Here is a 57,671-nt window from a genome sequence, read left to right as displayed (position 1 = left end):
GGCCATCGCCGACAAGATCCGCGCGGGCAAGGTGGCCGCGGCGGGCGCGCTGGTCGGCGCGGTCATGAAGGCCACGCGCGGCCAGGCGGACGCGGCGCGCGTGCGTGAGCTGATCCTTGAGCGGCTCGCTCCGGCGGAATGACCGGGCGCGGCGCGGGGCAGCCGGGTGCCGGGGGCTGACGCCGGTTCGTACGGACGCCCGTCGCCGTCGTCGGACACCATGGGACGCCAGTGAGGGCGGCGCATCCGTCGGGTGCGCCGCCCCCGCTTGTTCGTCGCGGGACGGTCCACGCAGCACTCCGCAGCTCTCCGAAGCACTGAGAAGCATTCCGACGTACCCGAAGCAGAGGCCGGCTCTTTCCCTGTGGACGCCTGTGGACGCCTGTGACCGCCCGTGAACACGCGAACGTGCGAACGTGACCGCCCGTGAACTCCGTCGTCGCTGAGATCGTCTCCGTCGCGCTGCTGCTCGCCGTGCTGGCGTTCGCCGTCGTACGGCCGCGCGGACTGCCCGAGGCGGTCGCGGCCGTGCCCGCGGCGCTGCTGGTCATCGCTCTCGGCGCGGTCTCGCCCGAGGACGCCCGCGCGCAGACGGACACGCTGCTGCCCGTCGTCGTCTTCCTCGCGGCGGTACTGGTGCTGGCGCAGCTCTGCGACGAGGAGGGGCTGTTCACGGCGGCGGGCGATCTGGTGGCGCGGTTCTGCGGCGGCAGGCCGCGGCGGCTGCTCGGCGGGGTGTTCGCCGTCGCCGCCGTCATCACCGCCGTACTGAGCCTGGACGCCACGGTGGTGCTGCTGACCCCGGTCGTCTTCGCGACCGCCGCCCGGGTGGGCGCCCGGCCCCGGCCGCATGTCTACGCCTGCACGCATCTCGCGAACTCCGCGTCCCTGCTGCTGCCGGTCTCCAACCTCACCAATCTGCTGGCGTTCACGGCGAGCGGGCTGTCCTTCACCCGGTTCGCCGCGCTGATGGCGCTGCCGTGGCTGGCCGCGATCGCCGTCGAGTACGCCGTCTTCCGCCGCTTCTTCGCCGCCGATCTGGCCGCGGGGGCGCACCCCCCGAGCACGGACGAGCGGCGCGAGGTACCGGTGTTCACGCTGGTGGTGCTGGGGCTGACCCTGGCCGGGTTCGTGGTCACCTCGTTCGCCGGGATCGAACCGCTGTGGGCGGCCGTCGCCGGTGCGGCCGTACTGGCGGCCCGCGCCCTGCGGCAGAGGCGGACGACCGTCACGGGGCTGGTCCGTGCCGCCAACCCGCTGTTCTGCCTCTTCGTCCTCGCGCTCGGCGTGGTCGTCAAGGCGGTCGTCGACAACGGCCTGGACACCGGGATCAGCCGGCTGCTGCCGGACGGCTCGTCCCTCTCCTCCCTGCTGGCGATCGCGGCGATCGCCGCCGTACTGGCCAATCTGATCAACAACCTGCCGGCGATCCTGGCGCTGCTGCCGGTCGTCGCGCCCGCGGGGCCCGGACCGGTGCTCGCCGCGCTGATCGGTGTCAACCTCGGGCCGAATCTCACCTATGTCGGTTCGCTCGCGACGCTGCTGTGGCGGCGCATCCTGCACGAGCACGACACGGCACCCGCGCTGGGCCACTTCACCCGGCTCGGTCTGCTGACCGTACCCGCCACGCTCGTGGTCTCGACCGTGGCTCTGTGGGGGACGCTGCTACTCATCGGAGGCTGACCGCTGTGACCGTACCGCCGCCCGGTCCACCGACGACCGGCCCCGCGGGGACCGTACCCGCGCGGACCGTTGTCGTCTGGATCACCGAATCCACCTGGCCCGCCTGTGTCGACGCGGCGCGCGAGCGCGCTCCGCACGACGACGTGACGCTCCTCCATGTCGGCGACGACGAGATCGCGGCCGCCGCGCACCAGGCGTACACGGGGCTGCTCGGCCGCGGCCACCGGACCGACCGTGACCCCGGCGCCCGGCTCGAAGCGCTCTCGGGTACGGCCGCGGCCGACCTGCTGGAGGCCGCGGCCCACCGGCTTGGCAGGCCCTGCCAACTGCTCGACCACCACGGGCGCGTGGAGCACGAGGTGGTACGGGCGGCGGCCGGCGCGGCGCTGCTGATCTGCGCGCGCGACGGGGAGCGGGACCGCCCGGGGCCACACAGCCTGGGCCGGGCGACCCGGTTCGTGGTCGACCACGCGGAGTGCCCGGTGCTGCTGGTGTGGCCGTACGGGGAGTAGGACGGGGCCCGGGGTGGGGCGGGCCCGGTCACTTCCGCAGGGTGGGGGTGCCCAGCGCGACCGTGCCCGCGTCGCAGGTCTCCGTGTCCGTGGCGCTGAACGAGACGACCAGCCGTAGCCCGTTCTTGACGGTGAGGGACGGCTTGTGCGGCTTGCCCAGCTCGATCTTCTCGTCGAACAGAGGTGTTCCGTCGAGCGTGATACGGAGCCGGGCGGTGTACTCGACGCTGTTGTCCTCGATGCCCGCGACCAGATCGAGGGTCGACCAGGCGCGGCCGATATTGAACTCCATGTACCCACCGCAGTCGGCGTCCGAGACGAAGGCGTCGCTGTGGGTCGCGCTGTTGATCACCGCCTCCTTGACCGAGAACGCGTCGTCTCCGTCGACCTGTCCGAGACCGGTGAGCGAGACGGCGTCGGCGCCGGGCACGCTCCCGGGATCGCCGGACTCGCCGGGGCTGCCGCTCGCGGACGGATCCGGGGGCGCCGGGGCGGCCGTCTCCGTCTCCGTCGCCGTGACGGTCTCGGTGACCGAAGGCGACGCGTCGTTCCCGTCGTCGCTCCCCGCCGACATCCACTGAGCGGCGATCACGGTCAGCGCGCCCGCCAGCGCCACCGCGAGCACGGCGGCGGCCGGGCGGCGCTTACGGGCCGGGGCGGGGGTGATGACCAGCGGCCCCGGCCGGAGCCCGGGGGCGTCCCGGCGGGGCGGTACGGCGTCCCGCACGGAGTGGACCCGGGGAGGCGAGGGCGACGGGCCGGGCGCGGGGTCCGGTACGGCTCCGCCCGGCGGAGCCATGGCGGGCGGCGGGGGCGGCGGCACCGGTGGGGGCGGGACCGGGGGACGAGCGGAGGTCACGGTCGGAGCGGCGGGCGTGGGGGTGCCCGGGGCGCCGGGAGCGGCGGAGGCCGGGGCGGAGGACGTGGACACCACCGCGTCCCGTACGTCCTTCAGCCACCCCGCGAGGCTCTCCGGCCGCTCCCGCGGAGCCGTCGCGCACACGGCGAGCACCCGCTCCTTGCGCTCCGGGGGGAGCGACGAGAGCTGCGGCAGCGCCCGTATCGCGTGGCGCAGCTGCTCCGGGGTGTTCGGCGGCGCCTGGCCGCTCAGCAGGAAGTACGCGATCGCCCCGAACGCGTACCGGTCCGTCGCGGGGGTGCGCCTGCCGTCGAAGACCTCGGGGGCGGCGTACCCGGGTGTGAACCAGACCTCGGCCGTCTCGTGGTCCGCGGTCAGCTTGCTCAGGCCGAAGTCGACGAGGGTGGCCTGACCGTGGGCGTCCACCATGACATTGCCGGGAGACAGATCGCCGTGGACGACCACGCGCCCCGAGGTCGTGGCCCGGCCGGAGTGCAGCCAGTCCAGTACGTCGGCGAGCTGGGCGAGCGTGCCCATCACCTCGCGCCGCTCGGCGGGCGTCGTGAGGGTCCGTTCGAACCGCCAGTCGCGCAGATCGACGCCCTCGACATGGTTCATCACCAGCGCGAGCGCCCGGCCCGACACGGTGGAGGCGCCGCCCGGCGCATGGATCGGCGCCCCCTCGAAGTGCTCGCGCACCCCGACGACGCCGGGCCGGTTCGCGAAGCGCAGCAGCTCCGCCTGCTCGTTCCACTTCGTGCTCAGCCGGGCGAACTGCCCGGGACCGAGGGCCGACGTGGAGTCGAGCACCTTGACGACCACCGTCTCCGGCGCCCCGTCCAGCTCGATCTCCGCCCGGTAGAGCACGGCTTCGCCGCCGCGCCCGATGGAGCTGAGGAGCCGGTAGCGGTCCGGCGCCGTGTCAGGTCCGATGTGGTGTGCCGCACTGTTCACCTGTCCCCCCGTCAGAGCGAGTTGCCCGGTAACCGGACGTATCCGCGTCAGGGCGTGTTCCGGAAGTCCCGCCTGGCCCGCGACGCCCGGCACGCACGCTCGCCGCGTTGTCGGAGTCGCCCGAGTACGTCCAGGCCGAGCGCCAGTCTGTGCGGCCCCGGACAACCCGGTCAACGAAGAGCCCGCGCCCGCTCGGCTTCCGCCCGGCAATCGCCCAGATCCCGCCCTGGCGGGGCATTCCGCCCACCCGTCAGGGCGACCGCGCGTCGCTGGACCGCTGGACCGCTGGCGGGCCCGCTCGGCGTTCTCGTGCGCCGTACGTCAGGCGGACTCACCATCCTTGAAGACGCCGTCCAAGTGGTGTTCCAGGACGGCGGCCGCCGATTCGGGGTCGCGCTGGCCGACGAGGATGCCCGTGCCGAGTCCCGCGGACATGGCGAGCAGACCGGCCGCCTCCCGCCGCGGATCCACGCCGGGCCGGAGCAGACCGTCCTCCCGCGCCTGCCGGAGGAGGCCGGCCACGGTGTCCTCGGCGGCGTCGGGGTCCTTGATGAAGGGCTGGGCGGCGAGCGCCGTGTCCTTGACGGCCAGCAGGGCGTACGAGGTCAGCACGTAGTGGAACGTGCGGCTCTCCTCGTCCGTCGGGAGGGCCACCATCAGCAGCGCCTCGATCGTGGCGCGCGGTCCCGGGCGGCCCCCGGCGGCCGTGAGCCGGGTGGTGACCCGCTCCCCGAACCTGCCCGTCAGGTGCTGGAGTCCGAAGAGCAGGAGCTTCTCCTTGGTCTCGAAGTAGTACTGCACCAGCCGCAGGGACACGCCCGCCTCGGCCGCCACATCGCGCATCCCCACGGCGTGCAGCCCCTGCCTCCCGGCGACCCGGACGAGCGCCTCGGCGATCTCCGTACGGCGCTCCGCATGATCCACACGCTTGGGCATCGGCCTGTTCTCCGCTCGTCGTTCCGCTGGTGCGTCCCTGCCGGGATCCGTTGATGGTACAGCGGTACCATCATGGTGATACGCTCGTACCGTAAAGGATCCGGACCCGGAGGTGCCTGTGCACGAAACCGCTGCCCGTCCTCGGCCCGATGTTGGCCGCTATGTGAGCGAAGCCCGGCGTGACCGCCACTTCGCGGCCTGCGACGCCGTCTACGCCCTGGGGGCGCCGGCGCTCGCGGAATACGACGTGGAGACTTCCTTCGGCACCACACACGTCTACCGCTACGGCCCCGCGGACCCCGCCGCCCGGTCCCGCACCCCCGTCGTCCTGGTGCACGGGGCGAGCTCCTGCTCCGCCATGTGGTACCCGAACACCCCCGCGCTCAGCGCCGACCGCCCCGTGTACGCCATCGACACCCCGGGCGACCCCGGACGCAGCGTGCAGCGCGAACCCATCCACCAGCCCGAACGGGCCGCCCAGTGGCTGGACGAGACGCTCGCCGGGCTCGGTCTCGACCGCGTCCATCTCGTCGGCTCCTCGTACGGAGGCTGGCTCGCCGTGAACCAGGCGCACCGCGCACCCGGCCGCCTCGCCTCCGCCGTACTGCTCGACCCCGGCGGTCTGGAGAAGGTGGGCCTGCGCTTCTTCGTCTGGATCTTCGTCAGCCTGTTCGCGACCTCAGCCCCCAAAGCCCTCCGTCCCCGACTGGCGGCCTGGCTGGACCAGCCGGTCCTCGTCGTGCCGGAGCTGCGCGCCATGATCAGAACAGCCGTCCGCGCCTACCGCGTACGCCGCCCGGCCCCCCTCCCCCTGACCGACGGCGAACTGTCCACCATCCGCACCCCGCTCTACCTCGTGCTCGGCAAGCGCAGTCTGCTCGTGCACCCGCGACGGCAGGTGGAGCGCGTGCCCCGCCTGATACCGGGAACGCGGGCGGAGATCGTCTCCGGCACGGGCCACGGACCACAGATCGACCACGCCGACGAGGTGAACCGCCGGATGCTGGAGTTCATGGACTCGGCCGACTGACCGACGCCGCGGGCCTCGCCCCCGGCGCGGGCCTCGCCCCCTTCGACGTTCACTCCTCGGCCGTTGCGGGGTCTTCTCTCGGACACCGGGCTTCATTACCGTCCCCAAGCATGTCTCCGGAGATATCGCGCAGAAGAATGCTCGCCCTCGGCACCGGCGCCCTGGGCGCGGCCGCGGTGGGGTCGGTGCTGCCGCCGTCCCTTCAGGCCGCACTGGCCGCCGAGCCGGCCGCCGACGGTATGCGGGCGATCAAGCATGTGGTGATCCTGATGCAGGAGAACCGCTCCTTCGACCACTACTTCGGCACGCTGCGCGGCGTGCGGGGCTTCGGGGACCGCAACGCCGTCGAACTGCCGTCGGGGAAGCCCGTCTTCGAGCAGCCGGGCCCGCTGGAGACCGTCCTGCCCTTCCCCATCCGGGACGCGGCCGAGGCGCAGAAGAAGGATCTCCAGTACATCGGGGACCTGGACCACTCCTGGAACGGCGGGGCCGCGGCCTGGAACAACGGGTGGATGGACGGCTGGGTCTCCGCCAAGACCGCGGCCACCATGGCGTACTACGACCGCCACGACCTGCCGCTGCACTACGAGCTGGCGGACACGTTCACCATCTGCGACGCGTACCACTCCTCCGTCCATACGTCGACGAGCCCCAACCGCAACCATCTGTGGAGCGGCTGGACCGGGTACGAGGCCGACGGACGGCGGGCCGTGGGGAACGACGCGTACGACGAGGCCAACCACCCCGGCTACTCGTGGCCGACCTATGCCGAGCGGCTGGAGAAGGCCGGGCGGAGCTGGCAGACGTACACGGAGTGGGAGAACTTCACCGACAACAACATCGAGTTCTTCACCACCTTCAAGGACATCGCGCGCAAGGCGCTCACCGTGGCGCGCGCGCTGCCCGGCCGGCCCGGGGCGGCCGGCTTCACCTACATGGAGGCCTTCTACGCCGCCGTGCGCGACACCGAGGACGCCGCGGAGCGCGAGCGGCTGCTCGCCGCGCTGGACGCGGGCGTCGCCGCGCTGAAACCGCGCGAGCGCTCCCTCTTCGAGCGCGGGCTGCGGCGGGTCGAGAGCGGCACCCTGGCCGAGCGGTTCCGGGCCGACGTGGCCGCCGGGACGCTGCCCGAGGTGTCCTATCTGGTGCCGTCGGCCATCGACTCCGAGCACCCCGGTTCGTCGTCGCCGATCGCCAGCGCCACGCTCGTCTACAAGGTGCTCGACGCGCTGGGCGCGCACCCCGATGTCTGGCGGCACACCGTCGTACTGATCAACTACGACGAGAACGACGGCTTCTTCGACCACGTACCGCCGCCCGTCCCGCCCGCCGAGGGCCCCTCCGGCTCCGCCGAACGCTGGCAGGGACGGCCGACCGGGCTCGGCGTGCGCGTCCCGCTGCTCGTCGTCTCGCCCTGGACCGTCGGCGGTTACGTCTGCTCGCAGGTCTTCGACCACACCTCCGTGGTCCGCTTCCTGGAGAAGTGGACCGGTGTGGACGAGCCCAACATCACCGCGTGGCGGCGCAATGTCACCGGCGATCTGACCTCCGCCTTCGACTTCCAGCGCGGCCGCAGGCTGCCCGAGGTCGAACAGCCGGGGGAGATCCCGCCGTTCACCGGCCGCTGGCGGCCCGTACCCCCCGACGAGCAGCGGATGCCCGTACAGGAGAAGGGCGTACGCCCGGCCAGGCCGCTGCCGTACCAGACCGACGCGTACGGCAGGGTCGAGGGGAAGGGCGAGGGGCGGGTGTTCACGGTCGCGCTCAGCAACACCGGGCGCGCGAGCGCGCACTTCGCGCTCTATCCGTACGCCGGCGAGTTCGCGATCCCCCAGCACCGCGATGTAAGGGGCACGGCGCAATGGACGGTGCCCCTTACCGGGCTCACCGGTGACGCGTACCGCTTCACGATCACCGGGCCCAACGGCTTCCGCCGCGAGTTCGCGGGACCGGTGGCAGGACACGGCGCGGAGGTCTCCTCGACCGTCGACCACCACGACCGCGATCTCCATCTCGACCTGCGCAACAGCGGCGACCGGCCGATCACGTTCACGCTGCGGCCCCTGGGATACGTCGACGAGGCCGACCTCGACGGCTGGACCCGGCAGATCACGGTGAAGCCCGGCCGCAGCCGGACCGTCGTGCACTCCGCGGCGGACGCGCACGGCTGGTACGACATCGAGATCACCACCGACAGCGACAGCGACAGCGACACCGGCAGTGGCGGCGACACCGGGACGGGATTCCGCCGCCGGCTGATGGGCCACATCGAGAACGGGCGGGTGAGCGTCTCCGGCTGAGACGCCGGAGCCGCGCCGGGTTCCCGCGCGCCGCACACTGTGAGTAAACCCACCAAACGGACAATCGATCACTATTCGCTGCGACAGTGAATCTCCCATGAGTGACCCGGAGTGACCCAGGGAGCGATCCGTTGGCAGCCATCGCACGGTGGTGCATCAGGCACCGTCTCCTCGCCGTCCTCCTCTGGCTGCTCGCCCTCGGCGGTGTCTCGACCGCCGCGGGCGTGCTGGGATCCTCGTACACCAACGACTACGAGGCCCCGGGGACCGAGTCGGGCCGTGCCGCCCAGCTCCTCGACGACGGCTTCCGCGGGCTCGGCGGCGACGACAACACCATCGTCTGGCACGCGGACCGCGCCTCCGGCACCGGTCCCGGCTTCGGCTCCGTCCGCACGCCCGAGGTCCGGCAGCGCATGGGGGAGATGCTCGACAAGGTCGGGAAGCTGCCCGGCGTCTCCTCCGTCGCGGGCCCCTACGCCCCCGACGGCGCCGCGCAGATCAGCGCGGACGGACGGACCGCCTACGCGCGCGTCACCTTCGAGCGGCCCACCGACGAGATACCCGTGTCGCAGGCGGCAGCGGTGGTCGACACCGCGAAGGCCGCCGCCGACGACGGGCTGGACGTCCAGCTCGGCGGCAGCGCCGTCGCGCTCACCGAGTCCACCACGGTGCACACCGCCGAGATCGTGGGCGTGGCGGTCGCCGCAGTCGTCCTCTTCCTCGCCTTCGGCTCGCTCGCCGCGAGCCTGCTGCCCCTGGCCACCGCGCTCGTCTCGGTCGGCACGGCGTACGCGGGCATCGCGCTGCTCGGCCATGTGATGACGGTCGCCGACTTCGCCCCGATGCTCGGTCTGCTGATCGGCCTCGGAGTCGGCATCGACTACGCGCTGTTCATCGTGACCCGGCACCGTACGGGCCTCAAACGCGGCCTGAGCGTCCACGAGGCGGCGGTCGACGCGGTCGCGACCACCGGCAGAGCCGTCGTCTTCGCCGGGGCCACCGTCTGTATCGCCCTGCTGGGCATGCTGATCCTCGGGCTGAGCTTCCTCAACGGTGTCGCGATCGCCGCCTCGCTCACGGTCGTCCTGACCGTCGCCGCGTCCGTGACCCTGCTGCCCGCCCTGCTCTCGTACATCGATACGCGGGCGCTGAGCCGGCGCGAACGCGCGCGGCTCGCCGCACACGGCCCCGAGCCCGAACGGCCCACGACCTTCGCCGCCCGCTGGTCCCTCTTCGTCGAACGCCACCCCAAGCTGCTCGGCGCCGTGGCCGCCGCGGTCATGCTGGTCCTCGCCCTGCCCACCTTCTCGCTCCATCTGGGCACCTCCGACCAGGGCAACAACCCCGCCTCCAGCACCACCCGGCAGGCGTACGACCGGCTCGCCGAAGGGTTCGGCCCCGGCGTCAACGGTCCATTGACGCTGGTCGCGCACCTTGAGGGCGCGGACGACCGGCTCGCCATGGACCAGCTGCCCAGCACGCTGCGCACGACGGAGGGCGTCGCGTCCGTCGGCCCGATCACCTTCAACGGCAGCGGCGACACGGCGGCGCTCACCGTCGTACCGGACTCCTCGCCCCAGTCGAAGGACACCAGCGACCTGGTCGACCGGCTGCGTACGGACGTCCTGCCCGAGGCCGAGGCCGACACCTCCCTGGACGTGCACGTCGGCGGGCTCACCGCGAGCTACGACGACTTCGCGGAGATCATCATCGGCAAACTGCCGCTCTTCATCGGGGTCGTCATCACCCTCGGCTGTCTGCTTCTGCTGCTCGCCTTCCGGTCCGTGGGCATCCCGGTCAAGGCCGCGCTGATGAATGTGGCCGCCGTCGCCTCGTCGTTCGGGGTCGTCGTCGCGATCTTCCAGTGGGGGTGGGGGAGCGAGCTGCTGGGGCTCGGCAGCGCGGGCCCGATCGAGCCCTTCCTGCCCGTGATCATGGTCTCGGTGCTCTTCGGGCTCTCCATGGACTACCAGGTCTTCCTGGTCAGCCGGATGTACGAGGAGTGGCTGGAGACGGGGGACAACCGCCGGGCGGTACGCGTCGGCCTCGCCGAGACCGGGCGGGTGATCAACTCCGCGGCGGTCATCATGATCTCGGTCTTCCTCGCGTTCGTCCTGAGCGGTGAGCGGGTCATCGCCATGTTCGGCATCGCGCTGGCGACGGCGGTCGCGCTGGACGCCTTCGTCCTCCGTACCCTGCTGGTCCCGGCCCTGATGCATATGCTCGGCGGCGCCAACTGGTGGCTGCCACGCCGGCTCGACCGCTGGCTGCCGCGGATCAGTATCGAGGCACCCGGAGAGCGCGGGGACGCGAAGCTCCCCGAGCCGCGCGAGACGGCGGACAGCGCGACCGAGGACAGCGTGCTCGTGCGGTGAACGGTCCGCCGTCGTCGGGAAACGCTCTTTCGACGGCGGGTTTCGGCGTTCTCAGGAAGTTCTCAGACAGGGCCCCTAGCGTGCGCCGTATGAATCCGACCCCCGAGACCGAGACCGCCGACCAGACCACCGGCCCGAAGACGGCCGCGAGCGCCGCCTCCGGCGCCGAGGCGACGGCGGAGACCACGACCGGCCCCAAGGCCGACCTCACGAAGGGGTCCGTCACCGAGAGCGCCGACAAGGACGCCACCACGGCCGAAGCCCGGGACGAAGACGCCGCCGACGCGGAGGACACGGAGGACGACGACCTGGACGGTGACGACGCCGTCGCGGCGAGCCGCCCGTCCGGTCTCGGCTCCGCGGCCGCCTCCATCGTCGCCGTCTGCCTCGGGATCGTCGCCCTCACCGGCACCTGGACGAGCCGCGTCCTCGCCGAGCGCCAGGGCCTGGTGGGACAGCTCAAGACCGGCCAGTCCAGCACCGCCGAGCAGCAGATCTCCGCGATCTACGCCGACGGCTGGCACGTCACCGCCGCGATCAACGGCGCCGTGGCCCTGGTGGCGCTGCTCGTCGGAGTGATCGTGCTGACCCTGCCGCAGCGCACCGGCTGGGTGCGCCCCTTCGCGCTGGCCGGGGCGATCCTGGGCTTCCTGGGGCTGCTGGTCTCCCTCGGTATGTACTTCGACCTCTTCGCGGCCCTGCCCACGCCCCCGGCCGCCCCCACCCCCACCCCCTGAGCCCGCTCCCTCCCCGCGTTCCGTCCCCCTCCAGGTCTAAGGCCCGCACGGTGTCACAGCCGGGGCCTTAGGCCGTTCGTCCGTCCGGGCCCCTGTTTCTAAGGCACCGGGGCCCGTCAGGATGCGGCACTCTCCCGATGCGGTCACACCCCCTGGGAGACGAAGGTAGAGGCATCACCAGACGCCAGACATCTTCATCAGGGGGACCCGATGTTCGAGTACGAACTCCAGAAGATCAACGAGGCCGAGCTGATCCGCAGGGCTGAGCGGCAGCGGCTCGTACGCGAGGTCCGCACCGCCCGCCGGCAGGCCAGGCGAGCGGCCAAGGACGCACGGGAGGGGCGGGTGAACACCTCGCACGACCGGTTCACGCGCGCGGCGTGACCCGGCGCGTGACGTGACGCGATGGCACCCCACCCGATCACCGGCGCGGTGACAACCGGTGTCACGGCAACCGCTGCCGCGACAGCCGGCGCGACAGCCGGCGCCGCGATAACCAGTGCCGCGCTGTCAGACCCCTGTGCGATGCTCGGGCCCGTGGAGACCAGGTCAGTCAGCCCCGTGTTCGTCGGCAGATCCGGCGAACTCACCGCCCTCACCGAAGCGCTCGCCCGCGCCACCGCGGGCGAGCCGCAGGCGCTGCTCATCGGCGGCGAGGCCGGGGTCGGCAAGACGCGGCTCGTCGAGGAGCTGCACGAAGTGGCCTGCGCCCGGAAGGCCGTCGTCGCGGTCGGCGGCTGCGTCGAAATCGGCGCGGACGGACTGCCGTTCGCGCCCTTCTCCACCGCGCTGCGCTCGCTGCGGCGCCAGCTCCCCGACGAACTGAAGGCGGCGGCCGAGGGCCAGGAGGACGAACTGGCCCGGATCCTGCCCGAGCTGGGGCAGTCGGACCGCGGCGCGCTCGGGGAGGACGGCACCGCCCGGCTCTTCGAGCTCACCGCCCGGCTGCTCGAACGGCTCGCGGCCGACCGTACGGTCGTGCTCGTCCTGGAGGATCTGCACTGGGCGGACGCCTCCACCCGCCATCTCCTCGCCTACCTCTTCCGCGCGCTGCGCCGCGGCCGGCTCGTCGTGCTCGCCACGTACCGCGCCGACGACATCCACCGCCGCCACCCGCTGCGCCCGCTCCTGGCCGAGCTGGACCGGCTGCGCTCCGTCCGCCGTATCGAGCTCTCCCGCTTCAACCGCGCCGAGGTACGGAGCCAGCTCGCGGGCATCCTCGCGGCCGAACCGGACCCGGCCCTGCTGGACCAGATCTTCGAACGCTCCGACGGCAACGCGTTCTTCGTGGAAGAGCTGGCCTGCTCCATCGGGACCGGGCGCAGCACCGGCCTGAGCGACTCCCTGCGCGATCTGCTGCTCGTCAGGGTCGAGGCGCTGCCCGAGGACGCCCAGCGGGTCGCCAGGATCGTCGCGGAGGGCGGCACGACCGTCGAATACCGGCTGCTGGCGGCCGTCGGCCGGCTCGCGGAGGACGAGCTGATCGAGGCGCTGCGGGCCGCCGTCGGCGCCAACATCCTGCTGCCCACGGCGGACGGGGACGGCTACCGCTTCCGGCACTCCCTGGTGCGCGAGGCGGTCAGCGACGATCTGCTCCCGGGCGAGCGCTCCCGGATCAACCGCCGCTACGCCGAGGTGCTGGAGGCCGATCCCTCGCTCGTACGGGCCGATGAGCGCACCACCCGCCTCGCCAGCCACTGGTACCACGCGCATGACGCCGCCAAGGCCCTCCCCGCCGTGCTGAGCGCCGCCGTGGAGGCGCGCCAGCGCTACGCCTACTCCGAGCAACTGAGGCTGCTCGAACGGGCCATGGAGCTGTGGGACGACGCCCCCGAGGAGGTACGCGGCACGCTGCGGCCGCCGGACGACGTCGAGGTCTATCCGCCCTGCGGCGGCGATCCGGCCTCCGCGCCGCTGCGCTATCTGGACCTGATGGCGGAGGCGACGGTCGCCGCCCGCTTCGGCGGTGAGCGCGAACGCGCCCTGGCGATCTCCAAGAAGGCCCTGCGGGTCCTGGAGGGCGAGGACGGCGGGAAGGATCCGCTGCGCGCCGCCTGGTTCTGGATCCAGCGCTCCCGGCTGGTGCAGGACCTCACGCGCGGCGACGGCTGGCAGGAGCTGGCCACCGCCCAGGAGCTGGTGCGCGGCATGCGGCCGTCCGCCGTGCACGCGGAGGTCCTCGCCACGGTCGCGAGCTGGGGCGCCCTGCACCAGCCGGGCCCCGACAGCCTGGCCGCCGCCGACCGGGCCGTGGAGTACGCGCGGCTGGTCGGCGCCGAACTGACCGAGCTGCACGCCCGTCTCACCCGCGGCTGGCTCACCGCCGACGCGGGAGGCGTCGAGGAGGGCATCGCCGAGATCTACGAGGCCCGCGACCGGGCCGTCGAGCTGGGCGCCGCCGGGATCCTGGGGCGGGCCAGCGTCAATCTGCCGTCCACGCTGGAGAGCATGGGCCGCTCAGGGGAGGCGGTGACCGCCGCGGAGCAGGGCGTCGCCTTCACCCACCAACGGGGGCTGGTCGATACGGAGGCCTGGGTGCGGCACAATCTGGCCCACTCCCTCTTCTCCCTCGGGCGCTGGTCCGAGGCGGACGCCGTCCTCGATGACACGGTGGCGCTCGCCCAGTCCCACAAGGCGCGTGGTCTGGTCGCCGGACGCCGCGCCGAACTGGCCGTGGTGCGTGGCGACTTCGACGAGGCGCAGCGCCAGGTGGAGCTGGCCAGGGGCTTCTTCGGCACCCATGACTTCCAGCCGCAGCACCTCATACCGCCGGCCCGGCTCGCGATGTGTATCGCCGCGCGGCGGGGCGCGCTGGCCGACGCCAGGGCCGAGTTCGAGCGGATCACCGAACACGGCTTCCCGCCGGGTACCCGGCAGTACGCACTGCCGCTGCTGTGCACGGCCGCCTCGATCGAGGCGGACGCCAGAGGGCTGCCGGAGGCGGAGGCGGGACGCGCGGCGATCCTCGCGGCCATACGCGTCCACGCCAAGCGGATGCCCACACTGGTGCCCGTCTGGCAGGCGTACGGCCTCCTGCTGGAAGCCGAGCTGGCGCGGGCGGAGGGCAGGATGGCGCCGGAGCTGTGGGCGCGTGCCGTCGCCGCGTTCGAGGCGACGGAGCGGCCCCTGGAGCTGGCGCTCGCCCGGCAGCGCTGGGCCGCCGCGCTGCTGGACCACCACGCCGACCGGGGCGAAGCCGCGGACCTGCTCGTCCTGGCCCACACGGCGGCGCGCGGCCTCGGCGCGCGCCCGCTGACCGAGGAGATCGAACTGCTCGCCGGCCGGGCCCGGATCAGCCTCGCGCCGACGCCCGCCGGGGCCCGTACGGCCTCCGGTCCCGGCCAGGATCCCGACCCGGCCAGGTCACTGGGCCTGACCCCCCGCGAGCAGGACGTCCTGCGGCTCGTCGCCGCCGGTCACAGCAACCGCGCCATCGCCGAGGAGCTGTACATCTCGCCCAAGACGGCGAGTGTCCATGTCTCCAACATCCTGGCCAAGCTGGGGGTGTCGGGCCGTACGGAAGCGGCGGCTCTCTCGCACCGGCTGCGCCTTTTCCCCGATTCGGCGGCGTAGCGCTCCGGGTCCTGGGCGGCCCCGGACTCCGCGTCCCGGGCCCGTTCCCTTAAGCCCTGGACCCCGTCGGTCCTGGACCCCGTCAGCCCTGGAGACGTGTCACTCCCCGTGCGGGGCGGGCGGCCTTATCGTGACCTTTCCCGAGGCGAGATCTATCGGCCCCCGGCCGGGGTCGTTGTCATCGACGTCGACCCGGGTCAGTTCCAGTCTTTTCCGTTCCTCGTCGGTGTGCTTGCGGCCCGGGGCGAAAAGCTCCTCGATCAGGTTGAACACGGACTGCTCACCCTCTTCACTACGCGTCGCGGCGCGTATCGCTACGCGACTTCCAGCAGGAGGATCCTGTCGTCCCCCGGCTTCGGTGTGCCCCGGCCATCCGTATTGCTGGTCATCAGCCACACCTTGTCGCCGCCCGCCGAAAGGACCATGCGCAGGCGGCCGTATTCCGACGTCAACAACGCCTGGGGGGCCGCCGCGGATTCCCGGCCCGCCAGGGGAATCCGCCACAGCCGCTCGCCCCGCAGCGCGGCCATCCAGATCGAGCCCTCCGCGTACGCGATACCGCTCGGCGACGCCTCGTCCGTTTTCCACTGCGCGACCGGGTCGACGAAGCCGCGCTCACCGGCCTTTCCCTCCACATCGGGCCAGCCGTAATTCCTGCCAGGCTCGATGAGATTCAGCTCGTCCCAGGTGTTCTGGCCGAACTCCGAGGCCCACAGCCGCTTCTCGGAATCCCAGGCCAGTCCCTGCACATTGCGGTGGCCCAGGGAATAGACGACCGAATCGGCCTCCGGATTGCCGTGTACGGGCTGCCCGTCAGGAGTCATCCGGAGGATCTTGCCCGCCAGCGACTTCCTGTCCTGCGCGAGCCCCGTCTCACCGGTCTCGCCCGTGCCCGCGTACAGCATCTTGTCCGGGCCGAAGGCGATCCGGCCGCCATTGTGGATACTGCCCTTCGGAATACCCCGCAGCACCGTGTCCGGCGCCCCCAGCTGCTGCCCGGCCGGCTTCTTCTCGTCGTAGAACATCCGCGCGATGCGGTTGTCCCCCTCGGTCGTGAAATACGCGTACACCTGATGGTCCGAGGCATACGAGGGAGAGAGCGCGATGCCCAGCAGCCCGCCCTCGCCCGCCGGGGAGACCCCGGGCACGTCGCCGATCACGGTCTTCTTCCCGCTCTCCGCGTCCACCCGGGTGATCGTCCCCTCGTCGCGCGAGGACACCAGCAGATCACCGTCGGGCAGCGCGGCCAGGCCCCAGGGCGACGAGAGTCCTTCCGCCACGGTGGACACCACCTTCGCCGAGCCCTTGGCGGGCGGGGCCGACGGGCTGGGCTGCGCGTCCCGGGACGTGGCGGCGGCCGGGGTCGTCGGGGCGCTCCGGCCGGGCACGGCACCCGTGTCGCCGCCCGAGGAGCATCCCGTCAACACGAGAAGGGCGACAGCGGCCCCTACGGCCGTCACTGCTGAACGTCGCACGGTTCGATCCCTTCGAAGGCTGTGATTCCCCTGCGCTGATCTCTCTGCGCCGACGCGTCCGCGCCGATCCGGCCGCGCCGAATCCCCTGTCATTCCCCGTTACCGCGCCGCGCCTCTGCCTACCCCACCTACCCCACGGACGCGCTCAGTCCCACGACTCCCGCACCGGCGGCAGCTCCGCGATCTCGGCCAGATCCCGCGCCGTCAGCGTCAGCTCCGCCGCCCGCGCGTTCTCCACCGCCCACCGCTCCCGCTTCGTCCCCGGCAGCGGCACCACATGCCGCCCCCGGCTCAGCACCCACGCCAGCGCCACCTGCGCCGGGGTGGCGTCATGCCGCGCCGCGATCCGGCGCAACCCCACCACCAGTGGCTGGTTCGCGGCCATCATCTCCGCCGTGAACCGCGGATGCCGCGCCCGTACGTCGTCCGGCTCGAAACCCTGCCCCGGCGTGAGCGTGCCGGTCAGGAAGCCGTTGCCGAGCGGCATCGCCGCCAGGAACCCGATACCGCGCGCCTCGCACCACGGCAGCAGCCGCTCCAGCGCCTCCGGCGACCACACCGACAGCTCCGCCTCCACCGCGCTCACCGGGAAGACCTGCTGCACCCGCTCCAGCTGGCGGATCGTGGACTCGTGCAGATGCGCCCCCGATCTGCGCCGGGACGCGCGCGCCCCCACCGCGCACAGCCCGAGCGCCCGCACCTTCCCCGCGGTCACCAGCTCCGCCATCGCGCCCCAGGTCTCCTCGACCGGTATCTCGGGGTCGGCGCGGTGCAGCTGGTAGAGATCGATCACATCGGTCTGGAGCCGCCGCAGCGAGGCGTCACAGGCCCGCCGCACATAGCCGGGGCGGCCGTTGGCGACGATGTGCTGATCACCGACGAGCAGCCCGCACTTGGTCGAGACGAAGACGTCCGCCCGCCGCTGCCCGACCACCCGCCCCAGCAGCAGCTCGTTGGTGAAGGGGCCGTACATGTCGGCCGTGTCGAGCAGGCTCGTACCGGCGTCGAGCGCCGCGTGCACCGTACGGATCGAACGGTCGCCGTGCTGCTGCGAGCCGGTGTAGGCCCAGTGCATCGGCATGCAGCCGAGACCGATCGCGCCCACTTCGAGCGCCGCCGCACCGATTGTCCTGCGCTCCAACGCCGTACCCCTCCTCATGCCGTCCACAAGCTAACCTCATCGGTCCGGCGCACTTCGCATAGCCTCCTGACCATGACTTCAGACGTGTGGCTCCCCTTCCAGGCCGACGGGATCGAGGGACTCCCCGAGGGACCGCGTTATCTGTTCTGGGACGGCGGCGAGGAGTACCCCGCCGACCCGGCGGACTGCGCCTTCTACGCCGTCCCGTACATGAAGGGACCCGAGGTCGCGGTACGGCCGCTCGCCGCCATGACCTCCGTACGCGTCGTCCAGACCCTCTCGGCCGGCATCGACCATGTGACCCCCGCGCTCGGCACGCTTCCCGCCGGCGTACGCCTGTGCAACGCCAAGGGCGTCCACGAGGCCAGCACCGCCGAACTCGCCCTGGCCCTGGTCCTCGCCTCCCTGCGCGGCATCCCCGGCTTCGTCACCGGCCAGCAGCGGGAGGAGTGGCGCTCCGGCTTCTACCCGGCGCTCGCCGACAGGTCCGTACTGATCGTCGGGTACGGATCGATCGGCGCGGCCATCGAGGACCGGCTCGCGCCCTTCGAGTGCGCGCGGGTGGTGCGCGTCGCCCGCTCCGCCCGCACGACGGAGCGCGGCGCCGTCCAGGCGTTCACCGATCTCCCCGGACTGCTCCCCGACGCCGATGTGGTGATCCTCTCCACCCCGCTCACCGAGGGGACGAGGGGCCTGGCGGGAGCGGAGTTCCTGGCGCGGATGAAGGACGGCGCACTTCTGGTCAACGTCGCGCGCGGCGCCGTCGTCGACACCAAGGCGCTGCTCGCCGAGACCGGGAGCGGACGGATCACGGCCGCCCTGGACGTCACCGACCCGGAACCGCTGCCCGCCGGCCATCCCCTCTGGCACACCCCGGGCGTCCTCATCAGCCCCCATGTCGGCGGCTCCACCTCCGCGTTCCTGCCGCGCGCCCAACGGCTGCTGACCGGCCAGCTCACCCGGTTCGTCGCCGGCGAGGAACCGGCCAACATCGTCCTCACCACCGGCTGACCCCGAGCCGGGGCGCCCGAGCCGCGGCGACCGGGGACCGGCGCATCCCGGGCCGCGGCACCTCGCGGCAGGGCCCGGAAGGCCCTCCTCGGACACGCTCCGCAGCCGACCGGACACCCTCGTGGCCGACAAGTCCCCTGGTCGTCACGGAGAGTAGAAGAACTATGTCCCTGAGTGACGAGACTGGTGTATCGTCCCGATCTGGGGGCTGCGGCGTGCCTGGAACGGCGCAGCGGAGCGAACAGAATGCGAGGGGGGCGACGGGCGATGTACGGCCAATGGACGAACGATCCGACGCGGCAGGGACGCCGGCGGCGGCCTCCGGACATCCCGATCAGCAGGCAGGTTCCTTCGGCGGTGACAGCGACACCCCCCGGGGTGTTCCGGTGAGCGCCGAGGGCGTGCTCCTCGGCAGGCGGGCGGTCTCCGGCAGCGGCTCGGGGCTGGTCGCGCAGCTCCTGCTCGCCCTGATCTGCGGGGGCTACGCGGCCGGCGCGGCGCTGGGCTGGGGCTCGCACGAACTGGCCCTGTTCATGGGTGACTTCGGTCTCAGCCTGGCCGCCGCGATCGCCGCGGTCTCCTGCTTCTTCTACGCACGCGGCCGCGGCAGCCGCTTCCGGCCCGCCTGGCTGCTGTTCTCGTTCTCCTCCGCGATGGCCTCCGGAGGGAACGCCGTCTGGGGCTGGTACGAGGTCGTCCTCGACGAACCGGTGCCCAGCCCCTCACTCGCCGATCTCTTCTTCCTCTGCTTCGCGCCACCCGCCATCGTGGGACTGCTCGTGCTCGCCAAACGCCCGGTCAGCAGGGCCGGCTGGGTCTGTCTGGCGCTCGACTCCTGGCTGATCGGCGGCTCACTGCTCACCCTCTCCTGGAGCCTCGCCCTCGCGCGGACGGCGCACTTCCAGGGCGAGAGCGTGACCCAGGCGGCGCTCTCCCTCGCCTATCCGCTGCTCGACATCGTGCTGGTCAGCATGGTGCTCGCGCTGCACTTCCGACGGGCCACGGGAAGCCGCTCCGCCGTCAACACCGCGATCGCCGCGCTGGCCCTGACGGTGCTGTGCGACGCCCTGTTCACCTCCCCGCTGCTGCGGGAGACCTATCGCTCGGGACAACTGCTGGACGCCGGCTGGTTCGCCGGCTCGCTGCTCCTCGCGTACGCGCCATGGGGGATGCGCCGGATCCCGGAGAGCCCTCCGCAGCCACGTCACCCCCGTACCCCCAGCCGTCCCATCGCCGGCTCGCTCGCCGCGCTCACGCCGTATCTGGCGGCCGCCGTCTGCACGCTGGGCATCCTCTACAACGTGATCGAGGGCCGGCGCGTCGACCGGGTGGTGGTCCTCACCGGCTGCGCGGTCGTGCTCGCGCTGGTCGTACGGCAGGGCATCATGCTCGTCGACAACATCGCGCTCACCCATGAACTGGCCCAGAAGGAGAACCACTTCCGGTCCCTGGTGCAGGGCTCCAGCGATGTGATCATGATCGCCGCGCCCTCCGGCATACTCCGCTACGTCAGCCCCGCCGCCACGGGCGTGTACGGCCGCGAGGCCGAGGATCTCGTCGGCGCGGAGCTGGCCTCGATCATCCACCCCGACGACCTCGGCAGGGTGGTCCACGAAGTACGGCGCTTCCTGGCCGCACCGCCCTCCGAGGAGCCCACGACCCGCATCGAGTGCCGGTTCAGATCAGGGGCCGGTGACTGGCTCAACGTGGAATCCACCGTCAACCGCCACCAGGGCGGGCTGATCTTCAACAGCCGCGACGTCACCGAACGGGTCCGCCTCCAGGCGCAGCTCCAGCACAACGCCGAACACGACCCGCTCACCGACCTGCCCAACCGCGCCCTGTTCACCGAGCGCGTACGACAGGCCCTCTCCGGCCGCCGTACGACCGATCCGGGCACGGCCGTGCTCTTCATCGACCTCGACGGCTTCAAGGGCGTCAACGACCGCCTGGGCCATCAGGTCGGGGACGAACTGCTGATCCTCGCCGCGCACCGGCTCCAGGACTCCGTACGGGCCGGGGACACCGCCGCCAGGCTCGGCGGCGACGAGTTCGCGGCCATCGTCCTCGGCGACGGGAACGACGACCTGACCGCCCGCGAGCACCAGGTGCACGAGATCGCCGACCGGCTGCGCCTCAGGCTCTCGCAGCCGTACCGCATCGACGGCAACGATGTCCGGGTCGCCGCCTCCATCGGTATCGCCTTCGCGGAACCGGGCATAACCCCCACCGAGCTCATGCGGAACGCGGACCTCGCCATGTACCGCGCCAAGGCCGCGGGCAAGAACCGCGTCGAGCTGTACGCGCCCCAGATGCAGGCCGACGTCGTCCGCAAGACCGAGCTGGCGACCCGGCTGCGCACCGCCCTGCACGACGGCGAATTCGCCCTGCTGCACCAGCCCGTGGTGCATCTCACCACCGGCCGGGTCTCCGCCGTCGCCGCCCAGGCCCGCTGGCGCTCCGCCCAGGGCATCCTGTTCACCCCCGCCGAGTTCCCGCGCGGGGGCGACGACAGCGACCGCACCACGGAGCTCGGTCGCTGGCTGTTGGAAGAAGCCGTCTCCCACGCCGCGGAACGGGCGAGAATCGGCCAACCTGTGCCCGTCGCCGTACGGCTCCCGGCCCGCAGGCTGCTCGACAGATCCCTGCCGCTCGGATCCATCGAGTCCCTGCTCAGCCGCCATGGGCTGCCGTCGGGGGCCCTGATGATAGAGCTCGCCGACAGCGATCCGCGCGCCTCGCTCGACGAGCTGGAGCACCGGCTCATCGCGCTGCGCCGGCTGGGCGTACGGATCGCCCTCGACGGCTTCGGCAGCGGCTACGCCGCGATCAGCGCCCTGCGCAGGCTCCCCGTGGACGTACTGAAACTGGACCGCGGTCTGGTGGAGGGCGTCGTGGAGTCCGCGCGGCTGCACAAGATCACGGCGGGGCTGCTGCGGATCGCCGGTGATCTGGGCATGGAGTCCGTGGCCGACGGCGTCGACGTCCCCGAACAGGTCCTCGCGCTGCGCGCCATGGGGTGTACGCACGGCCAGGGGATGGCCTTCTCCGGGCCACTGGACGAGTACCGGCTGCGCCGCGCCCTGCTGACCGGCACATACCCGCTGCCGGGCGGCGTGGCCCAGCCCGTACTGACGGGCAGCGCACTGCCCGGAAGCACGCTTCCCGTCAGGTCTTCCCGGCCGTCCGCGGGTGACCGGATTCCACACCCCTCCATGCCCCTCGATCCGCTCAAATAGTGAGACTCCCGTCCCACCCACTTGACAGCCATGGCGCGCCGGAGGGATGGTCAGTGCCATGCGCACCCGAATTCTCGTACTTGGAAAGCGCGTCGGCTGAAGCAGAGCACGAACCGCTCCGCACACCCCACCGACGCGCTCCCCTCGCCTGCCTGACGGCACGAGGGGTTTTTTGTTGCACCGGCACACCCCAAACCCTCGCAAAAACCCTCAGCCTCGAGAAGAGAATGCCGATGACCGAGCAGGCCACCGGGGCCCACCATCCGCAGCCGCGGGCCCGTAACGGCGGACCGTCCCCCGCCTCCGTCGAGCACGTCACGGGCGCGCAGTCCCTCATCCGCTCGCTTGAGGAAGTGGGAGCCGACACGGTATTCGGGATCCCCGGCGGCGCCATCCTCCCCGCGTACGACCCGATGATGGACTCCACCCGGGTCCGCCACATCCTCGTCCGCCACGAGCAGGGCGCGGGCCACGCGGCCGAGGGCTACGCCCAGGCCACCGGCAAGGTGGGCGTGTGCATGGCCACCTCGGGCCCCGGCGCCACCAACCTGGTCACCCCGATCGCCGACGCGCACATGGACTCCGTGCCGCTGGTCGCCATCACCGGCCAGGTGGCGAGCAAGGCCATCGGGACGGACGCCTTCCAGGAGGCGGACATCTGCGGCATCACGATGCCGATCACCAAGCACAACTTCCTGGTCACCAGGGCCGAGGACATCCCGCGCACCATCGCGGAGGCCTTCCACATCGCCTCCACCGGGCGCCCGGGACCGGTCCTGGTGGACATCGCGAAGGACGCGCTCCAGGCGGAGACGACCTTCAGCTGGCCGCCCACCCAGGACCTGCCCGGCTACCGTCCGGTGACCAAGCCGCACGCCAAGCAGATCCGCGAGGCCGCCAAGCTCATCACGCAGTCCAGGCGACCGGTGCTGTACGTCGGCGGCGGCGTCCTCAAGGCCGGCGCCACCGCCGAGCTGAGGGTCCTCGCCGAGCTGACCGGCGCCCCCGTCACCACCACCCTGATGGCACTGGGCGCGTTCCCCGACAGCCACCCGCTGCACGTGGGAATGCCGGGGATGCACGGATCGGTCACCGCCGTCACCGCGCTGCAGAAGGCCGACCTGATCGTCGCCCTCGGAGCCCGTTTCGACGACCGCGTCACCGGCAAGCTGGACAGCTTCGCGCCCCACGCCAAGATCATCCACGCCGATATCGACCCGGCCGAGATCGGCAAGAACCGCACCGCGGACGTGCCGATCGTCGGCGACGCCCGCGAGGTCCTCGCCGATCTGGTGCAGGCCGTCCAGGCCGAGCACACCGACGGCCACATCGGTGACTACACCGCCTGGTGGCAGGACCTCAACCGCTGGCGCGAGACCTACCCCCTCGGCTACAGCCAGCCCGGGGACGGCACCCTCTCGCCGCAGCAGGTCATCCAGCGCATCGGCCAGCTCGCCCCCGAGGACACCATCTACGCGGCGGGCGTCGGCCAGCACCAGATGTGGGCCGCGCACTTCATCGACTACGAGAAGCCCGCCACGTGGCTGAACTCCGGCGGCGCCGGGACCATGGGCTACGCCGTGCCGGCCGCCATGGGCGCCAAGGCGGGGCAGCCGGGCCGCACCGTCTGGGCCATCGACGGCGACGGCTGCTTCCAGATGACCAACCAGGAACTCACCACCTGCGCGCTCAACAACATCCCGATCAAGGTCGCGGTCATCAACAACGGCGCGCTGGGCATGGTCCGCCAGTGGCAGACCCTCTTCTACAACCAGCGCTACTCCAACACCGTGCTGCACTCCGGCCAGGACGCGGCCGACGGCCCCAACGGCGGCACCCGCGTCCCGGACTTCGTCAAGCTGTCCGAGGCCATGGGCTGTGTCGCGATGCGCTGCGAGTCCCCGGACGAGCTGGACGCGGTGATCGCCAAGGCCAACTCCATCAACGACCGCCCCGTCGTGGTCGACTTCATCGTCCACGAGGACGCCCAGGTCTGGCCGATGGTCCCCGCGGGCACGTCCAACGACGAGGTCCTGGCCGCCCTGGGCGTCCGCCCCGACTTCGGCGACGGCGCGGACGACTGAGCCGCGGAACGAGAGCCCGAGAGACCGAGAGAAGAGACCGACACATGACCAGGCACACGCTCTCCGTTCTGGTGGAGAACACCCCCGGCATCCTCGCCCGGATCGCCGCGCTGTTCTCCCGCCGCGGTTTCAACATCGACTCGCTCGCCGTCGGTGTCACCGAGCACCCCGACATCTCCCGCATCACCATCGTGGTCAATGTCGAGGAACTGCCCCTGGAGCAGGTGACGAAGCAGCTCAACAAGCTGGTGAACGTCCTGAAGATCGTCGAACTGGAGCCCGGCGCCGCGATCCAGCGCGAGCTCGTCCTGGTGAAGGTCCGCGCCGACAACGAGACCCGTTCCCAGATCGTCGAGATCGTCCAGCTGTTCCGCGCCAAGACCGTGGACGTCTCACCCGAGGCCGTCACGATCGAGGCCACGGGATCGAGCGACAAGCTCGACGCCATGCTGAAGATGCTGGAGCAGTACGGCATCAAGGAGCTGGTGCAGTCCGGCACGATCGCCATAGGACGTGGCGCGCGGTCCATCACCGACCGCAGCCTGCGCGCGCTCGACCGCAGCGCGTAACCCCCCGTCCCCCGCCCGTACGCACGCCCCGTCCCGTTCCGCTCGTATGGCGAGACCGGGAGACCGCAGCGACCGTCCCGCCGTACGGTGGGTGGGACGCGAGCTGCGACATCGTCAAAGCCGCCTGCACCCGAAGCAGCGCACACCAAGGAGAAGACCCAGTGGCCGAGCTGTTCTACGACGACGACGCCGACCTGTCCATCATCCAGAACCGCAAGGTCGCGGTCATCGGCTACGGAAGCCAGGGCCACGCCCACGCGCTGTCGCTGCGTGACTCGGGTGTCGACGTCCGGGTCGGTCTGCACGAGGGCTCCAAGTCCAAGGCCAAGGCCGAGGAGCAGGGCCTGCGCGTGGTGACGCCCGCCGAGGCCGCCGCCGAGGCCGACGTCATCATGATCCTGGTGCCGGACCCGATCCAGGGCCAGGTCTACGAGGAGTCCATCAAGGACAACCTGAAGGACGGCGACGCGCTGTTCTTCGGACACGGCCTCAACATCCGCTACGGCTTCATCAAGCCGCCGGCCAATGTCGATGTCGCGATGGTCGCCCCCAAGGGCCCCGGCCACCTGGTCCGCCGCCAGTACGAGGAGGGCCGCGGCGTGCCGTGCATCGCGGCCGTCGAGCAGGACTTCTCCGGCAGCGCCTTCGCGCTGGCCCTCTCGTACGCGAAGGGCATCGGCGGCACCCGCGCCGGTGTCATCAAGACGACCTTCACGGAGGAGACCGAGACCGACCTGTTCGGTGAGCAGGCCGTGCTCTGCGGCGGCACCGCCGCGCTGGTCAAGGCGGGCTTCGAGACGCTGACCGAGGCCGGCTACCAGCCGGAGATCGCGTACTTCGAGTGCCTCCACGAGCTGAAGCTGATCGTGGACCTGATGTACGAGGGCGGCCTGGAGAAGATGCGCTGGTCGGTCTCGGAGACCGCCGAGTGGGGCGACTACGTCAGCGGCCCGCGCGTCATCACCGACCAGACCAAGGTCGAGATGAAGAAGATCCTGGCCGAGATCCAGGACGGCACCTTCGCCAAGAACTGGATGGAGGAGTACCACGGCGGTCTGAAGAAGTACAACGAGTACAAGAAGGCCGACAGCGACAGCCTGCTCGCCACCACGGGCGCCGAGCTGCGCAAGCTCATGAGCTGGGTGGACAACGAGGACGCGTAACACCGCGCGCGGGCGGCCCCGGCCAGGGATGAGCCGGGGCCGCTCGTACGGAACGCCGACGCGGGACCGCACGTACGGGTGATCCTGCCGCCTGGGCGGAAAACGCCCCGGTGACAGCACTAGACTGCTCAGCACATACGCGTCAGGCCCACAGCGTCGTGCGTCTTCCACGCGGCCAGAACCCTCCACCGCATGCGGCCGTCGGGACGGCCGTCCGCTATGGGACTTGTGAGGACTCACGTGAGCTCGAAACCTGTCGTACTCATCGCTGAAGAGCTTTCGCCCGCCACCGTCGACGCGCTCGGTCCGGACTTCGAGATCCGGCACTGCAACGGCGCCGACCGCGCGGAGCTGCTGCCCGCCATCGCCGGCGTGGACGCGATCCTGGTCCGCTCCGCGACCAAGGTCGACGCGGAGGCCATCGCCGCCGCGGGCAAGCTGAGGGTGGTCGCCCGCGCCGGCGTCGGCCTCGACAACGTGGACGTCTCCGCCGCCACCAAGGCGGGCGTGATGGTCGTGAACGCGCCGACCTCGAACATCGTCACCGCCGCCGAGCTGGCCTGCGGTCTGCTGGTCGCCACCGCGCGCAACATCCCGCAGGCCAACACCGCCCTCAAGAACGGCGAGTGGAAGCGCTTCAAGTACACGGGCGTCGAGCTGAGCGAGAAGACGCTGGGCGTCGTCGGCCTCGGCCGTATCGGCGTGCTGGTCGCCCAGCGCATGTCCGCCTTCGGCATGAAGATCGTCGCGTACGACCCCTATGTGCAGCCGGCCCGCGCCGCGCAGATGGGCGTCAAGCTGCTGACGCTGGACGAGCTGCTCGACGTCTCGGACTTCATCACCGTGCACCTGCCGAAGACCCCCGAGACGCTGGGTCTGATCGGCGACGAGGCGCTGCACAAGGTCAAGCCGACGGTGCGGATCGTGAACGCCGCGCGCGGCGGGATCGTGGACGAGGAGGCGCTCGCCTCCGCGCTCAAGGAGGGCCGGGTCGCCGGCGCCGGTCTGGACGTGTACTCCAAGGAGCCCTGCACGGACTCCCCGCTCTTCCAGTTCGACCAGGTCGTCTGCACCCCGCACCTCGGCGCCTCCACCGACGAGGCCCAGGAGAAGGCGGGCATCGCGGTCGCCAGGTCCGTACGGCTCGCGCTCGCGGGCGAGCTGGTGCCGGACGCGGTCAACGTCCAGGGCGGCGTCATCGCCGAGGACGTACGCCCGGGGCTGCCGCTCGCCGAGAAGCTCGGCCGGATCTTCACCGCCCTCGCGGGCGAGGTCGCGGTCCGGCTCGATGTCGAGGTGTACGGCGAGATCACCCAGCACGATGTGAAGGTGCTCGAACTGTCCGCGCTCAAGGGCGTGTTCGAGGATGTCGTCGCCGAGACCGTGTCGTATGTCAACGCCCCGCTGTTCGCGCAGGAGCGTGGCGTCGAGGTCCGGCTGACCACGTCGAGCGAGTCCCCGAACCACCGCAATGTGGTGACCGTGCGCGGCACGCTCTCCGGCGGCGAGGAGGTCTCGGTCTCCGGCACACTGGCCGGGCCCAAGAACCTCCAGAAGATCGTCGCGATCGGCGAGTACGACGTGGAGCTGGCGCTGGCCGAGCACATGATCGTGCTGCGCTACGAGGACCGTCCCGGTGTGGTCGGCACGGTCGGCCGGATCCTCGGCGAGGCCGGGCTCAACATCGCGGGGATGCAGGTCTCGCGGGCGGAGGAGGGCGGCGAGGCGCTGGTCGTGCTCACCGTCGACGACAACGTACCGCCGGCCGTGCTGGTGGAGATCTCGGAGGAGATCGGCGCGGCCTCGGCGCGCTCGGTCGACCTGACGGACTGATCCGACCGGCTGATCCGACCGGCTGATCCGACCGGCCGGGCAGGCCCCAGGTCCTGTCCGCGCCCGGCCCGGGTGTCAGAGCCGGGTCGACTTCAGGGCCATATGGAGAAGCAGCCGGTCCTCACCGTCGTCCAGCTCCAGACCCGTCAGCTGTTCGATCCGGGAGAGCCGGTAGTAGAGCGTCTGACGGTGGATGCCGAGAGCCGACGCCGTACGCCCCGCCTGGCCCGCATGGTCGAGGAACACCTCGGCGGTGTGGGCCAGTTCGGCATGTACGGGGTCCAGCAGCGGCCGGACCGCGGGGTCGGGCTCGGTGGGGAGCGCCGTCAGCAGACGGTACGGGCCGATCGACGTCCACTGCGCCACCGGACCGAAACGGGGCTGGGCCACCGAGGCGCGGGCCGCCGAGACGGCCTCCCGCCAGGCCGCGGGCAGCTCGGCCAGACCGCGGCGCGGCGCGCAGGAACCGGCGGCGGCCCCTGGGCCCGCGTCCTCGCGCAGCCGGGCGACGGCCGTGAGGACGGGCGCGAGCGCGTCCGGTGACCGGAGCCGTACGAGCAGGGCGAGCGTGTCCGCCTCGCCCGAGCCATGGACCGGGCCGTTCACCGAGCCGCCGGCGGGGCCGTTCACCGAGCCGCTCACCGGCCCGCTCGTCCGGCCGGTCGCCCCGCCCGGCGACGAGCCGTTCAGGCGCCCGGCCGTCTGGCCTGTTGCCGTGGACCTCGCCGGGCGGCCCTCGGCCACCGCCCCGTACGGCAGGGCGCACAGCGCCGCCGTCCCCGGCACCGCCCGTACCCGTGGTTCCTCACCGCGCCAGGGCGCCACGCAGAGCACCACATACGGTCCGTCCGCGCTCGGCCCCAGCGCGGCGCGCAGCGCGGTCAGCGCCATGTCCCGCTGCCAGCCGGGCTCGGCCGTCAGCGCGGCGCGCAGTTCACGGGCCAGATCCGCGCCCGCCCGCGCCTCGTCGGCGAGCAGATCGCCGATCCGCGCGGTCACCTCCATGGCCGCCGCGAGCCGGGAGGCGCTCGGCCCCGGATCGGAGTCGTCGAGCAGCCAGACATAGCCGAGCACCGTGCCCCGGTGCCGTACGGGCAGACAGATCCGGCCACGGAAGACGCCCGCGTCCGGGGCGGCGGGGATACGGACCGGCGCCGTCGCGCGGGTGATGCCGAAGCCCTCGAACCAGGCGCGGACCGCCGGTGTGGACTTCCTGGTCAGGATCGAACGCGTCCTGACCGGGTCCATGGCCGAGTCGTCCTCGCTGTCGTGCGCACCGAAGGCGATCAGCCCGAAGTCCCGGTTCTCCAGCGTCGCGGGGACACCGAGCAGCGCGGTGATCTCGTCGACCAGCTCCTGATAATCGTCCTTCACCCGGACATTCTCCCACTGCTTTCAGACACATGTCTGAGATCCGGGCCACGGATGCGTGACAGCTGTCGATGGCTGAGGAACGGACCGGTCCTTAAATTTCACAGTGGTTCTTCTTGCTGTACTGAACTGATCGATTCTGTTTCGCGGATGTTCGGCGAGGTTCGGTCGTTCGGTGACGGCTCTCTCGATCTCACCGTGGAGGTGCCCCGTGCTGGGTCCCGTGATCCTCGCCGCGTCGCGGAGCGACAGAATGCGCCGTGTCGTCTCGGCCGCCCCGGTCACCAAGCCCGTGGTGAACCGTTTCATCGCCGGTGAGTCGGTCGAGGAGACGGTCCCGGTGATCGAGAACATGGCCGGCCGCGGTCTGGAGATCACCCTCGACGTCCTCGGCGAGGACATCTCCGACCCGACCGAGGCGCTCGCCGCCCGGGACGCCTATCTGACGCTGATCGAGGCCCTCGCCCCGCTGGAGCTGGGCGTCCGCGCCGAGATGTCGGTCAAGCTCTCCTCCTTCGGGCAGGCCCTGCCCGGCGGACACGACCTCGCGCTGAAGAACATCACCACCGTCGTCGAGGCCGCCGCCGAGATCGGCACCACGGTCACCCTCGACATGGAGGACCACACCACCATCGACTCGACGCTCGCCATCCACGGCGAGCTGCGCGAGCGCTTCCCGCAGACCGGCGCCGTCGTCCAGTCGTACCTCTTCCGCACCGAGGAGGACTGCCGGAGGCTCGCCGAGGCCGGCTCGCGCGTGCGCCTCGTCAAGGGCGCCTACAAGGAGCCCGCGTCCGTCGCGTACCAGGACAAGAGGGAGGTCGACCGGGCGTACGTCCGCTGCCTCAGGATCCTGATGAACGGCGCCGGCTACCCGATGGTCGGCTCCCACGACCCGCGCCTCATCGCGATCGCCCAGCACCTCGCCCGCCGCGCCGGACGTAAGCTCGATGAGTACGAGTTCCAGATGCTGTACGGCATCCGGGAGGCCGAGCAGGACCGGCTGGCAGCCGAGGGACACCGGATGCGTGTCTACATCGCGTACGGCACCGACTGGTACGGGTATTTCATGCGCCGGCTCGCCGAGCGCCCCGCCAACCTCGCGTTCTTCCTGCGTTCGCTGGTCAGCCGCGGCTGAGCCGCCGCCACCGAGACCGACCGCCCCTGACCTACTGATGAAGGAGATTCGGCACCCATGGACGCTGTGACCCAGGTTCCCGCGCCGGTCAACGAGCCGGTGCACGGCTATGCCCCGGGCTCCCCGGAGCTGGCCCGTCTTGAGGTCAAGCTCAAGGAGCTGGCCGAGAACCCCGTCGATCTGCCGATGACGATCGGCGGCGAGAAGCGGATGGGCGGGGGCGAGCGCGTCGACGTCGTACAGCCGCACAACCACCGGGCCGTGCTCGGTACGTTCGCCGGCGCCACCCAGCAGGACGCGCGCGACGCGATCGACGCCGCCCTGGCCGCCGCCCCGGGCTGGCGCGCCATGTCCTTCGACGACCGCGCCGCGATCATCCTGCGCGCCGCCGAACTGCTCGCGGGACCGTGGCGCGAGACGCTGGCCGCCGCGACCATGCTCGGCCAGTCGAAGACGGCCCAGCAGGCCGAGATCGACACCCCCTGCGAGCTGGTCGACTTCTGGCGCTTCAACGTCAAGTACGCCCGTGACCTGCTCGCCGAGCAGCCGCCGGCCAACTCGCCCGGCGTCTGGAACCGGCTCGACCACCGGCCGCTGGAAGGTTTCGTCTACGCGATCACCCCGTTCAACTTCACGGCGATCGCGGGCAACCTGCCGACCGCGCCCGCGCTCATGGGCAATGTCGTGGTCTGGAAGCCGTCCCCGACGCAGACCCTCGCCGCCGTGCTGCTGATGGAGCTGCTGGAGGAGGCCGGCCTGCCCAAGGGTGTCATCAACCTGGTGACGGGCGACGGCATCGCCGTCTCCGAGGTGGCCCTGAACCACCGCGACCTGGCGGGCATTCACTTCACCGGTTCGACCAGGACCTTCCAGCACCTGTGGAAGACCGTCGGCAACAACATCGAGACGTACCGCTCCTACCCGCGGATCGTCGGCGAGACCGGGGGCAAGGACTTCGTCGTCGCCCACCCGAGCGCCGACCGCGCGGTCCTCAAGACCGCGCTGACCCGGGGCTCCTTCGAGTACCAGGGGCAGAAGTGCTCCGCCTCCTCGCGCGCCTATGTCCCGGCGTCGATCTGGAACAACGGGTTCAAGGAGGAGTTCGCGACCGAGGTGGACGGGATCGCCATGGGCGACGTCACCGATCTCTCGAACTTCATCGGCGCCGTCATCGACGAGCGCGCCTTCGCCAAGAACAAGGCCGCCATCGACCGCGCCGCCGCCGACCCGACGTGCACGATCGTCGCGGGCGGTACGTACGACGACTCCGTCGGCTACTTCGTCAGGCCGACCGTCATCGCCTGCACCGACCCCGGGAACGAGGTCTTCACGACCGAGTACTTCGGCCCGATCCTCGCGGTCCACGTCTACGACGACGCCGACTACGAGGCGGTGCTCGCGCAGCTGGAGTCCGTCTCGGCGTACGCGCTGACCGGCTCGGTCATCGCCCGTGACCGCGCCGCCGCGGCCGACGCGATGGAGAAGCTGCGCTACGCGGCGGGCAACTTCTACATCAACGACAAGTCGACCGGAGCCGTCGTCGGCCAGCAGCCCTTCGGCGGCGGCCGCGCCTCCGGCACGAACGACAAGGCGGGCGCCCCGCAGAACCTGATGCGCTGGACGCTGACCCGCGCCATCAAGGAGACGCTGGTCCCGCCGACCGACTACCGCTACCCGCACATGGGCTGACGGCCCCGCAGACTCCGCCCCCGTACCGGCAGCCCCCCTTCGCCGGTACGGGGGCGGCTCCACGCCCGGAGCGTCAGACCCTGCGCCAGCGGGCCATCAGGAACGAGAAGATCCCGAACAGCCCCAGCCCCACCGCGACCACCGCGAGCAGCCAGGGCCCCGCGGGGGTGTCGGTGAAGGAACGCAGGGTGTCGTCGACCCCCTTGGCCTTGTCCGGCTCGTACGCGATCGCCGCCTGGACGACGAACACCCCCAGGGCGGCGAAGAGCACGCCCCGCGCGGCCCCGCCCGCGACGCCGGTCACATCGAGGAACCGCCGTGTCCCGCCGGACATCCGGCCGAGCTTCAGATGCTTGTGGTACTTGCGCAGCACCGCGCGGACACCGACCCAGAGCCCCGCGGCGGCGATGCCCACCCCGGCGGCCCCCACGATCCACTGCCCGCCGGGCAGCTCCAGCGCCTTGGCGGTGACATCCCGCGACTGACGGTCGCCGGACCCGCTGCCGCTGCCCTTGTCACCGGCGGCGAACGCCAGCACGGAGTAGGCGACGAATCCGTAGAAGACCGCGCGTCCCGCCGACAGCAGCCGCTTGTGCGTCTTGTGGCCGTCGGGTCCGGCCGCGCCGAACAGCGCCTCGGAGAGCCGCCACAACGCCATGCCCGCCAGCCCGATGCCCAGGGCCCAGAGGAGGACGACGCCCCATGGCCGCCCCGCGATCTCCGCCAGCGCGCCGCCGCGGTCGGCCTCCTGGCCGCCACCGCCGAACGCGACCCGGAGCGCGAGCACGCCGATGAGCAGGTAGATCACCCCGCGCGCGGCGAAGCCCCAGCGGGCCGCCCCGTCCATGGCCTGGCTGTTCGCCGCCTGTCGCGCCTTGCCTCGTCCGTTGAGTGACGCCGTGTGTACGTTCATATGGGCCTCCGCTGACCGAGTGCCCCGGCCTTCCGCCGGGAAACGGCGGGCCCCGCGGCGTGCGCCGAGGGCGCGCGGCGGCGGGCGAGCCCTGAGAGGGTGGCACGTATGACCGAAATCCTGCGCACCGCCCACACCTTCGAGCTCTCCCCGGCCGAACTCACCGAGATCCGCGCCCTGTTGGACGCCGCCTTCGAGGGCGAGTTCGCCGACGAGGACTGGGACCACGGGCTCGGTGGTGTGCACGCCCTCGTACGGGACCCGGACGGCACGCTCCTCGCGCACGGCAGTGTGGTCCAGCGCCGGCTGCTGCACGACGGCCGCTCCTACCGCGTCGGATACGTCGAGGCCGTGGGCGTACGGGCCGACCGGCGCCGGCGGGGGCTCGGGGACCGGGTGATGGAGGCCCTGGAGCGCGTGATCGACGGCGCGTACGACGTCGGGGCGCTCTCCGCCTCGGCCGACGGGGCGCGGCTGTACCGGGCGCGTGGCTGGCAGCCCTGGCCGTACCGGATCGAGGTGCTGGGGCCCGGGGGAGTGGTACGGCTGCCGGACGAGGAGGGCTCCACGTATCTGCGTCCGGCGGCGGGACGGCCCCTCCCGGGACCGGCGTCTCCCGGGGACGACTCCGCGCTGGTCTTCGACTGGCGGGACGGCGATGTGATGTAGCGCGTGTCCGGTGGATCCTCGCGGGCCCACGAGGGATTTCCGCAGGTCGGAGTGATCACCGTCTCAGATAGTAGGAAGTCCGAGTAATCGTGGAGACAGAGCGCCGATCCTCGCTTAGCTTGGAATGAGCCGAATGTCTCGCTCGATCCAGCGAATGGCGGTTGTTGGCACGCGCCCGCACACAGGCAACCCCTGTCGCGTATGCCCCCGCCCCTTCCGGCCGCGCCCCTTCAGGCAGCGCTGACGCATCACGCGGCCCTACCGCGTGGCTCAGCCATTCCAAGGAGTCGATCATCATGGCCGAGACGACTGTCCGCCGCCGCGTCCGTCACACCTCCCGCACCAGCGAATCCGACCGCAAGAACGCCGCCGCCGCCCTGCAGCGTGCTCTCGACCGCAGGGACAACGGCGGCTCGACCGGCCACTGACCCGCGCCGGTCACCGATCCGCGCCGGCCACCGGTCGGCGCGGGAGTCAGCGCGTGATGGTGAAGTGGTCCACGCGCTCGCCGCTCTCGGCGAGCGCGGAGACCTTCAGCGCCGGGCGGTGCCCCGTCGTCACCTCGACGGCGAGGAAAGAGAACCCGGTGTAGCGCACGCGCGACCACTCCACGGTCTCGGTGGCCTTGGCGCCGCCCTGTTCCCAGTGGTACGACGGGACGCTCTCGACGTCGGCGACATGGCCCTCGTAACTGTCCGGCACCGGGAAGTCGTACAGCGCCTTGCCCGCGCCGCCCGCCGTGACGTACACGATGCCGTCGCGTACCGAACTCACCGACTCGCCGACCGGCACCCGGCGCCCGACGACTCCGCCGCGCAGCGCGTCCGTGCGCTCGTACACATGGTTGTGGCCGTTGACGACCAGATCGACGCGGTGCTTGTCGAAGAGCGGCACCCACGCGTCGCGCACCCCGCCGTCCGAGGCGTGGGCGTTCGTGGTCGAGAAGGCGCAGTGGTGGAAGAACACCACGATGAAGTCGATGTCCTCGTCCGCGCGCAGCTCACCGAGCCGCCGGTCCAGCCAGCGGGTCTGTGCGCCGCCGGTGTAGCCGGCGTTGGCCCGGATCTCGTGGGAGACATCGTTCGCGTCGAGGGCGACCACGCCGACATTGCCGTACCGGAACGCGTAGACGCCCGGCGACTTCACCGGATCGAGCCCGCCGCCCGGCAGGGACCAGCGCGCGTTCTGGCCGCCGTACCCGTCGGGGGAGTACCAGGCCTCCATGTCGTGGTTGCCGGTGGTCACCATCCACGGCACCCGCGAGGCCACCGACTCGGTCTGCGCCAGGAACTGGTCCCAGACCCGCGCGTCATAGGTGTCGGCGGGCAGCCCCTGACCGCTGCTGTCCGCGTAGCAGATGTCCCCCGCGTGCAGATGGAAGACCGGGTTCTGGCCCAGGATCACCTGGTCGTTGGCGAGGGCATCGTAGGAGACGCCCTGGTCGCCGAAGGCCGTGAAGACGAACGCCTCGGCGCGCGCCGGGGCGGTACGGAACGTACCGACCGTGCCCAGGTTGCGCGCGTCCGCCGGATCGAAGCCCTCGTGGCCCACGCCGTAGTAGTACGTCGTGCCGGGGCGCAGCCGCTCCAGCGGGACATGCAGGTAGTACTGGTCCACCGCGGGCAGCTTGGCGGACAGCGACGGGGTGTGCAGCGAGCGCACCTCCGCCTTGATCCTCTGGCTCAGGTCCCAGGGCTTCAGGCCCACCCGGACGTACGGGTTCCGCACCGCGAACGGCACCTGCCAGGAGACGGACATCATGGTCTTCGGGTCGGAGCCGAAGGCCAGGTGCCGGCCGAAGGGGGCCACCAGCGATCCGTCGACCCGTACGGCGGCCGACGACGGCAGGAAGGCGGGCGCGGCGGCCGTGGTGGCGCCCGCGGGGGCGGCGCTGGAGCCGAGCAGACCGGCGCCCGCCACCGTCCCGGCTGCGAACGTGCCCGCCCGCAGGAGGCCGCGTCGGCCGATCTTTTCGCGCAGATACGCGTGCTGCTCCGGCATGGTCATACGGGAGGCGAGATGGTCGGGAATCCCGACGCGGGGAGTTTCCATGTGCCGACCGTGACACCAATGGGTGGCGGATGCATGTATCACGGGCGTCCAGTTGGCGACCGATTCGCAATCTGTCCACAGAATGGACACGCGATGTCATGCACTGGGACGAGCGGTAGGGTTCCCTCATGTCTCGCAGCCTCAATCTCGCAGTGATCCCCGGTGACGGCATCGGTCAGGAGGTCGTGGCCCAGGGCCTGAAGGTCCTGCGCGCGGTCCTTCCCCAGGATGTGAAGCTGGAGACCAAGGAGTACGACCTCGGCGCGAGCCGCTGGCACCGCACCGGGGAGACCCTCCCGGACGCGGAGCTGGAAGCCCTCAAGGGACATGACGCGATCCTGCTCGGCGCGATCGGCGACCCGACCGTGCCGTCCGGCGTCCTGGAGCGCGGGCTGCTGCTCAAGCTGCGCTTCGCCTTCGACCACTACGTGAACCTGCGGCCGTCGAAGCTCTTCCCCAACACCGCCACACCGCTGGCGGGCCGCCCGGACATCGACTTCGTCGTCGTCCGCGAGGGCACCGAGGGCCCGTACACCGGCAACGGAGGCTCGCTGCGCACGGGCACGCCCGCCGAGGTGGCCACCGAAGTGAGCCTCAATACGGCGTACGGCGTGGAGCGGGTCGTCCGCGACGCGTACGAGCGCGCCCACTCCCGTCCGCGCAAGAAGCTGACGCTGGTCCACAAGAACAACGTCCTCGTCTACGCCGGCCACATGTGGAAGAACATCTTCGACCGCGTGGGCCAGGAGTACCCCGACGTCGCCACCGACTATCTGCATGTCGACGCCGCGACGATCTTCTTCGTCACCCAGCCCGACCGCTTCGACGTGATCGTCACCGACAACCTCTTCGGTGACATCCTCACCGACCTGGCCGCCGCCGTGACCGGCGGTATCGGCCTGGCCGCGTCCGCGAACATCAATCCGGACCGTACGTTCCCGTCCATGTTCGAGCCGGTCCACGGGTCGGCGCCGGACATCGCGGGCCAGGGGAAGGCCGACCCCACGGCCACCATCCTCTCCGTCGCCCTGCTGCTGCGGCACCTCGGCTTCGACGCCGAGGCCGTCCGGGTGGAGGAGGCCGTCGCGGCCGACCTCGCCGGGCGTGACGGTACGGCGGCCACCGCGCGTACGACCGACCGGATCGGTGACGCGCTCGCCGTACGAGTAGCGAGCTGACCCGTCGACTTCTCACAGCCGCCGGGTCTTCGGAGCCCGGCGGCTGTTCTTTTGCGGCCTCCGGGTGCCACCATCATCCCAGGGCCGCTTTCACCCCGTTTCATGCATCCGTCCCGACCCGCGCGATAATCGGCGTGGGCCGCGGCACGCGGGAATGCTCGGACGTCCTACTAGTAGCGACGTGAACGCGGTCCGTCACATCAACCGGTGAAGGACGAGTATTCATGACCACGCCCACGATCGAACTCAAGCCCTCCTCGAACCCGCTGTCCGACGCGGAGCGCGAGGCGATCCTGGCCAACCCGGGGTTCGGCCGCCACTTCACCGACAACATGGTGACGATCCGGTGGACGGAGGGACGCGGCTGGCACGACGCGCAGCTCGTCCCGTACGGGCCCCTCTCACTCGACCCGGCGAACATGACCCTGCACTACGCGCAGGAGATCTTCGAGGGGCTCAAGGCCTACCGCCGCCCCGACGGCTCGGTCGCCACCTTCCGGCCCGAGGCCAACGCCGCGCGCTTCCAGGTCTCGGCCCGCCGGCTCGCCATGCCGGAGCTGCCCGTCGAGACCTTCATCGCCGCGTGTGACGCGCTCGTCCAGCAGGACAAGGCGTGGGTGCCCGCGCACGGCGGGGAGGCGTCCCTCTATCTGCGCCCGTTCATGATCGCCGCCGAGGTCGGACTCGGGGTGCGGCCGGCGAACGAGTATCTGTTCCTGGTCATCGCCTCACCCGCCGGCGCGTACTTCCCCGGCGGGGTGAAGCCGGTCTCGGTCTGGCTCTCGGAGAACTACGTCCGCGCGGTGCCGGGCGGCATCGGCTTCGCCAAGACCGGCGGCAACTACGCGGCGTCCCTGCTCGCCCAGGCCGAGGCGGCGCGGCAGGGCTGCGAGCAGGTGGTCTACCTGGACGCGCTGGAGCACCGCTGGGTCGAGGAACTGGGCGGGATGAATCTGTACTTCGTGTACGGGGACCGCATCGTCACCCCCGAGCTGACCGGCTCCCTGCTGGCGGGCGTCACCCGTGACTCGCTGCTCGGCCTGGCGGCCGACCTCGGCTACAGCTCCGAGGAGGGCCGGATCTCCAAGGAGGACTGGCGCCGCGACACCGAGAACGGCACCCTCACCGAGGTCTTCGCCTGCGGTACGGCCGCGGTGATCACCCCGGTCGGCGTGGTCAAGTCGGCGGGCGGCGAGTGGACCCAGTCGGGTGGCGAGCCGGGCGAGGTCACGCTGAAGCTGCGCGAGGCCCTGCTGGACATCCAGACGGGCCGGGCGGCCGACACCCACGGCTGGATGCACGAGCTGGGCTGACGGCCCCTGCGCCGGGACGGCCGCCGGGGCCCGCACCCGCGTGCGGGCCCCGGGCGTGTCGCGAAGCCCACGCCCGGCCCGGCCGCCGCGACACGCCCCCGGCGGCCGTTCCATGGCGCGCTGTCGTCACGCACCGCTCATCTGCCCTGACCGCATCGTGAGACGCACCTTCCCCGCCGCGCCAGACATGCGAAAATCGCCCTGTGCTCTCGTTCGCCATGATTATTGGCAGCAGGCGCGCCGGTCCGCAGTGATCGCCTCGTACCACCCCGTACGGCGCGGCCACCGTGCCCCAGACCCGCGCGCAGACCTCTCGCACCCGCGAGAGGTTTTTTCGTTTTCCGGCCCCATCATCGCCGGAGAGAGGCGCGAGCGATGATGGGGGCAAGTGGAGCCAGTCCTTCCACTCGACAGGAGCTACACACCATGACCACTGAGTCCACTGGGCCCACGGTGCACAACGACAGCTTTCATGTCTTCGACACGACGCTGCGCGACGGCGCCCAGCGTGAGGGCATCAACCTGACCGTCGCCGACAAGCTGGCCATCGCCCGGTACCTGGACGACTTCGGCGTGGGCTTCATCGAGGGCGGCTGGCCCGGCGCCAACCCGCGCGACACCGAGTTCTTCGCCCGCGCCCGGCAGGAGATCGACTTCAGGAACGCCCAGCTCGTCGCCTTCGGCTCCACCCGCAGGCCAGGGGCCAGGGCGGCGGAGGACCCACAGGTGAGAGCGCTGGTCGAGTCCGGCGCCCCGGTGGTCACGCTGGTCGCCAAGTCGCATGACCGCCATGTCGAGCTGGCGCTGCGCACCACCCTCGACGAGAACGTCGAGATGGTCCGCGACACCGTCTCCTACCTGCGCGAACAGGGCCGCCGCGTGTTCGTCGACTGCGAGCACTTCTTCGACGGCTACCGCGCCAACCCCGAGTACGCCAAGTCCGTCGTACGGGCCGCCGCCGAAGCGGGCGCCGATGTCGTCGTCCTCTGCGACACCAACGGCGGCATGCTGCCCGCGCAGATCCAGGCCGTCGTCACCACCGTGCTCGCCGACACCGGAGCCCGGCTCGGCATCCACGCCCAGGACGACACCGGCTGCGCCGTCGCCAACACCCTCGCCGCCGTCGACGCCGGCGCCACCCATGTCCAGTGCACGGCCAACGGCTATGGCGAGCGCGTCGGCAACGCCAACCTGTTCCCGGTCGTCGCCGCGCTGGAGCTGAAGTACGACAAGCGCGTCCTGCCCGAGGGCGCGCTCGCCGAGATGACCCGGATCTCGCACGCCATCGCCGAGATCGTCAATCTCGCCCCCTCCACCCACCAGCCGTATGTCGGCGTCTCCGCCTTCGCCCACAAGGGCGGACTCCACGCCTCCGCGATCAAGGTCGACCCCGACCTCTACCAGCACATCGACCCCGAGCGGGTCGGCAACACCATGCGGATGCTCGTCTCCGACATGGCGGGCCGCGCCTCCATCGAGCTGAAGGGCCGGGAGCTGGGCATCGACCTCGGCGACGACCGCGATCTCGTCGGCCGCGTCGTGCGCCGGGTCAAGGAGTACGAGCTCAAGGGGTACACGTACGAGGCGGCCGACGCGTCCTTCGAGCTGCTGCTGCGCGAAGAGGTCGAGGGCCGGCCCCGCAGCTACTTCCGTACGGAGTCCTGGCGCGCGATCGTCGAGGACCGGCCCGACGGTACGCACGCCAACGAGGCCACCGTGAAGCTGTGGGCCAAGGGCGAGCGGATCGTCGCCACCGCCGAGGGAAACGGCCCGGTCAACGCCCTGGACCGGGCCATGCGGGTCGGTCTGGAGCGGATCTATCCGCAGCTCGCCAAGCTGGAGCTGGTGGACTACAAGGTGCGCATCCTGGAGGGCAGGCACGGTACGGAGTCCACCACCCGCGTACTGATCACCACGGGGGACGGGGTGGGCGACTGGTCCACGGTGGGGGTCGCCGAGAATGTGATCGCGGCGTCCTGGCAGGCACTGGAGGACGCGTACACCTACGGACTGCTGCGGGCCGGGGTCGAACCGGCGGAGTAGTCAGCCACTCCGCGCGGTCCGCCCCGGCCCTTCGGGCTCCCGGATCCAGACGGAAGACAGGGCCTAGCTCTGGAGCCGCCACTTCTGGTTGGCGGCTCCGGTGCAGGTCCAGATCTGGGCGCGGGAGCCGTTGGCCGAGGAGTTGTCCGTCACATCGAGGCACTTGTCCGCCGCGGTGTTGACGATGTCACCGGTCCCCGCGTTGTACGACCACTGCTGGGCGCCGCTTCCGTTGCAGTCGTACAACTGCACCTTGGCGCCGTTGGCCGTCGACGCCGACGTCACGTCCAGGCACTTGCCGAGCGACCTGATCGTCGAGTCCGTGCCGACCGTCCAGCGCTGGGCCGTCGAGCCGTTGCAGTCGTAGAGCTGGACGGCCGTCCCGTTGGCGCTCGCGCCGGCCGCCACGTCCAGGCACTTGCCGCCGAGCCCGGTGAAGGTGCCCGAGGTGCCGGTGCCACCGCCGCCCGAGGGGGTGCCGGACCAGGTGAAGGTCGCCGAGGTCTTGCCCGGCAGCGAGTAACTGAAGTTCTGCCCGCCCCAGTTGACCCGCAGCTCACGGGCGGCCGACGCGTCGTTGTACGCGATCAGCGCCTTGGAGCCGTCCGGGTTGCGCCAGGCCACATTGGGCACCGTGGAGCTGGCGGTGGAGGCGACGCGCTCCGCGCCCGGCCTCACGAACTTCGTGAGATGACCCATCGTGTAGTACTCGATGGTGTAGTCGACCTGGCCGTGCCGGCCGTCACCGTTGTGGACCGTGATCAGCCCGTCGCAGGTGCCGCAGCCGCCGTTGTGCGGGCCCCGGTTCTGGTCCACCGCCAGCGACCACTTGGTCACCGACTTCGCCCAGTTGCGGGTGTAGTCGATGATGTTCGACATGTCCTCGCGCTGCTGATTCGCGATCCAGGTACCGCCGGAGTGCTCGGTCTGGAAGGCGTTCAGCTGTGGATACTGGTTGTGGACGTCCGTCTGCTTCTGGACGTTGCCGCCATAGCCGTGCCAGGCGACGCCGCCGAAGTTGGGGTGGCTGCGGATGGCCGCGTCGTTCACGGTCTCGGCCGCGTACGCGTCGTACGTGTCCCAGTTCCAGTCGTGCGCGAGCACCTTGGAGGACAGCCCGGCGCTCTGGAGCTTGGGCAGCAGCTCGTTCTTGGTGAAGTACGCCAGACCCGAACCGTTCCAGCTCATCGACGGGTAACCGGCGCAGCAGGTCGGCTCGTTCTGCACCGAGACGTAGTCGACCGGGATGCCCTGGTCGCGGTACGCCTGGAGGTACTTCACGAAGTAGTTGGCGTACGTGCCGTAGTTCTCCGCCTTCAGCCAGCCGCCGTTGAGCTGGCCGTTGTCCTTCATCCAGGCCGGCGCCGTCCACGGCGAGGCCATGGTCGTCAGCGCCGGGTTGAGCTGCTTGGCCTGTTTGGTCAGCGGCAGCACATCGGCCAGGTCGTGCGCGAGGGAGAACCGCGCGAGACCGGGGTCGGTCTGGCCCGCCGGGAGGTCGTTGTAGGTGTAGCCGAAGCGGGCGAGGTCGGAGCCGCCCATGGGGTTGCGGATGAAGGAGAGCCCGATGCCCTCGGTGGGCGAGAAGAGCTTCTTCATCGTGTCGTCACGGGTCGCCTGGGAAAGCGCGCCGCTGCCCTTCATCAGCCAGGCCGCGGTGTCCGTGAAGGACGCGCCGCCGCCCGTGAAGGTCTGGTAGCGGGTGCCCTCGTCGACGCTGACGTTCGTACCGCTGCCGCCGTTGCCCGGCTGGAAGGTGACCGGGGTCTGCTGTTGGAGACCGCGGGTGACATGGCGTCCTCCGCTGTCGTCGGTGGTCGTCAGCCAGATGCTGACCTGCTCGCCCGCGGCTTGCGCCGTACCGGCGGAGAGGCCGGTGAGCCCGGCGGTGGCCAGGGCGCCCGCGAGGAGCGTCCTCGCCAGCCGCCGTCCGATGCCAGTCGATCTCGACATAAGTCTGCTGCCCTTCATCGGCAGTGCTGTGGGGGGTGATGCCGTGCGGCGTGAGTGAACTGCCGTTACGAACGTCCGTCAAGAGGCCGGGTATTCAGGAACTGAACGCACAACGCCCCCATGTCGTCCCTGACCTGCGGCCGGCCTGGTACGTAACAAAGGTGCGGACCAATCTCGGTGTGAAGTGTTGACGGCGGTCCCCCGCGCCGGTTAACTCACCGCCGAGCACCGGTACCGGTTCCGGGACCGGTACCGGCCTGTGGGGCCGCGACCGGTTCCCCACTCTTCGGGGAGGCCACGATGCGTGTCACCATCGCCGATGTGGCCCGTGAGGCCGGCGTCAGCAAGACGACCGTGTCGCGGGTGATCAATACCAAAGGTGAAGTCGACCGGGGTACGGCCGCCCGCGTCCGGGCCGTGATCGCCCGGCTCGGCTACGTCCCCAGCTCGGGCGCCGTCGGACTGGCCCGCGGCAGGAGCCATACGATCGGCATGCTGGTGCCCGCGCTCAGCTGGCCCTGGATGGGCGAGGTCCTCCAGGGGGTCGTGGACACCGTCGAGGCGGCCGGCTACGGCCTGCTGCTCTTCACCTGCAACCGCGGCCCCGAATCGGTGGAGCACTTCGTCACCCAGGTCTCGGCCCGCGCCTTCGACGGACTGCTCGTCGTGGAGCCGGAGAACACCCTCGACACCATCGTCGGACTGCACCGCAAGGGGCTGCCCGTCGTACTGATCGACGACCGGGGCAGCCGCCCCGCGGGCTTTCCGTCCGTGGTGACGACCAACCACGAGGGCGGAGCCTCCGCGGCCCGCCATCTGCTGGCAGGCGGGCGCCGCAGACCGCTCGTGATCACCGGGCCCTCGCACTTCGGGTGCGTGCGCGACCGGCTCAGGGGCTTCGTCGAGGTGCTGCCCACCGAACTCGTCATGGTGGGGGACTTCACCGAGCTGTCGGGCCGGCTCGCGGTGGAGAAGCTCCTCAACAACAAGGTCCGTTTCGACTCCGTGTTCGCGCACAACGACATCAGCGCGGCAGGCGCGCTGCGGGCGCTGCGGGCGGCGGGGCGCAAGGTCCCCGACGATGTGGCGGTGGTCGGCTTCGACAACGTTCCGCTGGCCCGGCACACGGAGCCGCCGCTGACCACCGTCCGCCAGCCCACCCAGCGGATGGGGGAGACGGCGGCGCGGCTGCTGCTCGGACATCTCGCCGGGACGTCGTCCGTCCCCGGCGGGCCGGTCGTCCTGCCCACGGAGATCATCGTCCGCGAGTCGGCGCCGTAGTCCCCGCTCGCGTCGGTCCTCGTTCCCCTCGGTCCTCGTTCCCGTTCCGTCCTTTCTCCTTTCCTCTTTTCCTCGCCCGTCCGGTTCGGCCGTACTTCGGGTAGCGTCAATATGTATGAGGACGAGGCTGATTTCCCTTCTGTCCGGGCTGCTTCTCGCCTTTCTCGCCGCGGCCTTCCTGGTGGCGCCGGGCGCGGGCGCGGCCACCGACGCCCCGGCCGCCACCGGCCCCCAGGCCGTGGGCGAGGCCCTCAAGAAGAGTCCGGTCTATGTGGACCCACGGGCCGCGGGGCAGCTCTCGGCGTCCGAGGCCGGGGCCCTGGCGAAGAAGATCAAGGACGCGGACAAACCGGTCTTCGTGGCGGTCCTGCCGGTGAACGCCCAGTTCCCGGCGTCGACGGTGCTGAGGGACGTACGGACCGAGACCGGCGTGACGGGGCTGTACGCCATCCGTCTGGGCGACGGGTTCAACGCGGCGGCCGACGCCGCGGTGCTGCCCGGCCGGGCAGTCGCCAATCTCACGGACGCGGTCAAGGCGGGCGGCCCGGTCGACGCCGCGACCGAGCTGAACAACTTCGTGGACCAGGCCCTCCCGCAGACCCGTGGCCAGGCTCCGGCCTCCTGGGACACGGGGTCGGGAGCGGGCGGCGCGGGCAGCTCGTCCACCGGGCTCATCGTGCTGGGTTCCGTGATCGTGCTGGGCGGCGCGGGCGCCTACACCGTGGCGCGTGTCAACCGTCGCAAGCGCGACGAGCGCACCCGCGAGGCGCTGGAGAAGCTGCGGGTGGTCGTGGACGAGGACATCACCGCGTTCGGCGAGGAGCTGGACCGGCTGGACTTCCACCCCGGCGAGCCGGGCGCCGATGACGCGATGCGCGCGGACTACGAACGTTCCCTGGACTCCTACGAGAAGGCCAAGTCCCTGATGGGCGCGGCGCAACGGCCCGAGGACGTACGAGGGGTGACCGAGGCGCTGGAGGACGGCCGGTTCGCGCTGGCCACACTGGCCGCGCGCAGGACGGGCGCCCCGCTTCCGGAGCGCCGTTCGCCGTGCTTCTTCGATCCGCGGCACGGCCCTTCGGTGACGGACGCGCAGTGGGCGCCGCCCGCCGGTGCCCCGCGTACGGTCCCGGTCTGCGCCGCCGACGCCGCCCGGCTGGCGGACGGCGCGGATCCGCAGACCCGTACGGTCGAGACCGAGCACGGCCGCCGCCCCTACTGGGAGGCCGGACCGGCGTACGGACCGTGGGCCGGCGGCTACTTCGGCGGCGGGCTGCTGCCGGGGCTGCTGGTGGGCACGATGCTCGGCTCGATGATGGCGACCCCCGCCTATGCCGCGGACTTCGGCGGCGGTGACCCGTCCGGCTTCGGCGGCGGAGACTACTCGGGTTCGGACTTCGACCCGGGTGACTTCGGCGGCGGAGGCTTCGGCGGGGGAGGGGACTTCGGCGGGGGCGGCGGGTTCGACGGCGGCGGCGGCGGGTTCTAGGGCGTGTCCGGTCCGGTGGATCTCAGCCCCGTGAAGCTCGGCCCGCTCGGCCCGATGGATCTCAGGCCTTCTTGATCGCGGAGATGTCGAAGCCGAGCTTGACCTTGTCGCTGACCATCACACCGCCGGTCTCCAGCGCGGTGTTCCAGGTCAGGCCCCAGTCGGAGCGCAGGATCGTGGCGCTGCCCTCGAAACCGACGCGCTCGTTGCCGTACACGTCGGTGGCCGAGCCGTTGAACTCCAGGTCGATGGTGAGCGGCCCGGTGACGTCCTTGATGGAGAGGTCGCCGGTCAGCCGGTAGGTCTCCGCGTCCAGCTGCTCGACCGAGGTGGAGCGGAAGGACATCTTCGGGAACGTCTCGGCGTCGAAGAAGTCGGCGCTGCGCAGATGACCGTCGCGGTCCGCGATCCCGGTGTCGACACTGGCGATCGCGACCTCGATCGACGCCGACGAGGCGGTCGGGTCCGAACCGTCCAGGCTCAGCGAACCCTCGTGCTCGGTGAAGGTGCCCCGGACGTTGGTGACCATCGCGTGCCGGACGGTGAAGCTGATCGTGCTGTGCGCCGGGTCGATGGTGTACTCACCGGTCAGCGCGGCGAGCGCCGGGTCCACCGTGGCGGTCGCGGTGCCCGTGGCGGTCGCGCTCTGGGTGGAGTCGTTCTTGCGGCCGAAGATTCCCATGATTGCTCCTGAGTACGTGGTGCGCGGCTGTTGTTTAACCTTCAACGACCATCACCCTAGACCTGTCTGGTTCAGATTTCAACAATGTCACCCGATCGAGTTCTGCTGAGCGCGCCGCCCTCTGGCGGACGCGCGTAGACATCGGGCACCATCTCTCTGTTCCACCTGCCCCACCGCCCAATTGGCCCCACCGCCCGTCGGCCCATCGCCCATCGGCACCAATCGGCTCCATGGTCTTCAGCAGGAGAGGGAATCCCCCCAATGAAAATCCGCTCGGTTCTCGGCGCGCTCGCCCTCGTGCTCGGCGCGCTCTTCGCCCCCGGATTCGGCGTTCTGAGCGCGGCCACGGACGCTCAGGCCGCGACCAAGATCACCCACGCCACCGCCACCTCGATGTTCCGCTCGTCGGGGATCACCTGGTCCTCGTCCGGTGGCTGCTCCGACCGCAACACCCCGACCTGTACGTCGTTCGACCAGCTCAACCTGGACTCGGCCAAGGGCGCCCAGACCCTGAAGAGCGCCAGCGGCTGCGCCCTCAACATCACGGGTGGTACGGAGACCGGCCACGCGAGCGGCACGTACTCGCACTGGAACGGCTACAAGCTCGACTTCGGCAAGGCCACCTGCGTCACCAACTACGTCAAGAACACCTTCACGTACATCGGGGTGCGCGGTGACGGCGCCCCGCAGTGGCAGTCCGGCGCCGGCAACCTCTACGCCGACGAGGGCAACCACTGGGACGTGACGTTCTACAACTGCGGCGGCTGCTGACGCCGTTGGCGGTCCCCGCACAGGACGGTGCCCCCGCCCTCCCGGTCCTGGGAGGGCGGGGGCACCGTCGTCGTACGGAAGCTCCCGTGCGGGAGCGTCACGCGAGTGCCGGGCCGGAGAACCGGGTCAGGAACCGACCGACACCGTCCAGCGGCGCGGGTTGCCATCGTGCGCCGCGCCCGAGACGTCCGGCCGGCCGTCCGGCTGCACGTCGTCGTACGGGAAGGCGTAGCCGATCGGGGTGTTGGCGTGCACCACCCGGGCGAAGTGGTTGGTGACGGGGTCCTTGTAGTAGTCGGCCGCCGTGGCGCCGTTCGGCTGGTCCGCGTGGCTGAGCACCGTCGAGCGGTTGAAGGCGGCCCCGAGCCGGGCGAGCAGGCCCTTCTTGTCGTCCGAGTCGGCGGGGTTGTTGGCGAACGGCCCGCTGTTGCAGGTGAAGATGTCCATCGAGGTCGGCTTGGCGAAGGTGTGGCCCCCGTTGAAGGTGAGCGTGTCGCCGCTGACCCGGCCGGTGAACACGCCGCGCCCGCCCTGGAGATCGACCCGCAGATCCGTGGAGCGGTACTTCTCCCAGACCTGGTCGACATAGCTGTCGAAGACCCGCGCGAAGGGCGTCTGGCCCGCCAGGTTCTGCGGCGAGATGACCCGCAGGACCCGCCCGTCCCCGCCGCGCAGCACCAGCTTGTCCCAGGGATGGCCGTCCACGCCCGCCTGGGCGGTGAGCCCGTCCGCGATCCGCTCCAGGGCGCCTTCGGGCAGCGGGGCGACCGTATGGGTGGCGTCGCCCTCCAGCCTGATGCCGATGGGCAGGGCCGTCACCAGGTCGACATAGCTGATGTTGGAGAACAGCTGGTCCTGGTTGAAGGTGAACTCGCAGAACGACCAGGTGCGGCCATAGTTGGGGTCGGAGGGGGTCGCGAAGGCCGGCTCGACCAGGGCAGGGCCCGGGTTGAGGAAGAAGTCCAGCTTGTCGTCGCGCACGAAGTAGACACGGGCGCCGAACATCCGGGGCAGCGTCAGGACGACCGGCGCGCCGCCCGCGGGGTTCAGCGGGATCGCGCAGTCGACCGGCAGCGGGGTCTGCGGTGCCCCGGGTGACTCGGGCCGGTAGACGCTGCCGTCGGCGCGCAGCAGCACCCAGCCGTTGGTTGCCTGGTCGTGGCCGGTGACATACGCGTTGACCGCGCCCGGCAGCGACGTGTTCACCAGGGCGAGCTCGCAGGTCTCCGGGGCGGCGGACGCGTGGGGGCTGAGAGCGCTTCCCCAGACGGGATAGGTGAGCGTCGCCGCGGTCGCGGCCGTACCGGTGAGGACCAGTCTGCGGGATATCACGAATGTTCTCCTGGAATGTGGGGGAACGCAGGGAGTAACGCGGTATGTGGGGGCCGCGCCTGCGCGGGCAACCACTCTCGCGACGCGTGGGGAACGCGTCAAGAGTTGAGCGTGAGAGCGCTCTCACAATCAGCCGGTCCTCACAACATGACGGACACGGAGGGTGGTTGGGCACACGCGCCCGCCTCGGAGCACGGACACCCCACCGCGTCGGGACCGTTGAAAGCGGCCGGACGTTGCGCTAGACCAACGGTCAGCCGGTCTACACCACTTCCGAGTTCCGATCGTGGGGGTTTCCGTGTCGCTGCTGTCCGCCTGGTCCCGTCGTGCCTTTCTGACCGTCACCGGAGCGGGCGCCCTCTCGCTCCCCCTCCCCCTTTCGCTCCCCCTCCCGCTCGCGCTCTCCCGCCCGGCCGCAGCCGGACAGCGGGCCGCCGCCGACGAGTTCGAGGAGCTGCGGAGACGCTGGGCGGACCTCCAGCTCGGCACCGGCTACGACCCGGCCGTCGAGCCGTACGCCTCCCGGCTCGCGCGGACCGGCGAACTGGCCGCGCGCTTCCGGCGGTCGATGGCCCCGGCCGCCGCCTCCCTCTGGCCTGACCGCCCCTTCGACCCGCCCGCCGGAATCACCCAGAGCTACAGCAGGCTGTGGACGATGGCCCAGGCGTACGCACAGCCGGGCACCGGGCTCACGGGCGACGCGGCGCTCCTCGCCGATGTCGTCCGCGGCCTGGGCCATCTCTCCGCCACCGTCTACCACCCCGCGACCACTCCGTACGGCAACTGGTGGGAGTGGCAGATCGGCTCCCCCCGGCTGCTCATGGATCTCGTGGCCGTCCTGTACGAGCACCTCACCGAGGAACAGCGGGCGGCGGCCTGCGCCGCCGTCGACCACTTCATCCCCGACGCGCTGCTCGCCGACTACTCCGGCACCAGCACCGGCGCCAACCGGGTCGACCTCTGCCGCTCCGTCGCCCTGCGCGGGGTGCTCGGCCGGGCCCCCGCCAAGCTCGCCCTCGCCCGGGACGCCCTCTCGCCCGTCTTCCCGTATGTCACGAAGGGCGACGGCCTCTACGCCGACGGCTCCTTCGTCCAGCACACCTGGGTCGCCTACTCGGGCACGTACGGGCAGGTGATGCTGGACGGCCTCGGCCGGCTGTTCACCCTGCTCGCCGGCTCCACCTGGGCCGTCACCGACCCCCGCCGGCAGATCATCCTCGACAGCGTGGAGCACGCCTACGCCCCGCTGATCTACAACGGACTGATGATGGACGGCGTCAACGGCCGGGCCATCAGCCGCGGTTTTCTCATGAGCGACGACCAGGGGGTGATGCGGAGTGATCACTTCCATGGCCAGGGGCTGATCGCGGCCATCCCGCTGCTCGCCGGCGGCGCCTCCCCGGCCGAGCGGGAGCGCTGGACCGCCCTGGTCAAGGGGTGGATCGAGCGGGACACCGTCTCACCGATCCTCACCGCCCGCCAGTTCGACGTCGCCGATCTCGCCCGGCTGCACACCGTCGCCGCCTCGGCCGTGCCCGCCGCCCCCGAGCCGGTCGGCCACACGTTCTTCGCCGCGATGGACCGCGCCGTGCACCGGCGGCCCGGCTGGGCCGCCGCGCTCTCCATGGCCTCGGACCGGATCACGCACTACGAGTGCGGCAACGGCGAGAACCCGCGCGGCTGGCACACCGGCGCCGGAATGCTCTACTGGTGGGGCGCGGACCGGGGCAACGACCAGTACACGGACTGGTTCTGGCCCACGGTCGACCCGTACCGGCTGCCGGGCACGACGGTCTCCACCAAGCGGCTCGCGGACCGGGCCGGCGGCGAGTGGGGCGCCCCCAAACCGGCCGTACGGTGGGTCGGCGGCGTGACCGACGGGGAGTTCGCCGCCGTCGGCCAGCATCTCAAGGGCCTCGGCTCGACCCTCGAAGCCCGCAAGTCGTGGTTCTTCGCGGCCGACGCCGTCATCTGTCTGGGCGCGGGCATCAGCGCCACGGACGGGGTCCCGGCCGAGACGGTCGTGGACAACCGCAACCTCGGCGAGAACGGCGCCGACGCGTTCACGCTCGACGACGGGCCGCGCCCCCGCTGGGCCCATCTGGAAGGCCACGGCGGCTGGGTCTTCCCCGGCGGCGCCGGCGTACACACTCTTGTGGAGGCGCGCACCGGCGCCTGGAGCGACATCAACACCACCAGTTCCACCGAACGGCGTACCCGCCGCTACCGGACCCTCTGGCTGGACCACGGCACCGATCCGGTGGACGCCGCGTACGCCTATCTGCTGCTGCCCGGCGCCTCCCGGCGTACCGTCGCGGCCCGCGCCGCCGACCGCCACTGGCTCGGGATCCTCGCCAATACGGCGGCGCTGCAGGCGGTGGAGATCCGCTCGCTCGGCTGTACCGCCGCGAACTTCTGGCGGCCGGGGACGGCGGGGCCGCTCACCGCGTCCGCTCCCGCGAGCGTGCTCGTCGTGGTCCGCGGCCGTACGGCGGAGCTGCGGGTGAGCGGGCCCACCCGCACGGGGGAGCCGCTGGAGATCGCCTGGGACCGGCCGGTACGGCGGGTGACCGGCCGCGACCCGGCCGTCGAGGTGCTCGCGGCGGGCCGTAGCGTACGCCTGAGGGTCACTCCCGGCACGGCCGGCGCGAGCCATCGCTGCGAGTTTGCCGTGCGCTGACATCTAGGGGAATCCCACAAGAGCCGGGGGTAGCTTGCTGTTCGGGAACCCCGCAACGGGCCGGGTTCTGTCCAGGCCCACCAGGAATACCGCCAGGAGACTGTGTGGAGTCTACGGCGCGATTCCTTGGTGCTCTTCGTAGGGTTGGGACATGACCGTAGTGGACGAGACGCCGGGTGAGCCCGTAGATGCCCGGGGCCGTGTGGCCGAATTGCACGCCCTGCGCGAGGAGGCCCGTCGAGGGCCGAGCGACCGGGCGACCGAGGCACAGCGCGCGAAGGGCAAGCTGACCGCTCGGGAGCGTATCGAGCTGCTGCTTGACGAAGGGTCGTTCAAGGAGGTCGAGCAGCTGCGCAGGCATCGTGCCAGCGGCTTCGGCCTGGAGGCCAGGAAGCCGTACACCGACGGTGTCATCACCGGCTGGGGCACGGTCGAGGGCCGCACGGTCTTCGTGTACGCGCACGACTTCCGGATCTTCGGCGGCGCCCTGGGCGAGGCCCACGCCACGAAGATCCACAAGATCATGGACATGGCCATCGCGGCCGGTGCGCCGCTGGTCTCGCTGAACGACGGAGCGGGGGCCCGGATCCAGGAGGGCGTGTCCGCGCTCGCCGGTTACGGCGGGATCTTCCAGCGCAACACGCGTGCCTCCGGTGTCATCCCGCAGATCAGCGTGATGCTCGGGCCGTGCGCGGGCGGCGCCGCCTACAGCCCGGCGCTCACGGACTTCGTGTTCATGGTCCGTGAGACCTCGCAGATGTTCATCACGGGCCCCGATGTGGTCAAGGCCGTCACGGGTGAGGAGATCACCCAGAACGGTCTGGGCGGTGCCGATGTGCACGCGGAGACCTCGGGCGTCGCGCACTTCGCGTACGACGACGAGGAGACCTGCATCGCCGAGGTGCGCTACCTCCTGTCGATGCTTCCGCAGAACAACCGGGAGAACCCGCCCACGGTCGTCTCCGAGGACCCGGCCGACCGCCGCTCGGACGTGCTGCTCGATCTGGTGCCGGCGGACGGCAACCGCCCGTACGACATGCACAAGGTCATCGAGGAACTCGTCGACGAGGGCGACTTCCTGGAGATCCACGAGCGCTGGGCCCGTAACATCATCTGCGCGCTGGCGCGACTGGACGGGCAGGTCATCGGCATCGTCGCCAACCAGCCGCAGTCGCTGGCGGGTGTCCTGGACATCGAGGCGTCGGAGAAAGCTGCGCGCTTTGTCCAGATGTGCGACGCTTTCAATATCCCCATCGTCACGCTGCTGGATGTGCCCGGCTTCCTGCCGGGTGTCGATCAGGAGCACGGCGGGATCATCCGGCACGGCGCCAAACTCCTGTACGCCTACTGCAACGCCACGGTGCCGAGGATCTCCCTGATCCTGCGCAAGGCGTACGGGGGGGCCTACATCGTGATGGACTCCCAGTCCATCGGGGCCGACCTGACCTATGCCTGGCCGACCAACGAGATCGCGGTGATGGGCGCCGAGGGTGCCGCCAATGTCATCTTCCGCAAGCAGATCGCCGAGGCCGAGGACTCCGAGGCCATGCGTGCCCGCATGGTCAAGGAGTACAAGGCCGAGCTGATGCATCCCTACTACGCGGCGGAGCGCGGACTGGTCGACGACGTCATCGACCCCGCGGAGACCCGTGAGGTGCTCGCGAGCGCGCTCGCGATGCTCCGCACCAAGCACGCCGACCTGCCGTCGCGCAAGCACGGCAACCCCCCGCAGTAGACCTGCGGCCCGCGCCCTCCCGCCGAGAAGACGGAGACACGACTCCATGAGCGAACTTACGAACGAATCCCTGCTGCGCGTCGAGAAGGGCCAGGCCGGCCCCGAGGAGCTGGCCGCCATCACGGCGGTGCTGATGGCCCGTGCCGCCGCGCAGCCCGAGGCCCCCGCCCACCGGGGCCGCTCCACCGCGGGCTGGCGCCGGCTGGAGCGCACGCCCGGCTTCCGCGCCCCGCACAGCTGGCAGGGCTGAGCACACGCCGTATCCTCCGCCCTGGCACGGCACCGACGAAGGCCCCCGCACTCCTGGTGAGTGCGGGGGCCTTCGTATGACGGTCACGGTTACCGGAGTCGGGCCATGAGGGCGTGTTCGACGAGGGTGATGAGTCCGCTTTTGGCGTCGGCGCGGTGGCGGGCGTCGGTGGTGATGATGGGGGTGTCGGGGCCGATCTGGAGTGCTTCGCGTACTTCGTCGGGGGTATAGGGCTGGTGTCCGTCGAAGCCGTTGAGGGCGATGACGAAGGGGAGTCCTGAGTTTTCGAAGTAGTCGACGGCGGGGAAGCAGTCGGCGAGGCGGCGGGTGTCGACGAGGACGACGGCGCCGATGGCGCCGCGGACGAGGTCGTCCCACATGAACCAGAAGCGGTCCTGTCCCGGGGTGCCGAAGAGGTACAGGATGAGGTCTTGGTCGAGGGTGATGCGGCCGAAGTCCATGGCCACGGTGGTGGTGGTCTTGTCTCCGGTGTGGGTGAGGTCGTCGATGCCGGCGGAGGCGCTGGTCATGACGGCTTCGGTACGCAGCGGGTTGATCTCCGAGACGGCGCCGACGAACGTGGTCTTGCCCACGCCGAAGCCGCCCGCCACCACGATCTTCGCGCTGGTGGTTGAGCGGGCTGCACCGCCGCTAGAGCTTGCGAAGTCCACTGAGCACCCTTTCGAGCAGTGTCACGTCTGGCTGGCCCCCGACGGCCTCGTCGCCGCCGGGCTGATGGATGGCGACAAGTCCCGCCTCCGCCAGGTCGGCTACGAGGATCCGGGCCACGCCGAGGGGGATGGAGAGGAGCGCCGAAATCTCGGCGACCGATTTGATCTCGAAACACAACTGGCAGATCCGCTGGTGCTCGGGCAACTGCCCGTGCAACTGGGACGGATCAGCCGTCGTACTGACCAGCGCCTCGATGGCGAGCTGGTACCGCGGCCTCGTCCGGCCGCCGGTCATGGCGTACGGACGCACCAACGGGTTGTGCGTGCCCATGGGTTCAGGCTCGGGCGTGTGCCGCGGCTGCACCGGCTGGATGCGGGGCCGCTGCGGCTGCTCGTACGGCTGTTGGGGCGGGGGATGGGGCTGCTGCCGCGGCGCGCGCCGTGGTGGGCGCGTACCTTCCTGGTCCCCCTGACCGGCCTGACCGCTCGGCGTGGAGGGAAAGTTGAAGCGGTTCCGGGCATGCTCACCCGGGTACCGCACGCCATCGTCATAAGGATGTCCGCCTGGGGGTGTAGCCACGTTTCCTCCTCCGACTGCCGGTCGCCGGGCCCTATGTTGACGGACCTGTGGAATCCGCGCCACCGAACCCTAATGGTGCGGCGGCGGCAGCGCACTGTCTGTCAGTTGAGCAGACTTCCCTGGAGCTCGGCGCGGAGGTCCGGGGTGAGGACCGTGCCCGCGCGGTCGACCAGGAGGGCCATCTCGTAGCCCACCAGGCCGATATCGGCCTCCGGGTGCGCCAGGACGGCCAGTGAGGAACCGTCCGAGATGGACATCAGGAAGAGGAAGCCGCGCTCCATCTCGACAACGGTCTGGTTGACCGCGCCCCCTTCGAAGATCCGGGAAGCCCCCGCGGTGAGCGAGGTCAGACCGGACGCCACGGCCGCGAGCTGATCAGCGCGGTCGCGGGGGAATCCTTCGGACATGGCCAGCAGGAGTCCGTCGGCGGAGACCACCACGGTGTGGGACACCCCAGGGGTGTTGTCCACAAAGTTGGTGATCAACCAGTTCAGATTCTGCGCCGCCTGGCTCATCGGGCTCACACTAACGCTCCTGGTTGTAGGTACTGCCCGAGCCGAAGCCCGGTCCGTTCGTGTCCGCTCCCGCGTTGCGCCCCCGCTGGACACCGCGTCGCAGGTTGCTCAACCTGCCACGAATGTCCTCCGGGGCGCGGGAAACCTGGGTACCGCCCTGCGGGGTCTGCTCCGCCGCTCCCTCGACCAGATTGGCCTTGGGCACGCGGCGGGGGAGACCGGACGAGGTGACTCCGCCGGCTTTGGGCTCGCGCAGCTTCTCGGCCCGCTGCCAGCGGTCGTCGTTCGTGGAACGCCAGTCCTCGGAGCCGGCCGCCTCGCTCCGGCCGATGCCGATGCCGTTGCTGCTGACGTCGCCGCCGCTCCCGCCGAGCAGCGGGGCCTGACCGGTCCTGTCGGCCTGACCGCCCTGACCAGTCTGGCCGGTCTGACCAGTCTGGCCTGTCTGTCCTTCGTCCTGTCCAGTGGGTTGCCACCCCTGCGGTTGCTGGCTGCTCCCCCGGCGCGGCAGGCCCGCATCCGTCAGCGCGTGGCTCGCGCTCGGGGAAGGGCCCGGACGGTCGAAGCCTACGCGGTCCCGGGCCTTCTCGGGAGCGCCCCCGGCAGATTCCGCTTCGGTCCGCGACTCGGCTTCGTACGCGCCCTGGTAGCCGTTCTGAGCGGGCCACTCCTGCTGGTGGGGCGGGGCGCCGAAGGCGTTCTCGTACGCTCCCTCAGAGCTCTGCTGAGGCTGGTACGACGCCTCCGTATAAGCCCCCTGCCCGGGGAACGCGTCGGGCGCGCGGTACTCCTCGTAACCGCCGCCCTGGTACGCCGTTCCGCTCTCCTCGGGCCGTGCCGCGTAGCCGGGGTCGTACGACGCCTGCTGAGGCGCGTACTGGCCGTCGACCTCCTCGCGGTACTGGCCGTCGACCTGGTCGGCGAAGAGCGGCCGCGAGGCGTCCTGCGCGCCGCCCAGCGCGGCTCGCCGCTCCTCGCGCCGCAGCGTGCGGTTGACGGGGTCCAGCGTGCGGGGGCCGTCCGCCTCCGGCTGCCGCTCGTAGCGGGAGTCGTCGAAGCCGAGTTCGGCGGCGGTCAGCATCGGAGCGGTCGGGAAGGCCTGCTCCTCCAGCGGCGCCGCCGGCTGGTCGGGCATGATCTGCGAGACGGTGAAGTCGTCGGCCGCGGCCGGCTCGCCGCCACCGCCGCCGTGCGTGATCGGGTCGGGGAGCATGACCAGCGAGGTCGTTCCCGCCTGCTCGCCCGAGGGGCGCAGCTGGACGCGGATCCCGTGCCGGTCGGCGAGCCGGCCGACCACGAAGAGCCCCATGCGCTGGGAGACGGCGGCGTCCACGGTCGGCGGGTTGGCCAGCTTGTGGTTGATGTCCGCGAAGTCCTCGGCGGTCAGGCCGATGCCCTTGTCGTGGATCTCGATCATCACCCGGCCGTCGGGCAGCCGGGTCGCGGTGACCCGCACCTTGGTCTGCGGCGAGGAGAACGTGGTGGCGTTCTCCAGCAGTTCCGCCAGCAGATGCACCAGGTCGGTCACGGACTGGCCGTGGATCTCGGTCTCGGGTACGCCGGACAGCTCGATGCGCTCGTACGACTCCACCTCGGAGGAGGCGGCGCGGAGCACGTCCACCAGCGGCACCGGCTGGTTCCAGCGGCGGCCGGGCTCCTCGCCCGCGAGGACGAGCAGGTTCTCGCCGTTGCGGCGCATACGGGTCGCCAGATGGTCCAGCTTGAAGAGATTCTCCAGCTGGTCAGGGTCGCCCTCGTTGTTCTCCAGATCGGAGATCAGGGACAACTGGCCCTCGATCAGCGACTGGTTGCGGCGCGAGAGGTTCGTGAAGATCGCGTTGACGTTGCCGCGGAGCATGGCCTGTTCGGCGGCGAGCCTGACCGCCTCGCGGTGGACCTGGTCGAAGGCGCGGGCGACCTCGCCGATCTCGTCGCGCGAATCGATCGGGATGGGCTGGACGCGGGTGTCGACCCGGCCCGGGTCGGTCCGGGAGAGCTGGTCGACCAGCATCGGCAGCCGCTGCTCGGCGATCCCGAACGCGGCCGTACGCAGCGCGCGCATCGAACGGCTCATCTGCCGGGCCATCATGCCCGCCAGGATGAACGCGGCCAGCAGCGCGATCACCACGATGGCGCCGTTGGTGATGGCGGTGTTCCTGGCGTCGTCCGAGATCTGCGCGGCGTCGGTGACGGCCTTGTCGACGAGATCCCGCTCGATCACCGTGTAGCCGTCGAACTTCGCGGTGGAGGCGGCCATCCACGCCTCGGGCGTGACCCCGCGCGCCGCGAGCTGCTCGGGGCTGTCCCCGGTGGCGATGGCCGCGACCATGCCGTCCAGGACCGAACCGTCCTTGCTCGGCGGCGCCTTGAAGTCCTCACCGGCGGCCATGGCCTGCTGCTGCGCGGTGGCGAGCTTCCGCGCCCCGGCCGCCGCCTGCTCCTTCATCACGGCCTGGAGCGTGACGGTGTCCTCGGCGGTGCCGCCGGACACGTACTCGCCGACGGCGATGTCCTCCAGATACGCGTACGAGGAGAACGCGACCGACTGGCCGTTCCTGACGTCGTCCTTCTGGCTCGGCCTGACCAGCAGATGCATCCCGATGGAGCGCTGGAGCGACTCCGCGGCCTTGGCGAGCTGGATCGCGTAGACGGTGCGGCCGTAGCTGGTGATATTGCCCGTGCCGAGCCCGAGTTCGTTGGCGAACTCCATGAGGGAGTGCTGGACCAGCACATACCCCTCCTCGGTGGCCACGGGACCGCCGTTGTCGCCGTTCTTGTCCGGGGTCTCGACGCCCGCGGTGTACGCGGTCTTCCGGATGTTCTCCAGCTTGGGCTCTTCGCCGCGGAAGAGGCTGAGCCGGCGCTCCAGGCCCTGCTTCGCGGGCATGTCCCGCACGGCCACGTCGAACTTCTTCTTCGCGGCGTCCGTGGCCGCACGGGCCCGGACGACGCTCTCGGCGTCGCGCTTGTTGGTCAGCAGCGGCTGCGCGGTGAGGTCACGCTCGTCGAGGAGGGCCTGGCCGTACTCCGAGGCGGCCCGTACGACGAGCGCCGTCTTCTCGGCGTCCTGCGCTTCCTGCCAGGTGTCGATGGACCCCTTGACCTGAAAACCGCCCATGACGAGGCCGACCAGCACGGGGACGAGCAGAATGGCGTTCAGCCGGGTGGGTACCCGCCAGTTGCGCGGCGAGAACCGACTGGAGCTGCCCGTCACCGGCGGTGAGCCGGTCGCGACCGCAGGCGGCACCGCTGCGCGCGGCGGCGGGGTGAAGTTGCCCCGCGCCTGCTGCTCCGCGGAGCTCGTCTTGCTTCGCCTCACTCGACCAACAACCTCTCGGCGTCGGCACCTACGTTTGTGCCGTGTTCTGTTCAGGGCCGTACTACTCGGGAGTTCTCGAATTCCAGCACGGGGAAGGGCCCCATTCCAAACAGCAGGAATCAGCCATTCCGAGTGGTACAAGCCTCACGTAAAACGGGCATAAAGAACGAGCCCCGTCAAAAGGCGGGGCTGATGTGAGCGCAGTGGTACCGGGCGAGTGCGTCGGGTGTCCGGGGGCCGTGAATTCTCTGTCGAAATGTTATGAACATGGAGGCGGGCCGTGTCGGAGAACATAGCCCGCCTCTCGTATCCCCTACGTCAACTACCGTAGCGGGCCGTCTACTTGAGTCGGGCCATGAGGGCGTGTTCGACGAGGGTGATGAGTCCGCTTTTGGCGTCGGCGCGGTGGCGGGCGTCGGTGGTGATGATGGGGGTGTCGGGGCCGATCTGGAGTGCTTCGCGTACTTCGTCGGGGGTGTAGGGCTGGTGTCCGTCGAAGCCGTTGAGGGCGATGACGAAGGGGAGTCCTGAGTTTTCGAAGTAGTCGACGGCGGGGAAGCAGTCGGCGAGGCG

Annotated in this window: 43 protein-coding genes and 1 pseudogene (1 of these 44 running past the window's edge); 28 read left to right on the top strand and 16 right to left on the bottom strand. The window is 70.9% G+C overall.

Annotation, left to right across the window (positions count from 1 at the left end; translation table 11 throughout):
• The 3 genes from gatB to ACZ7LS_RS35510 form a co-directional block, all read left to right on the top strand.
• On the top strand, positions 1–142 hold the end of the coding sequence (gatB, locus tag ACZ7LS_RS35520; protein ID WP_382664733.1) for an Asp-tRNA(Asn)/Glu-tRNA(Gln) amidotransferase subunit GatB. 1,367 nt of this gene lie to the left of the window's left edge; 142 of the gene's 1,509 nt are visible here — the last part of the coding sequence; the start codon falls outside the window, past its left edge; it ends in the stop codon at positions 140–142.
• A gap of 284 nt (positions 143–426) precedes the next feature.
• The gene (locus ACZ7LS_RS35515) at positions 427–1,683 is read left to right on the top strand and encodes an SLC13 family permease (protein ID WP_382872816.1); all 1,257 of its coding nucleotides are present in this window, start codon (positions 427–429) and stop codon (positions 1,681–1,683) included.
• Positions 1,684–1,763: 80 nt separating this feature from the next.
• On the top strand, positions 1,764–2,195 hold the full coding sequence (locus tag ACZ7LS_RS35510) for a universal stress protein (RefSeq protein ID WP_382517927.1): 432 nt from the start codon (positions 1,764–1,766) through the stop codon (positions 2,193–2,195).
• A gap of 28 nt (positions 2,196–2,223) precedes the next feature.
• On the opposite strand, the gene ACZ7LS_RS35505 is transcribed toward ACZ7LS_RS35510, so the two are convergent.
• Both ACZ7LS_RS35505 and ACZ7LS_RS35500 read right to left on the bottom strand, forming a co-directional pair.
• Complete coding sequence (locus ACZ7LS_RS35505; protein ID WP_385134737.1) at positions 2,224–4,008, bottom strand: serine/threonine protein kinase; 1,785 nt, start codon at positions 4,006–4,008, stop codon at positions 2,224–2,226.
• A gap of 321 nt (positions 4,009–4,329) precedes the next feature.
• Complete coding sequence (locus ACZ7LS_RS35500; protein ID WP_385134735.1) at positions 4,330–4,944, bottom strand: TetR/AcrR family transcriptional regulator; 615 nt, start codon at positions 4,942–4,944, stop codon at positions 4,330–4,332.
• 118 nt (positions 4,945–5,062) lie between these two features.
• Between ACZ7LS_RS35500 and ACZ7LS_RS35495 the strand changes: the two genes are divergently transcribed.
• The 6 genes from ACZ7LS_RS35495 to ACZ7LS_RS35470 all read left to right on the top strand — a co-directional run bounded on the left by ACZ7LS_RS35495 (position 5,063) and on the right by ACZ7LS_RS35470 (position 14,959).
• The gene (locus tag ACZ7LS_RS35495; protein ID WP_385134765.1) at positions 5,063–5,974 is read left to right on the top strand and encodes an alpha/beta fold hydrolase; all 912 of its coding nucleotides are present in this window, start codon (positions 5,063–5,065) and stop codon (positions 5,972–5,974) included.
• 110 nt (positions 5,975–6,084) lie between these two features.
• Positions 6,085–8,274: a phosphocholine-specific phospholipase C gene (locus ACZ7LS_RS35490; protein WP_385134733.1), complete on the top strand. Its 2,190-nt coding sequence runs from the start codon at positions 6,085–6,087 to the stop codon at positions 8,272–8,274.
• A 131-nt stretch (positions 8,275–8,405) separates the two neighbouring features.
• Positions 8,406–10,649 carry an MMPL family transporter gene (locus ACZ7LS_RS35485; RefSeq protein WP_382664723.1) on the top strand — a complete coding sequence of 748 codons (2,244 nt, stop codon included), beginning with the start codon at positions 8,406–8,408 and terminating at the stop codon, positions 10,647–10,649.
• An 89-nt stretch (positions 10,650–10,738) separates the two neighbouring features.
• Positions 10,739–11,386 (top strand): hypothetical protein, encoded by a 648-nt coding sequence (locus ACZ7LS_RS35480; protein ID WP_385134730.1) that lies wholly within the window; start codon positions 10,739–10,741, stop codon positions 11,384–11,386.
• A gap of 210 nt (positions 11,387–11,596) precedes the next feature.
• Positions 11,597–11,770, top strand: a complete 174-nt coding sequence (locus ACZ7LS_RS35475) for a hypothetical protein (protein ID WP_382517344.1) — start codon at positions 11,597–11,599, stop codon at positions 11,768–11,770.
• Positions 11,771–11,911: 141 nt separating this feature from the next.
• The gene (locus ACZ7LS_RS35470; RefSeq protein ID WP_385134728.1) at positions 11,912–14,959 is read left to right on the top strand and encodes a helix-turn-helix transcriptional regulator; all 3,048 of its coding nucleotides are present in this window, start codon (positions 11,912–11,914) and stop codon (positions 14,957–14,959) included.
• 99 nt (positions 14,960–15,058) lie between these two features.
• On the opposite strand, the gene ACZ7LS_RS35465 is transcribed toward ACZ7LS_RS35470, so the two are convergent.
• From ACZ7LS_RS35465 to ACZ7LS_RS35455, 3 genes are all read right to left on the bottom strand, one after another.
• Entirely contained in the window at positions 15,059–15,232 is a 174-nt protein-coding gene (locus ACZ7LS_RS35465; protein WP_356511286.1) for a DUF6191 domain-containing protein, read from the bottom strand.
• Between the two features lie 41 nt (positions 15,233–15,273).
• A complete protein-coding gene (locus tag ACZ7LS_RS35460; protein ID WP_385134726.1) occupies positions 15,274–16,434 on the bottom strand; it encodes a PQQ-dependent sugar dehydrogenase in 1,161 nt (386 codons plus the stop codon).
• Between the two features lie 145 nt (positions 16,435–16,579).
• Positions 16,580–17,575, bottom strand: a complete 996-nt coding sequence (locus ACZ7LS_RS35455; protein ID WP_382517336.1) for an aldo/keto reductase — start codon at positions 17,573–17,575, stop codon at positions 16,580–16,582.
• A 72-nt stretch (positions 17,576–17,647) separates the two neighbouring features.
• On the opposite strand from ACZ7LS_RS35455, the gene ACZ7LS_RS35450 reads away from it, so the two are divergent.
• The 6 genes from ACZ7LS_RS35450 (at position 17,648) to serA (ending at position 27,474) form a co-directional block, all read left to right on the top strand.
• Complete coding sequence (locus ACZ7LS_RS35450) at positions 17,648–18,586, top strand: 2-hydroxyacid dehydrogenase (RefSeq protein WP_382517334.1); 939 nt, start codon at positions 17,648–17,650, stop codon at positions 18,584–18,586.
• A 386-nt stretch (positions 18,587–18,972) separates the two neighbouring features.
• Positions 18,973–21,825 carry a putative bifunctional diguanylate cyclase/phosphodiesterase gene (locus ACZ7LS_RS35445; RefSeq protein ID WP_382517921.1) on the top strand — a complete coding sequence of 951 codons (2,853 nt, stop codon included), beginning with the start codon at positions 18,973–18,975 and terminating at the stop codon, positions 21,823–21,825.
• Positions 21,826–22,058: 233 nt separating this feature from the next.
• The gene (locus ACZ7LS_RS35440) at positions 22,059–23,909 is read left to right on the top strand and encodes an acetolactate synthase large subunit (RefSeq protein WP_385134724.1); all 1,851 of its coding nucleotides are present in this window, start codon (positions 22,059–22,061) and stop codon (positions 23,907–23,909) included.
• Positions 23,910–23,953: 44 nt separating this feature from the next.
• Entirely contained in the window at positions 23,954–24,478 is a 525-nt protein-coding gene (gene ilvN, locus ACZ7LS_RS35435; protein WP_030351817.1) for an acetolactate synthase small subunit, read from the top strand.
• A gap of 161 nt (positions 24,479–24,639) precedes the next feature.
• Positions 24,640–25,641, top strand: coding sequence for a ketol-acid reductoisomerase (gene ilvC / locus ACZ7LS_RS35430; RefSeq protein ID WP_030351816.1), 1,002 nt, complete (start codon positions 24,640–24,642; stop codon positions 25,639–25,641).
• Positions 25,642–25,881: 240 nt separating this feature from the next.
• Positions 25,882–27,474, top strand: a complete 1,593-nt coding sequence (gene serA, locus ACZ7LS_RS35425) for a phosphoglycerate dehydrogenase (RefSeq protein WP_385134722.1) — start codon at positions 25,882–25,884, stop codon at positions 27,472–27,474.
• Positions 27,475–27,549: 75 nt separating this feature from the next.
• On the opposite strand, the gene ACZ7LS_RS35420 is transcribed toward serA, so the two are convergent.
• Complete coding sequence (locus ACZ7LS_RS35420) at positions 27,550–28,848, bottom strand: PucR family transcriptional regulator (protein ID WP_382664714.1); 1,299 nt, start codon at positions 28,846–28,848, stop codon at positions 27,550–27,552.
• Positions 28,849–29,056: 208 nt separating this feature from the next.
• Between ACZ7LS_RS35420 and ACZ7LS_RS35415 the strand changes: the two genes are divergently transcribed.
• A complete protein-coding gene (locus ACZ7LS_RS35415) occupies positions 29,057–29,983 on the top strand; it encodes a proline dehydrogenase family protein (protein WP_382517322.1) in 927 nt (308 codons plus the stop codon).
• Positions 29,984–30,040: 57 nt separating this feature from the next.
• The gene (gene pruA / locus ACZ7LS_RS35410; RefSeq protein ID WP_385134719.1) at positions 30,041–31,672 is read left to right on the top strand and encodes an L-glutamate gamma-semialdehyde dehydrogenase; all 1,632 of its coding nucleotides are present in this window, start codon (positions 30,041–30,043) and stop codon (positions 31,670–31,672) included.
• Positions 31,673–31,745: 73 nt separating this feature from the next.
• Here pruA and ACZ7LS_RS35405 read toward each other — a convergent pair whose 3' ends face one another.
• Positions 31,746–32,585: a DUF1206 domain-containing protein gene (locus ACZ7LS_RS35405; RefSeq protein ID WP_382517316.1), complete on the bottom strand. Its 840-nt coding sequence runs from the start codon at positions 32,583–32,585 to the stop codon at positions 31,746–31,748.
• Positions 32,586–32,693: 108 nt separating this feature from the next.
• Between ACZ7LS_RS35405 and ACZ7LS_RS35400 the strand changes: the two genes are divergently transcribed.
• Together ACZ7LS_RS35400 and ACZ7LS_RS35395 are read left to right on the top strand one after the other, a co-directional pair.
• Positions 32,694–33,254: a GNAT family N-acetyltransferase gene (locus tag ACZ7LS_RS35400; RefSeq protein ID WP_382517313.1), complete on the top strand. Its 561-nt coding sequence runs from the start codon at positions 32,694–32,696 to the stop codon at positions 33,252–33,254.
• A 296-nt stretch (positions 33,255–33,550) separates the two neighbouring features.
• Positions 33,551–33,682, top strand: a complete 132-nt coding sequence (locus ACZ7LS_RS35395) for a hypothetical protein (protein ID WP_106982032.1) — start codon at positions 33,551–33,553, stop codon at positions 33,680–33,682.
• Between the two features lie 46 nt (positions 33,683–33,728).
• Here the strand turns inward: ACZ7LS_RS35395 and ACZ7LS_RS35390 are convergent, their stop codons facing one another.
• The gene (locus ACZ7LS_RS35390; protein WP_382517310.1) at positions 33,729–35,306 is read right to left on the bottom strand and encodes a purple acid phosphatase family protein; all 1,578 of its coding nucleotides are present in this window, start codon (positions 35,304–35,306) and stop codon (positions 33,729–33,731) included.
• Positions 35,307–35,434: 128 nt separating this feature from the next.
• Here ACZ7LS_RS35390 and ACZ7LS_RS35385 point away from each other — a divergent pair, with 128 nt between their 5' ends.
• The 3 genes from ACZ7LS_RS35385 (at position 35,435) to cimA (ending at position 39,840) form a co-directional block, all read left to right on the top strand.
• The gene (locus ACZ7LS_RS35385) at positions 35,435–36,484 is read left to right on the top strand and encodes a 3-isopropylmalate dehydrogenase (RefSeq protein ID WP_382517307.1); all 1,050 of its coding nucleotides are present in this window, start codon (positions 35,435–35,437) and stop codon (positions 36,482–36,484) included.
• Positions 36,485–36,708: 224 nt separating this feature from the next.
• Complete coding sequence (locus tag ACZ7LS_RS35380; protein ID WP_382517304.1) at positions 36,709–37,797, top strand: branched-chain amino acid aminotransferase; 1,089 nt, start codon at positions 36,709–36,711, stop codon at positions 37,795–37,797.
• A 426-nt stretch (positions 37,798–38,223) separates the two neighbouring features.
• On the top strand, positions 38,224–39,840 hold the full coding sequence (gene cimA, locus ACZ7LS_RS35375) for a citramalate synthase (RefSeq protein ID WP_382517303.1): 1,617 nt from the start codon (positions 38,224–38,226) through the stop codon (positions 39,838–39,840).
• 63 nt (positions 39,841–39,903) lie between these two features.
• Here cimA and ACZ7LS_RS35370 read toward each other — a convergent pair whose 3' ends face one another.
• A complete protein-coding gene (locus ACZ7LS_RS35370; RefSeq protein ID WP_385134716.1) occupies positions 39,904–41,793 on the bottom strand; it encodes a ricin-type beta-trefoil lectin domain protein in 1,890 nt (629 codons plus the stop codon).
• A 300-nt stretch (positions 41,794–42,093) separates the two neighbouring features.
• Between ACZ7LS_RS35370 and ACZ7LS_RS35365 the strand changes: the two genes are divergently transcribed.
• Positions 42,094–43,074: a LacI family DNA-binding transcriptional regulator gene (locus tag ACZ7LS_RS35365; protein WP_382517297.1), complete on the top strand. Its 981-nt coding sequence runs from the start codon at positions 42,094–42,096 to the stop codon at positions 43,072–43,074.
• A gap of 115 nt (positions 43,075–43,189) precedes the next feature.
• Positions 43,190–44,563: a hypothetical protein gene (locus tag ACZ7LS_RS35360; protein ID WP_382517294.1), complete on the top strand. Its 1,374-nt coding sequence runs from the start codon at positions 43,190–43,192 to the stop codon at positions 44,561–44,563.
• Between the two features lie 61 nt (positions 44,564–44,624).
• On the opposite strand, the gene ACZ7LS_RS35355 is transcribed toward ACZ7LS_RS35360, so the two are convergent.
• Positions 44,625–45,245 (bottom strand): YceI family protein, encoded by a 621-nt coding sequence (locus tag ACZ7LS_RS35355; RefSeq protein WP_385134713.1) that lies wholly within the window; start codon positions 45,243–45,245, stop codon positions 44,625–44,627.
• Between the two features lie 261 nt (positions 45,246–45,506).
• On the opposite strand from ACZ7LS_RS35355, the gene ACZ7LS_RS35350 reads away from it, so the two are divergent.
• A complete protein-coding gene (locus tag ACZ7LS_RS35350; RefSeq protein ID WP_385134711.1) occupies positions 45,507–46,016 on the top strand; it encodes a hypothetical protein in 510 nt (169 codons plus the stop codon).
• Between the two features lie 126 nt (positions 46,017–46,142).
• Here the strand turns inward: ACZ7LS_RS35350 and ACZ7LS_RS35345 are convergent, their stop codons facing one another.
• The gene (locus ACZ7LS_RS35345; RefSeq protein ID WP_385134709.1) at positions 46,143–47,348 is read right to left on the bottom strand and encodes a glycoside hydrolase family 64 protein; all 1,206 of its coding nucleotides are present in this window, start codon (positions 47,346–47,348) and stop codon (positions 46,143–46,145) included.
• A 307-nt stretch (positions 47,349–47,655) separates the two neighbouring features.
• On the opposite strand from ACZ7LS_RS35345, the gene ACZ7LS_RS35340 reads away from it, so the two are divergent.
• The 3 genes from ACZ7LS_RS35340 to ACZ7LS_RS35330 all read left to right on the top strand — a co-directional run bounded on the left by ACZ7LS_RS35340 (position 47,656) and on the right by ACZ7LS_RS35330 (position 52,013).
• Positions 47,656–50,028, top strand: coding sequence for a polysaccharide lyase 8 family protein (locus ACZ7LS_RS35340; protein ID WP_385134763.1), 2,373 nt, complete (start codon positions 47,656–47,658; stop codon positions 50,026–50,028).
• A 151-nt stretch (positions 50,029–50,179) separates the two neighbouring features.
• On the top strand, positions 50,180–51,763 hold the full coding sequence (locus ACZ7LS_RS35335) for an acyl-CoA carboxylase subunit beta (RefSeq protein WP_382517279.1): 1,584 nt from the start codon (positions 50,180–50,182) through the stop codon (positions 51,761–51,763).
• Positions 51,764–51,809: 46 nt separating this feature from the next.
• Positions 51,810–52,013 carry an acyl-CoA carboxylase subunit epsilon gene (locus tag ACZ7LS_RS35330; RefSeq protein WP_382517277.1) on the top strand — a complete coding sequence of 68 codons (204 nt, stop codon included), beginning with the start codon at positions 51,810–51,812 and terminating at the stop codon, positions 52,011–52,013.
• 89 nt (positions 52,014–52,102) lie between these two features.
• Here ACZ7LS_RS35330 and ACZ7LS_RS35325 read toward each other — a convergent pair whose 3' ends face one another.
• The 5 genes and pseudogenes from ACZ7LS_RS35325 to ACZ7LS_RS35305 form a co-directional block, all read right to left on the bottom strand.
• On the bottom strand, positions 52,103–52,684 hold the full coding sequence (locus ACZ7LS_RS35325; RefSeq protein ID WP_031229389.1) for a GTP-binding protein: 582 nt from the start codon (positions 52,682–52,684) through the stop codon (positions 52,103–52,105).
• A complete protein-coding gene (locus tag ACZ7LS_RS35320; protein WP_382517273.1) occupies positions 52,665–53,264 on the bottom strand; it encodes a DUF742 domain-containing protein in 600 nt (199 codons plus the stop codon). Before ACZ7LS_RS35320 ends, ACZ7LS_RS35325 begins: the two co-directional genes overlap by 20 nt.
• Before the next feature lie 101 nt (positions 53,265–53,365).
• Positions 53,366–53,779: a roadblock/LC7 domain-containing protein gene (locus tag ACZ7LS_RS35315; protein ID WP_010984131.1), complete on the bottom strand. Its 414-nt coding sequence runs from the start codon at positions 53,777–53,779 to the stop codon at positions 53,366–53,368.
• Between the two features lie 10 nt (positions 53,780–53,789).
• Complete coding sequence (locus ACZ7LS_RS35310; RefSeq protein WP_385134706.1) at positions 53,790–57,098, bottom strand: sensor histidine kinase; 3,309 nt, start codon at positions 57,096–57,098, stop codon at positions 53,790–53,792.
• Between the two features lie 339 nt (positions 57,099–57,437).
• Positions 57,438–57,671, bottom strand: a pseudogene (locus ACZ7LS_RS35305) (ATP-binding protein); the annotation flags it as partial.

It is taken from the genome of Streptomyces sp. NPDC039430 (genome assembly GCF_055639435.1).
This window is presented reverse-complemented; position numbering and strand designations above follow the sequence as displayed.

Coding starts and splice junctions, on each gene's coding strand:
- ACZ7LS_RS35360 (WP_382517294.1), top strand. CDS start 43,190: ATGAGGACGAGGCTGATTTCCCTTCTGTCCGGGCTGCTTCTCGCCTTT.
- ACZ7LS_RS35315 (WP_010984131.1), bottom strand. CDS start 53,779: ATGAGCCAGGCGGCGCAGAATCTGAACTGGTTGATCACCAACTTTGTG.
- ACZ7LS_RS35440 (WP_385134724.1), top strand. CDS start 22,059: ATGACCGAGCAGGCCACCGGGGCCCACCATCCGCAGCCGCGGGCCCGT.
- ACZ7LS_RS35395 (WP_106982032.1), top strand. CDS start 33,551: ATGGCCGAGACGACTGTCCGCCGCCGCGTCCGTCACACCTCCCGCACC.
- ACZ7LS_RS35370 (WP_385134716.1), bottom strand. CDS start 41,793: ATGTCGAGATCGACTGGCATCGGACGGCGGCTGGCGAGGACGCTCCTC.
- ACZ7LS_RS35355 (WP_385134713.1), bottom strand. CDS start 45,245: ATGGGAATCTTCGGCCGCAAGAACGACTCCACCCAGAGCGCGACCGCC.
- ACZ7LS_RS35390 (WP_382517310.1), bottom strand. CDS start 35,306: ATGGAAACTCCCCGCGTCGGGATTCCCGACCATCTCGCCTCCCGTATG.
- ACZ7LS_RS35480 (WP_385134730.1), top strand. CDS start 10,739: ATGAATCCGACCCCCGAGACCGAGACCGCCGACCAGACCACCGGCCCG.
- ACZ7LS_RS35500 (WP_385134735.1), bottom strand. CDS start 4,944: ATGCCCAAGCGTGTGGATCATGCGGAGCGCCGTACGGAGATCGCCGAG.
- ACZ7LS_RS35365 (WP_382517297.1), top strand. CDS start 42,094: ATGCGTGTCACCATCGCCGATGTGGCCCGTGAGGCCGGCGTCAGCAAG.
- ACZ7LS_RS35335 (WP_382517279.1), top strand. CDS start 50,180: ATGACCGTAGTGGACGAGACGCCGGGTGAGCCCGTAGATGCCCGGGGC.
- ACZ7LS_RS35405 (WP_382517316.1), bottom strand. CDS start 32,585: ATGAACGTACACACGGCGTCACTCAACGGACGAGGCAAGGCGCGACAG.
- ilvN (WP_030351817.1), top strand. CDS start 23,954: ATGACCAGGCACACGCTCTCCGTTCTGGTGGAGAACACCCCCGGCATC.
- ACZ7LS_RS35400 (WP_382517313.1), top strand. CDS start 32,694: ATGACCGAAATCCTGCGCACCGCCCACACCTTCGAGCTCTCCCCGGCC.
- cimA (WP_382517303.1), top strand. CDS start 38,224: ATGACCACTGAGTCCACTGGGCCCACGGTGCACAACGACAGCTTTCAT.
- ACZ7LS_RS35475 (WP_382517344.1), top strand. CDS start 11,597: ATGTTCGAGTACGAACTCCAGAAGATCAACGAGGCCGAGCTGATCCGC.
- ACZ7LS_RS35380 (WP_382517304.1), top strand. CDS start 36,709: ATGACCACGCCCACGATCGAACTCAAGCCCTCCTCGAACCCGCTGTCC.
- ACZ7LS_RS35385 (WP_382517307.1), top strand. CDS start 35,435: ATGTCTCGCAGCCTCAATCTCGCAGTGATCCCCGGTGACGGCATCGGT.
- ACZ7LS_RS35330 (WP_382517277.1), top strand. CDS start 51,810: ATGAGCGAACTTACGAACGAATCCCTGCTGCGCGTCGAGAAGGGCCAG.
- ACZ7LS_RS35470 (WP_385134728.1), top strand. CDS start 11,912: ATGCTCGGGCCCGTGGAGACCAGGTCAGTCAGCCCCGTGTTCGTCGGC.
- ACZ7LS_RS35450 (WP_382517334.1), top strand. CDS start 17,648: ATGACTTCAGACGTGTGGCTCCCCTTCCAGGCCGACGGGATCGAGGGA.
- ACZ7LS_RS35350 (WP_385134711.1), top strand. CDS start 45,507: ATGAAAATCCGCTCGGTTCTCGGCGCGCTCGCCCTCGTGCTCGGCGCG.
- pruA (WP_385134719.1), top strand. CDS start 30,041: ATGGACGCTGTGACCCAGGTTCCCGCGCCGGTCAACGAGCCGGTGCAC.
- ACZ7LS_RS35490 (WP_385134733.1), top strand. CDS start 6,085: ATGTCTCCGGAGATATCGCGCAGAAGAATGCTCGCCCTCGGCACCGGC.